Source organism: Neorhizobium tomejilense, from assembly GCF_964254135.1.
GTDB lineage: Bacteria > Pseudomonadota > Alphaproteobacteria > Rhizobiales > Rhizobiaceae > Neorhizobium > Neorhizobium tomejilense.
In genome coordinates this window covers 3,440,001-3,495,827 of the sequence record NZ_CAXUSO020000001.1, presented here as the reverse complement: position 1 = coordinate 3,495,827, position 55,827 = coordinate 3,440,001, and the positions used below count along the sequence as shown (strand labels likewise).

Below are 55,827 nucleotides of genomic sequence, written 5' to 3'. Positions count from 1 at the left end.
TAAGATCTGCCTGCCTGCGCACCGTCGCGAACACCCGCCAGCCGTCCGCCTTCAGAGCCCGGGCGCAATGGGCGCCGATGCCGGAGGAACAGCCGGTAACGATGATCGTTCTATTTTCGGCCATTCAGTAAGGCTCCCTGTACAATCGAAAGAGTTCCTCCCATATTTCCCGCCACGTCACAACGGAGTTGCCCTTGCCCGAAGAAAACCGCCCCGTCCGGTGGTATCGCCTCGCCTTCAAGGTTCTTTGGGACGCCTACTGGCACTTCTCGGATGACGATGGCTGGGCGATGGCGAGCCATGTCGCGCTTTCCGGCCTGCTGGCGCTGTTTCCGTTCCTGATCTTCGGCACGGCGCTCGCCGGTTTCCTGGGAGCCGGCGGTTTTTCGGAAACCGCGGTGCATCTCCTCTTCGACACCTGGCCGGCGAATATCGCCGCACCGATCGCTTCCGAGATCCGCCAGGTGCTGGAAATCCCGCGCGGCGGGCTGCTGACGATCTCGGTCCTGGCGGCTGCGTATTTCGCCTCCAACGGGGTCGAGGCGCTCAGGATTTCCCTCAACCGCGCCTACCGCGTGACGGAAACCCGGCCCTGGTACGTGACCCGTCTCGCCAGCCTCGGTTATGTGATCGTCGCCGTCGTCATCTTCGCGGTGATCAGCATCCTGCTCGTCGCGGTGCCGGTCGCGCTCCGCTTTGCCGAAACCCGTTTTCCCTGGCTGATCGGCGACCTGACGCGGGCCGCCAACTGGGGCCTTTATGGCACAGCCCTCTTGCTGATGATCGGTCTGCTGCTTTCGCACAAATGGCTGCCAGCCGGGCGGAGGCGGATCATCGACGTGCTGCCGGGCGTGACGCTGACGATCGTCATCTGGACCGCGTTCGGTCTCGGTTTCGCCTCCTACCTCTCGACTTTCGCCAACTATGCGGCGACCTATGCGGGGCTGGCGTCGATCATGATCGTGCTAGTCTTCCTCTACATGATCAGCGTGATCTTCATCCTCGGCGCCGAGTTCAACGCCGCCTTGATGAAATACCGGATCTATTCGGTCTTCTCCCGGTTCCGGCGGGAGCGCCGCAAGCGCGGCCAAGCGCCGTCAAAAGCCAACCAGGCGACGGATGTCGGCAACGGAGAAACCCTGGCCGCGAAGCGCCGCGAGCCCGGTTGAGCCCTCGCTTTTCGAAAGCTTCCTGCCATCCGCTCCCATGACCAGCCGGTGGTGGTGATAGACCGGCTGGGGAAGGCCCAGCAATTCCTGCAACAGCCTGTGTACCGCCGTCGCTTCGAAAAGATCGAGCCCGCGCACGACGTGGCTGATCCCCTGCGCGGCATCATCCACCGTCACCGACAGGTGGTAGCTTGACGGTGCATCCGAGCGGGAGAGGATCACATCGCCCCAGGCCGACGGATCGGCGATGATCTCGCCGCGTTTTCCGTCGCCGGTCTCGATCCAACTCAGCGGGGCCTCGATCAGGCCAAGCGCCTTTCCCATGTCGAGACGAAAGGCGTGCCGGACACCATCGGCGATCAGCCTCCGCCGCTCCATCTGGCTGCGATGGCGGTCATCGTCGGGATAGAGCGGCGACCCATCCGGATCGCGCGGCCAGCTCTTCCCGTCCGCCTCGGAGGCCGCGACCCTGGCTTTCACCTCGCCGCGGGTCAGGAAGGCCGGATAGACGAGATCCATTTCGGTCAACCGGTCGAGGGCCGCATGGTAGGCATCGAAATGTTCGGATTGCCGCCGCACCGGCTCTTCCCATCCAAGCCCCAGCCAGGCGAGATCACGATAGATCGCCTGCTCGAACTCCGGCGTGCAGCGCGCAAGGTCGATATCCTCGATGCGTAGCAGGGAACGGCCGCCATTCGCTCTCGCCATGTCGTGGTTGAGGAATGCCGACAGGGCGTGGCCGAGATGCAGAAATCCGTTCGGGCTTGGCGCGAAACGATAGACCGGTTTATCAGAAGGCGGAGCGGGCATGATTTCTTCTGCCATGCTTTTTGAAAAACGGCCATGGGGAGCAACCGGTGGGGAGACAGGCGGTGGCGATCATCCGCGATCATTCCGACATCCAGGCGGGGCTCGAGGCGCTGGTGGCGCTCGATCCGCGGCTTGCCGATGTCGTCGAGGCTTCCGGCCCGGTGCCGCTCAGGCTGAACGAGCCGGGCTTTTCCGGCCTTGCGTCGATCGTCGTCTCGCAGATGGTGTCGAGGGCGAGTGCCGAGGCGATCTGGCGGAGGATGGCGGCCGCCGGCCCGGTGACCGCCGAAGGGTATAGGGCGCTCGACCCCGCCGTAGTCGCCACGTTCGGCCTCTCGCGGGCAAAGGCGGCGACGCTTCTTCATTTGTCCACAGCAATTTCGGAAGGCCATTTCGATCTCGCATCCGTCTGCGCGCTCGAAACGGGTGAAGCGATCCGCAAGATGACGGCACTTCCCGGCATCGGTCCATGGACGGCGGAAGTCTACCTGATGTTCTGCGGCGGACATGCCGATATTTTTCCGACGGGCGATGTGGCGCTGCAGGCCGCGGTCAGCCATGCGCTCGGCCTCGAAACACGGCCGTCGGCTAAAAATCTGGGGGTGATGGCTGAAATCTGGGCGCCGTGGCGATCCGTCGCGGCCCGGCTTTTCTGGGCTTATTATGCGGCGAAAATGCGCCGCGACGTCACGCCTCTCGGCTGAAGCCGGGAACAAGTATCCCACTGCATTTATTGGGCTTCACATTCCTGTAACAACGGACCTAATATAGAAAGTACGGATGCCGAATCGGGTAGGAGCGTCATTTGACGATTGCAGTCTCCCCGCAGGCCCTGCCGGCGCTCGTCCTGAACGCCGACTACCGGCCGCTGAGTTATTATCCCTTGTCGCTTTGGTCCTGGCAGGACGCGATCAAGGCAGTTTTTCTTGACCGTGTGAACATCATCGCGGAATACGATCATTCGGTCTGCTCGCCGAGCTTCTCGATGAAGCTGCCGAGCGTCGTCAGCCTCAAGACCTATGTCCAGCCGACCCGCAACCCCGCGTTCACCCGGTTCAACGTCTTCCTGCGCGACAGGTTCGAGTGCCAGTATTGCGGCGACCATGACGACCTGACCTTCGACCACGTCATCCCGCGCGCTCATGGCGGCGAGACGACCTGGGAGAATGTCGTGGCCGCCTGTTCGCCCTGCAATCTGAGGAAGGGCAGCAAGCTGCCGAAGCAGGCCGCCATGTTTCCGCACCAGAAGCCCTACCAGCCGACGGTGCAGGACCTGCATAATAACGGCCGGCTGTTCCCGCCGAACTATCTGCACGAAAGCTGGATGGACTATCTCTACTGGGATACGGAACTGCAGCCGTAAGACGGATGGACGCTGCAAGGATCTGGAATTTGGAAGGCCGCTTCACGCGGCCTTTTTTGCGCCGAGGAACGCGATGGCGGCGAGGATCACGCTCGCAATCACGTTCCAGCCGGCAAACGAGAGGCCAGCCACGCGAAGGGCCGCCTCGGTGCAGGACGGGCCGTGGACCGTGTTCAGATCGGAAAGCAGGCTGCCGGCATTGGTGGTGACGCCAGCCCCGCCGCCGCAGCTTGCCGGACCCTCCCAGAAAGCCCATTCGACGCCCGCGTGATAGACGCCCATGCCGGCGCCGACCAGCATCATCACGCCGATGACGACGAGCAGCGCCCGGGTGACCGAGGCGGGCAGGCCGATTGCCGAGACGACGATCGCCAGGATACCGACCGGAATGCCGTAATAATAGGGATCGCGCTGCAGGAGGCAGAGCGCGCAGGGGATGTAGCCGCCGATATACTGAAATGCCAGCGCCCCGCCGACAGTCGCCGCCATGCCGAGCGTCACGGCCACGGCGTAGCCGATACCGGCGCGGGAACGGGGTGTGGAAGCTGTCAGCGCCATGCGCTTCTCCTGAATGGTTTGACCGGCCGGGACGCCGTGGCCTCCCTTAGAGCAGATGTGCCGGCGCCGTAAGACAAATTATCTTGAACTCGGCACCCGATCGCCACGGGAGGCGCGTTACCAAGTCTCCGCCCTGCGGAAAACATGGGTGTCGCCTTCGGATGATTTGCGTCGACCGCAAATTGGCGATTGATGCGGGCAACATCCTGAGCTAAGAACCACCATCGGACGGAGGCGAGTCATCGCCTTACAGGTTAGCACCCGTAGCTCAGCTGGATAGAGTGTTGGATTCCGATTCCAAAGGTCACAGGTTCGAATCCTGTCGGGTGCGCCACCGCCGATTTCCCTCCACAATATGCTGTAGCCGCTGATTGTCACGTCGTTCCCCTGGTTGCGGCGGGCTCGTGCGTGTGCTCGATCGAGTTTATGCGAAGGCCAAGTGGCGGACGCGATCGATTCACATCTGCCAATTCAGACCTGAACAGATCTGACGTGATGGCTATGGATCGATCCTCGGTTGCAGCCGCCTCGGCTGTCGTGGGCCGGCAAGGGCTTTGCGTCGTTCGTGCCTTGGCGGTAGAGACCTAAGGGTGCGGAGACGGGTCGAAACACTCGATCAGCATTTCGATGAGGACCCCTACCTTCCTGGCGGGATGCTGCGCTGGCGGGCGGACAACATATATACCTGCCGGAGGGACTGGATGGCGTGTCATAACGGGAACCAACGCGCCGGAGGCTAGATATTCACCGATCAGGCCATCGGGGAGGTATGCGATCCCGAGCCCTGCCAAAGCGGCGGCGACCAGAGCCGTGCCATTGTCGGCCTTGAAGCGCCCTTGCGGGCGGACCGTGATGGTTTTGTCGCCGTCCATGAGTTGCCAGGCTTCCGTGCCCTGCATAAGGGCCTGATGGGTGAGCAATTCTTCCGGCGTCTCAGGCGACCCATGCGCTTTGATATAGTCCGGGCTCGCAACGACCTTCCCATAGATCGGTCCGACGCGTCTGGCGATCAGGCTGGAATCCTGAAGATAGCCAAGCCGTATCGCACAATCATAGCCCTCCGCGATGAGATCGACGACGTGATCGCTGTAGCACGTGTGGATTTGGAGCTGCGGGTGGCGTCGCGCCATTTCCGCCAGCACGGGAGCGAAGTGCGTGGGGCCGAAGGAAAGCGGCGCGGCGACTCGCAAGCGCCCGCGAAGGTCACCGGCGGGTAGGATCGTTTCCCTCGCCACCTCGATTTCGGCGGAAACCCTGGCTGCGTGGTCCCGGAAGGTTGCGCCTGCCTCTGTCAGAGAAGCCCCGCGTGTGGATCGGGCCAGGAGTTGGACACCAAGCTCCGCTTCAAGCCGCACAAGCCGTCGGCTGACCATCGATTTGGAGACGCCAAGCCGCAGCGCGGCCGAGGTGACGCCTCCCGCATCAGCAACTTCGACGAATGTCCGGAGATCTTCGATATCCACTCAGCGTTCCTCATTCTGCGACACAGCTTAGCACAGGCGAGGGCTACCGCATCACAAACAGGAATGACAACTTTCGTCCCGCGGCAGCGCCTCGGAGGACGCATGCCTTTTGCGCAAACGCTTCAATAAACCGCCAACATAGGATGAAACCATGACCTTTCGTAACGGCCTTGACTCACTTCTCCGCCCCGAAGATTCCGTCCTCGTCCTGATCGATCATCAGCCCTATCAGCTGACCAACCTCAATAGCCATGATCCTCAGGCAGTCGTCAACAATGTGACCGCGCTGGCGAAGCTGGCAAAAGCTTTCAATGTTCCGACGATCCTCACCAGCGTGATAGCGGATCGTGGCGGCAGGCTCTTCAAGCAAATCACTGACGTCTTCCCGGGGCAGGAAGTGATCGATCGGACCTGGGTGAATACCTGGGAGGACAAGAAGGTGGTGGACCTGGTCAAGGCGACCGGCCGCAAGCAATTGATCATCGCAGGTCTGTGGACCGAAGTTTGCGTAGCGATGCCCGCAATTCAGGCAGCCGGCGAAGGCTGGGACGTGACCGTCATTACCGACGCATCGGGCGGAAGTTCAACCGAGTCTCACCAGGTCGCCATCCAGCGGATGATCGCCGCCGGCGTTAACATGATGACCTGGATGGCTCTTGCTGGCGAATGGCAGCGGGACTGGGCGCGCACCGAGCACGTCGAAGAGCTGACCGAAGTGCTCATCTCGCACATGAGCGGCAGCGGCATCGCGTATCTGTGGGAGCAGCAGCTTCTCAACACGCCCGTGCCGCGCACCGCTGGCTGATCCGGGCGGGGGTGACGAAGGTCTTGAGCGATCCAGCGTCAACAGGCTGGCTGCTTACAGACTTGCGTCACCCCCAACACGCTGGCCGTCTGTGCCTGAACGCAGGGCGGCCGGTGCGATCAACCCACTTCCCTGCCACCCAGTGACTGGGGCCGGCTTGGCCTGCTCTATAGCGGCTTACGGCCGGTCGTTTCGTAGAACAGATGCGAGGTCACGAGCCTGCCCGGATCGGCGAGATCATGCTGCAATTCCGCGATCAGGTCGTTCAATTCATTCCCGTCGGCAAACGTCTCATGGGCGAGTTCGCCGCGGCAGTTGGTTACGAAATCCAGCAGGATCGTGCGTCTCGCATGTCCCGGCGGATAGACGTTCACAATCGGCTTCACGTCGATCTCGACCAGCCCGGCATCGCACAGCAGGCGGTGGGTCTTTCGGCCGATGAACAGATCGACGCCGTGCGCTTCGGCATAGGCGGTATAAATTTTCAGCAAGTGGTCCCATGCCCGCGACGGCGGATCGCAGAGAAGCGCACCGAGGTCCGCCTCGTAGCTCGCAACGGTGCCGCCCGGCCGCACCAATGCAGCCATTTCCGCGACGATGCGCTCCGGCTCCGGCACATTCACGAGGACGAGCCGGGCGGTGACGAGGTCGAAGGCGTCAGGAGGAAGGCCGCTTGCTTTTGCGTCGGCCTCGACGATCTCGACATTGGCGATCCGTTGCGCGGCGATGAACCGGCGCGCGGCCTCCACAAACGCCGCGTTCCTTTCAACACCGACGACCTGTCCGTCGATGCCGACCCGCGCCGCGAGGAGGCCCAGAAGCCCGCGTGGGCCGCAGCCGAGATCGACCACGCGCGCGCCGCCGGCGATGTTCAGGCGATCGAGAAAGCGCTCCGCCTCCGGCTTGAGCAGATCGGTTTGCTCCAGGAGCCGGCGGCTCTCGGCTTCGCCTTGCCCAAGCAGGTAGAAATCTCGTTTCAGCATTTCCTCTGTCCTTCCGCTGAGATGGCCCTGGCAGCATCGATCAGCGTGCGGCGCGTTACAATCGGCCTCGATGGCGATTTACTCTTCCGAAATGCGAGAGAATGCGGGTAGGCCCCGGGGTTCGCGGGAGGGGGCAGTGGGCCGACATGATCTCTCTTCAGGCCGTGGACTATAACCGCTCGCGCTTCAGCCGGGCCGCCAACTCGTCGACGAACAGGCGCGTCTTGGCGAGCGGTATCTTGCCGGACGGCCAGACCGCGTAAATTGGAATCTTGCTGTCTTCGAAGTCTTCGAGAACCACCTCGACGGCGCCCTCATCAACGAGACTGCGAATCTGCCATAACGGCGTGAGCCCGATGCCGAGCCCGCTTGCCACCGCGGCATGCGTCGCTGCCGCGCTGTCGCTGCCGAAGCGTCCATGCACACGCACGGCCTTGGGCCGCCCGCCGATCCGGAATGTCCACGTCTCGCTCGATCCTTCGGCATGGCGCAGGACGCATTGATGTTGCGTCAGATCGTCGGGATGTTCGGGGCGGCCATGTCTGGCAAAGTAATCAGGCGATCCGAAGACCACCGCGCGAAGGTCGCCGAGCCGCCGCGCCTTGAGACTGGAGTCGGCCATATCCCTGATCCGCACCGCCAGGTCGAGACCCTCTTCCAGTAGATCGACCATCCGGTCGGAGACCTTGAGCTGGATCTCGATGCCGGGATAGTGCTGCATGAAGGCGGTGATTGCAGGGACCACATAGGCCGGTGCGAAGAGCACCGGGGCCGCTATCCTGAGCAGGCCGGTCGGCTCGCTGCGCGCATCGGCAGCCTCCAGCCTGGCATCGCGGATTTCCGCCAACGCCGGTTTGACACGATCGTAGAAAGCCCGTCCGGCTTCCGTCAGATATGAGCGGCGGGTGGTGCGCCGCACCAGTTCGACGCCGACGCTCTGCTCCAGTGCCGCAAGCGAGCGGTTGATAGACTGCAGCGACCGGCGCAGATGACGCGCCGCCGCTGTCTGGCTGCCTTTCTCGCCGATGGCCAGGAAGGCCTCGAGGTCATCCAGTCGCTCCATATCCATTCTCTCGTTTTGCGGAAAAGTATATCGCGGCCGCCGCCAATTGTCGCGTCGCGGGCCACCCTCCATCTACGAGTGACGTGCCGGCCCTGTGCCGATTTCGTCAGATAAAGACGGAGACTTCACGATGAGCAAAGCATTCGAAGCGCCGCGAATTCTTCATACCAGCGACCGAGCTGGCGGGTTCCCGAGGACGCTGTTGCGCTGGTGGGACCGGTTCCGCGCCGAGCGCCGAATTCGTGCCCGCGTCAGGAAACTGGGAGCTCTTGACGACCATATACTGCGCGATATCGGCCTGAGCCGCAGCTACGTCGAGCATGTGGCGCGGCACGGACCTGAAACAGGCCGCAGCGGAAACGGGAAAGGCAGCGACTTGTGAACCCGGCGCACCGCCGGAGCTCGGCCCCGCATGGGGAGTTCCAGCACGCGACGGCCGTCAAGTGTCGTACCGGCATTCCCTCTTACGGAGGCATCTCATGACCCTCAACAGACGTAGACTACTCGGCGGCGGCCTCACCTGTGCCGCAGCGTTTGCGACGGACGCGACGAAGGCAGCAGGAGCTGTCGAACGCCCCGCGTTCCCTGCCGCCGGGAGATTTAACTGCTGCGCCGAGGTGGTCGGTGAAGCGTCGGAAGATTTCGGGCATATCATCCACCGCCGGCCTCGCTCCGTGTTCAGGCCGTCCTCCGCCGCCGAAGTCGGGATGGCGATCCGATGGGCCGGCGACAGGGGGCTGAAGGTCGCAGCCCGCGGGCAGGGTCACTCGATCTATGGCCGCTCCATGGCGGATGGCGGCGTGGTGATCGACATGCGTGAGATAAACACCATCCAGCGTGTCGACGCCGATCGCATTGTCGTCGGCGCCGGAGCGACCTGGCGCGAGGTGCTCATCGCCGCCTTGACGAGCGGGCTCGCCCCGCCGGTCCTCACGAATTATCTGGAGCTATCGGTAGGCGGCACGCTTGCCGTCGGCGGTATCGGCGGGTCGACGTCCCGCCACGGCATGCAGACGGACAACGTTCTCGAGATGGATGTCGTGACGGGGGAAGGGCGGGAACTCACCTGTTCGCCGGACCTCAACGCCGATCTCTTCGATGCCGTCCGGGGCGGCCTCGGTCAGTGCGCCGTCATCACGCGGGCGACGCTGCGCCTGGTCCGGGCACCCGAGCGGGTGCGTCGGTTCCAGTTATTCTATCCCGATTTCAAATCGCTGGCCGCGGATCAGCGCCTCGTGCTGGAGGACGGGCGTTTCGACCAGTTGCAGGGTGCCGTCCTTCCCGATGGTACGGGCGGCTGGCGCTACCAGCTCGACGGTGCGGTCTTTTACGACAGCGACGCGGCACCGGACCCGACGGTGCTTGCCGGTTTGTCGGACCAGCGTGGCGCCGCGGTGATCTCGGACCTCACGTATCTCGACGACGCCGTCGCCTTTGCCAAGCTGGAGACCCTTCTGCGGTCGAACGGCCAATGGTCCAATCCTCACCCGTGGTGGCTCACCTTCCTGCGCGGCTCCAACGCCGAGCGTCTTGCCGCCGGGATATTGCAGGGCCTGACCAACGAGGACGTCGGCCCCTTCGGGCGCATCACCTGTTATCCACTCCTGACAGGCGCCGTGCAGACACCTCTGGTCGGGATGCCGGATGAGGACGTTGCCTTTCCCTTCAACATCATCTGTTTTCCGCCCTCGAACGATGTGGCCAAGATCGATGCCATGGTTGCAAGGAACCGCGCGCTCTACGAGCGCGTCCGCAGCGAAGGCGGAGTTCTGTATCCGGTCAGCGCTTTCCCGATGACGAGCGGCGATTGGCAGGATCACTTCGGGCCGGCCTGGCCGCGCCTGCGCCAAGCCAAGGAGCGTTATGACCCCCGTCATACACTGACACCTGGCTATCAAGTCTTCTGATTGCAGCCCTCTGCCGAGAACCTGTCCGAAAGAGGAGTTGAGCGATCGGGGCCACGGATAGATTCCAGAAGGTGTTTGAAGCTGATCCGGAAGCGCCAGGGCACCTGGGATACTATAGTCGCAATCCCCGGCCGTACTCCCTGCATTTGCGGAAAAACGAAAGGACATCGGAAATAACGAATGCGGCCACGCTTCCTGGATTGCTGCTTTTGGACGGTTTCACTTAAACTAATCCGCCGAACGGCCACTGCGCCGGAAAACCGAACATGATCATAAGCTTTTCAAGAGGCGCGACGATGGGGCGTTACGCGTCATCCGCGGAGACTACTTTTAATTGCAACCGATATTGCTGGCTGCTTTTTCGTCTGGCATAGATGTCTCGGAAATTCCGGGGAGCATTTTATGAAGCGTTACAACAAGCAGTTTTTCGCCGCCCTTGCCGTTGCTTTTATTTTCTGCCAGCCGGCTCAGGCCGAGACGACCGATTGGATGAAAGGCATGGATTCCCTCAGATTTGCCGGAAAACTGAATGCCGGCGGTGACATTGTCACCGGGATGGAATGCAAGGACAGCGGGCAGGCATCGCTTGATTACGATAGCGCATTGGTGCGCCTTACCTACAGCAGGAACGTCAAGCACATCGATTGGCTTATCAGCGGCTGGAACAACCTGCCTTCATTCAAGCGGTCTTTCGCAGGTAGGGGCTATAAGATGGTGTCGCAAACGATGTTTGTACGCCAAAAATCCGGCCTTCGACTTTACTGCGGAATCTTCCACAGGTAACCGGCCTGGCCGTGCGAGAATTCAGCAGCCCGCTTGGCCTCTCGACCCATGAAATAGCATAATTAAATCAAAGACTTAAAAATTCTGTGGTGCCCCGTGCCGGAATCGAACCAGCACTCCTTTCGGAACCTGATTTTGAGTCAGGCGCGTCTACCAATTCCGCCAACGGGGCACTCAGGTAGCGGTATGCGCTCTATCACGGGGCCGCACCGGCATGCAAGGGTGAAGTGAGGTTGCAATCTCGCGTACCTGACGCTCAAGAGATTGTCCCGGATCAAGGCTGCCGGATGTGGGTTTTTCCCTTTCCTCCACGGCTTCGCATGTCAGGTCCCCTCCCGTGTCCCCCTTGTATTTTAAGCATCCGGGATGTTAGCTGGTGCAGCAAAAATAGAAGCGCTGCCCATGAAACTGCCTGCTGCCAAGTCCTATGAAGACCTTTTTCGCGATTTCGCCTGGGAAATCCCGCAGCGATTCAACATGGGGGAGGCGGTCAGCGATGCCTGGGCGGAGAAATTTCAAGATCGCATCTGTCTCCAGCATTTCAGCCCGGACGGCTCTCATCCGGCGCTGACCTATGGTGAGCTGTCCGGGCGGTCCGCCTCGCTTGCGAACGCCTTTGTCGCGTTGGGTCTGAAGCCCGGCGACCGCGTCGCACTTCTTCTGCCGCAGAGTTTCGAAACGGTGATCGCGCATGTGGCGATCTACAAGATGGGCGGCATTGCCCTGCCGCTGGCGCTTCTGTTCGGTGCCGAGGCGCTCGAATACCGGTTGAAGGCTTCGGGGGCGGCGGCGATCGTCACCAATCCCTTCGGCCTGTCGCGGTTGGTGGGCTTGCGGGAAAAGCTGCCGGAGCTGCGGCATGTGATCGTTACTGGAGATACGCCCGCCGGCGACGGCCTGCTGGCGCTCGATGCGCTGATTGCCGCGCACCCGCCGCTGTTCGAGGTCGTCGACAGCGGGCCGGACGATCCGGCTCTGATGATCTTCACCTCCGGCACCACCGGCCCGCCGAAGGCGGCGCTGCATGGTCATCGGGTGCTGGCCGGCCATATTCCCGGTTTCCAGCTGGCGCATGAATTCGCACCGCAGCAAGGGGACCGGATCTGGACGCCTTCCGACTGGGCCTGGGCCGGCGGCCTGCTCAACGTGCTGATGCCGGCGCTGATGCTCGGCATTCCCGTCGTCTCTTCGCCCGCTCAGAAATTTGATGCCGACATGGCCTTCCGTATCATGAGCGAAATGGATGTGCGCAACGCGTTCATCCCGCCAACGGCGCTGCGGCTCCTGAAATCCGTCGAAAAGCCGCTTGAAAAATACGATCTCAAGCTGCGGACCATCGCGTCGGCGGGCGAGGCGCTCGGCCGCGAGACCTATGACTGGGCGAAGGCGGCACTGGGGCTGACGGTCAACGAATTCTACGGCCAGACCGAATGCAATTTCGTGCTGTCCTCGGCCGCCAATCTCGGCGTGTCGCGCGGCGGGGCGATCGGGCGGGCGGTGCCGGGCCATCATGTGGCGGTGGTCGACGGCAGGGGCATCGAGCTGCCGGCCGGCAAGATGGGGCAGATCGCCATCCGCCGTCCGGATCCGGTGATGTTCCTCGGCTACTGGAACGACGAGGCCGCCACGGAAGCAAAATTCGCCGGCGACTGGCTCATCACCGGCGATCTCGGACGACAGGACCGCGACGGTTATGTGGAATTCATCGGGCGGGACGACGACGTCATCACCTCGTCCGGTTACCGCATCGGGCCGAGCGAGATCGAGGACTGCCTGACCGGCCATCCGGCGGTGCGGCTGGCAGCCGTGGTCGGCAAGCCGGACCCGATCCGTACCGAGATCGTCAAGGCTTATATCGCGCTCGCGCCCGGCTATCGTCCGAGCGACGAGCTGGCTCTGGAGATCCGCGACTGGGTGAAGACGCGGCTGTCGATGCACGAATATCCGCGCGAGGTCGCTTTCGTCGACGATATTCCGCTAACGACAAGCGGCAAGGTCATCCGCCGGCTGCTGCGGGACAAGGCGGCCGCCGAGTGATCGTTAAGGCGTAACTACTCCGGAACGGCCGGCAAGCGACATGATCTTTTCCCGCAGCATGCGGGCCATGTTGCGGGTGTTGCGGTAGAGGTGAAGCTGGGCTGCCACCTGGCGCACGTCGCGGTCGCCGTTCTGCCTCAGGCCGATCACCAGCGTCCCCATCTCCTCGCGCTCTTCCCAGAAGCGGCTCATGATCGGGTGATCGGGAATCGCGCAACTGTCGGTGCGCATGATGTTGGCGTCTTCGAGATGCCACTCGGTCAGTTTCACCATCAGCAGCTTGCCGGGGGAGAACCGGGAAAACCCCTCGTCATAGGCGGTCTTCCACGTATAGGCCTCGCCGGCCATGATGAAGACGATGAGCGAAGCGATCGCGTGGCCGTCGAAATCGATGGTGTGGATGCGGACCGCGTCGACTTCCGCCAGGTTGGTGATCGCCTCGCGGGCGAAGGCGGCGCGGTAACGGTCGTTGATCAGGGCCGAGCGTTTGCGGCCCTTCCAGCCCTTGGCTTCGAGCGCCAGGAATTCCTCCATCCGCAACCGGATCTCTTCCGGCTGGCGGGCAACCGAGTAGCTGAGCGCGCCCTTGTTGCCGAGATTGCGCCACAGGCGGCGCATTTCGCGGTAGTGGTGCGACGAGATCGAGTGTTTCAGATAGGCCTCGCCGTCGAGCAGGCTTTCCAGCATCGGCCGCTGTTGGGGATCGGTGACGGTGACCGGCAGGTTGCGGCCGATCGCGACCGCCTTGGCAAGCTGGGCGAACGGACCGGCGAGCCTCACGTCCGGCATGACCAGCACGGAGGGCAGGCGGGCTTCGCGCATGCTGAGCGCGTCGAAAAGATTGTCGATCGTCTCGGCACTGTCTTCCGCGTCAACGAGCGGCGTGCCGATCGGCCCGAAGGGATTGGCCCAGGCGCGGATGATCGAGGCGCCGACCGAAAAGCCCGGCTTCTCGACGGTAAACGGCATCAGCAGCCGCATACGGCTGCGCGTGCCGGTCTCGTCGCGGATCAGCGCCAGGCGGACCTGCTTGTCCTCGACCCGCGGCATGGCGGGGGCGAGCAGTCGGGCCGAAAAGAAGATGTTCGGCTCCAGCGCACGGTTGGAGAGGAATTCGAGTTCTTCCTGCAGGTCGTAACCGAAGGCGGCGGGATAAAGGCAGAGCTCGCGGCCGGGCCGGCCGACCTGGAGATGCGTGTCGGCATCCGGCCGCTCGGCGCGGAGCGCCTGGACCATGCTCATCCGGCCGCCGCCATTGCCCTCGAATTCGCTGCTGAACGGAGGTTGCGCCATGGTCAGGAAGCCTTTGAAGGAGCAGAGGGCGTCGGATCGGCAAAGGCGAAGAGCACGATGCCGAGCGTACGGCGGACTGCGATATGCAGCAGGATAGCCTCGATCATCATCGCCGCCGCCGTCGCCATCGCGGCCCCGGTCAGGCCGAAGCGGGGGATCAGCGCGATGTTGAGAGCGATGCTCGCCAGCAGCGTCACGGCGTAAAGCAGGACGCAGAGCTTCTGGCGACCGGCCATGCTGAGCAGCACCTCGCCGGGGCCGACCATGGATTTGGCGAGGATGCCGCAAAACAGGATCGCCATCAGCCAGTAGCCGGCCGTGAATGCACTGCCGAACAGCGACAGGAGCAGTTCGCCGGCTGCCAGCGCCATGAGCCCGACGGCAAGCGACGGCCAAAAACTCCAGCGCGCGGTCTGTCCGGCAAAGGCGGCCAGCGCCGGCATGTCGTCCTCCGCCATGATGGCGGAGAAGCGGGGGCCGGCGGCTGCCTTGATCGAGAAGTAGACGAACTGCACCAGCACGATCGTCTTTGCGGCGGCGTAATAGATGCCGACCTGGTCCGGCGGCAGGTAGAGGCCGACGACGACGACGTCGGCGTTGGTCAGCAGGAAGCCGATGCCGTCGACGAGGAAGAGCGGCAGGGAATAACGGAACCAGGCGCCGATCTCGAACTGCATCGGGCCAGGGCCGTAAAGCCGGCGCAGGCGCAGCGTCAAGCGCAGCAGCTGCAGGAGCGTCGTGACATAGGTCGCGGCAAGGGCCGCCTGCATGGCGGTAACGGCCGTGTGGGCAGCGCCGAACCAGAGTGCACCCAGCATGAACGCGAGGATCAGGGTCGGGCGGATCAGGTAGGTTGGCGAAAGCGCCGTCACCGTCCAGCCGTTCGAACGCGCCGTGCCGTCGAGCACGTCACCGAGCGCGATCATCGGTATGGTGAAGAAGGCCAGCGACACCGGCACGAGGTAATAGGCCTCGACCGTGTGGCCGTAGATATTCAGAAACAGGAAGCCGAGGCCGGCCACCGCACTTGCCGAGATCAGCGCCACCAGGCGGACGGCAAGATTGAGCCCCCGCACGGTCGCCACCTCGTCGCGCGCCTTGTGTTGGTGCAGGAAGCGGATGACGGACGTGTGGAAGCCGAGACAGGAGAGATTGCCGGCGAGCACGACCAGAACCCAGACGAATGCGAAGATGCCGTATTCGAACTCGCCCATCAGGCGGGCGAGCACGATCTGCGACACGAAGGCGATGGCCGCGCTTGCGACCCGGATTACGAAGGCGGTCAGCGCGCGACGCTGGGCGCGGGCTGTCTCGTCGTCGTCGGTGAGGATGGATTCGAGCTTGCGGGTCAGCGGTGCCAGCCGGGTCCTAAGACCAGGCGGAAGCAATCTTTCCGCTGTTTCGATAACCGCCATGATGGGCACGCAATACTCGTAACGACGACGGGAACAATGGGCAAAAGTGTTGCCACAGCAGGGTTAAGAAAGGGTTCGCCCAGCCGTCGATGGCTTCACGAACTGTGAACTTCAAGGCTCCCTGGAAGAACGGGTCAAAAGGTTGCGGACGGCCGGAACAGCCTGGCGAGTGGCCGCAATGGCGAGTGCGACGGCAATCATCCCCACGGCAATCGCGAAGGTGAACGACATGCCGGCGGCCACGGCTTCGCGAGGTGCCGTCGCGACATCGCCCGTTCCCGAGGCCATTGCGAACACCGCGCCCATAAGCGAAGCGCCGGTGATGAGGCCGAGATTGCGCGACAGATTGAGCAGGCCGGAAACGACGCCGCGCTGCTGCGCGCCGACGTCCACCATGATCGCGGTGTTGTTGGCTGCCTGGAACAGTTGATAGCCGGGCGTCAGCACTGCGATGGCAGCGATGTAGCCGCCAATGCCGAACGTTCCGGGAAGCAGGGTAAGGGCAAACGAGCCCGCCACCATTCCGACGAGGCCGATGACGACCGCCGTCCCCGCGCCCAGGCGGTCGACGAGCCGGCCGGCCGGTACGCCGCTGAATGTGGAAACAATCGGGCCGATCGACATGACGAGCCCGACGAAAGCCGCGTCGAGACCGAGCGAACGCGAAAGATAGAACGGCCCGACCACCAGCGTCGACATCATCACCGCCGAGACAAGCGCGCTGGTTATCAATCCCGTGCTCAAGGCCGGATTGCGCAACATCGACAGTCGGATCAGGGGCGACGCCGCTTTCGCTTCGACGAGAACAAACAGGCCGGCTCCGACGGCAGCCAACAGCAGCAGAGCGGCGTTGACTGGACCAAGGCTGCCGCGGCCGATCGTCATGGCGAGTGCATAGGCTGCAAGCACCAGGGCAAGCAGCAGCGTGCCCGAGACGTCGAAGCCGGGCCTTTGGTCCGGTCTTTCGCGGCGAAGATCGGCAGGCAGGTAACGAAAGGCAAGAAGAAGCGCCAGCAGCCCCAGCGGCACGTTGATCAGGAAGATCGCCCGCCAGCCGGCGCCGGCGATCAGAAGGCCGCCCAGGGAAGGGCCGAGCGCGGTGCCGATTGCCGACATGGTGCCGAGCAATCCCATGGCCGCGCCGGTACGTGTCTTTGGAAATATGTCAGCGACAAAAGCCATGGTGAGCGCCATCATGGCGGCGGCTCCGAGACCCTGTGCGGCTCTTGCGGCAATCAGGATGCCCAGCGTCGGAGCAATTCCGCAGGCGATCGAGGCTACCGTGAAAAGGGTGATGCCAGCGAGCAGGAGCCGCCGACGTCCCGCAATGTCGCCAAGCCGCCCGACACTGACGATCAGTGTGGTGATGGCGAGAAGATAGGCAAGGACCACCCATTGGACCTGCTGGAAGGAGGCGTCGTACGCCTGCGCCAATGTCGGCAGGCCGACATTGGCGACGCTGGTGCCGAGCGAAGACAGCAACATCGAGAGCGAAAGACCGGCGAGCGCCCCACGCAAGGCACTCGCCCGTTCTGCCGGTTTCGGAACCGGATCGTGGGCGGCAGAGGTCATCGTTTTTCGCCCTCCGCCAGTTTCGGGGCGGGCTTCGCGAGGTTGCTGACGATCCGGCGCGCCAGCGGCGCGACAACCAGCACGACGGGAAAGGCGATTATCCAGGAGGGGAGCCATGCTCCCATCCAGATCCTGAAGAAGCCGTCGATCAGCCCCGCGCTACGGAGCGTGGAAACGCCGGAGATAAGCAGGGACATCAGGCAGGAAAGAACAAAGCCGAAAATGACGGGTATCAGTCGTACGGGTATCATGAGGGAACCTCCAGAAATTGCTTTCCGATGGCTATCTCAAGGGCACGCATGGCGGAAGGCGCATCGTTTGCATCAATTCAATGCATCGGGCGCCATGTCATATCGAAGCGCCTGTGTTATGCTGCGCGCATGTCCAGACCTGATCTCAACCTGCTTTTCACCCTCGACGTTCTTTTGGCCGAAGGCAGCGTGGCGCGGGCGGCCAAACGGTTGCGGCTCAGCCAGTCGGCTATGAGCCGGGCCCTGGCGCGATTGCGCGAGACGACGGGCGATCCGCTGCTGGTGAGGGCTGGCCGTGGGCTCGTGCCGACGCCAAGGGCGATCGAACTGCGCGAACGGGTTGGCGGCCTCGTGCAGGATGCGGAAGCGGTCTTGCGGCCGGTCGAGATGCTCGATCTCGGTAAGCTCGTCCGGACATTCACGCTGCGCACCAGCGAGGGCTTCGTCGAGAATTTCGGGCCTGGCCTCATCGCTCGTGTCAGCGCTCAGGCGCCCGGCGTGCGGCTGCGGTTCATCCGCAAGCCGGACAAGGAGAGCACCTCGCTTCGCGACGGAAGCGTCGATCTGGAAACCGGGGTCGTCGGCGCGACGATCGGTCCGGAAGTGCGGGCCCAAGCACTGTTCCGGGACCGTTTCATCGGGGTGGTGCGCAGCGGGCATCCGCTGGCCGAGGGCGAGATATCGGCTCGGCGATACGCGGCTGGCGATCATATCCTGGTTTCGCGACGGGGGCTTGAAAAGGGGACGATCGACGAGGCCCTGGCGGCGTCGGGGCTGGAACGGCGGATCGCGACAATCGTTGACGGTTTCGCGACGGCGCTGGCTCTCGCCAGGTCTTCGGATCTGATCGCCAGCATTCCCGAGCGGCACAGCGGCAACCTGCGTGCCGGGATGTTCAGTTTCGCCCTGCCGGTCCCGGTGCCTGAGATTACCGTGTCATTGCTCTGGCATCCGCGGCTGGATGCCGATCCGGCTCACCGGTGGCTGCGGACATGTGTTCGGGAAATCTGCGCCGGGTCTCCAGCCGAAGGTTGATGCAGTCCTTCCGGAAGGCGGAAACGAAAACGCCGCCCAGGGGCGGCGTTCGCATCATCAGGTTTTGCGGAAGCCTCAGGCCTGCTCGAAGGCGCCGTGGCAATGCTTGTATTTCTTGCCGGACCCGCAGGGGCATGCCTCGTTGCGGCCGATCTTGCCCCAGGTGGAGGGATCTTCCGGCCGGCGGTCTTCCGGCGCGGCGATGAAGTTCTCGCTGTCGAAGCCGTTGACCTGGTTGAGGCCGGTCGTCGGATCGACATGCTGTTCGTCGTAGACGGTCGGCGGCTGCGGCGGCTCGGGGTTCTGCACCAGCTCGACGCGCATCAGCTGGGCGGTGACCGCCTCGCGCAGGTTGGCGAGCAGGGCCTGGAACAGCTCGAAGGCTTCCGCCTTGTACTCCTGCAGTGGATCGCGCTGGGCGTAACCGCGGAAGCCGATGACCGAGCGCAGGTGGTCGAGATTGACGATATGCTCGCGCCACAGGTGGTCGAGCGTCTGGAGCAGCACCGAGCGCTCCACATAGGTCATGATATCGGCGCCGAAGCGCTCCTTGCGATCGGCCGCGGCCTTGTCGGCAGCCTCGGTGATGCGTTCGCGGATATCGGTCTCGCCGATGCCTTCTTCCTTGACCCAGTCCTCGATCGGCAGGTCGAGGTTGAGCATCCGGTCGACGTCTTCGCGAAGGCCGGAGGCATTCCATTGTTCGGCATAGGCGCGTTCGGGAATGTGCTTGGCGACGAGAACCTCGATCACCTCGTTGCGCATGTCCTCGACGGTCTCGGATACGTCTTCCGAATCCATCATCTCGATGCGCTGCTCGAAGATCACCTTGCGCTGGTCGTTGGTGACGTCGTCATATTTCAGAAGGTTCTTACGGATATCGAAGTTGCGGGCTTCGACCTTCTTCTGGGCGCGTTCGAGCGCCTTGTTGATCCACGGATGGACGATCGCCTCGCCTTCTTTGAGCCCGAGCTTCTGCAGCATGCTGTCCATGCGGTCGGAGCCGAAGATGCGCATCAGGTCGTCCTGGAGCGACAGGTAGAATTTCGAACGGCCGGGGTCGCCCTGACGGCCGGAGCGGCCGCGCAGCTGGTTGTCGATGCGGCGGCTTTCGTGGCGCTCGGTGGCGATGACGTAGAGGCCGCCGGCGGCAAGCGCCTTTTCCTTGAGCTGCTTCACTTCCTCGCGGCTTGCCGCTTCCAGTGCATCGCGCTCCGGACCCGGCTCCATGCCTTCGAGCTCGCGTTCGAGACGCATGTCGATATTGCCGCCGAGCTGGATGTCGGTGCCGCGGCCGGCCATGTTGGTGGCGATCGTCACTGCGCCCGGCACACCGGCCTGCGAGACGATATAGGCTTCCTGCTCGTGGTAACGGGCGTTCAGCACCTGGAAATTGTTGAAGCCCGACTGGCGCAGCATTGTCGCCAGCAGTTCCGATTTCTCGATCGACGTGGTGCCGACCAGAACCGGCTGGCCGCGTTCATGGGCTTGTTTGATCTCTTCGATGATCGCCTTGAACTTTTCGTCGAAGGTCCGGTAGACCTCGTCGTCCTCGTCGATACGCTGGATCGGCAGGTTGGTCGGCACTTCGATCACTTCGAGCTTGTAGATGTTACCGAACTCTTCCGCTTCGGTCTGGGCCGTACCGGTCATCCCGGCAAGCTTTCCGTACATGCGGAAATAGTTCTGGAAGGTGATCGAGGAGAGCGTCTGGTTCTCCGGCTGGATCGTCACCTTTTCCTTGGCTTCGAGCGCCTGGTGCTGGCCTTCCGAATAACGGCGGCCGGGCATCATGCGGCCGGTGAATTCGTCGATGATGACGATCTCGTCGTTGCGGACGATATAGTCCTTGTCGCGGGTGAAGAGCTTATGGGCCTTCAGCGCGTTGTTGATATGGTGGACGATCGCCACGTTCTCGACGTCGTAGAGGGATTCGCCCTTCAGCAGGCCGGCCTGGCGCAGCAGGTTCTCGAGCTTTTCGGTGCCGACCTCGGAGAAGTTTGCAGAGCGCTGCTTCTCGTCGATCTCGTAGTCTTCCGGCGTCAGGACCGGGATGAAGGCGTCGATCGTGTTATAGAGTTCCGAACGGTCGTCGAGCGGGCCGGAGATGATCAGCGGCGTGCGCGCCTCGTCGACCAGGATCGAGTCCACTTCGTCGACGATCGCGTAATTGTGGCCGCGCTGGACCATCTGGCTGCGCTCGTACTTCATGTTATCGCGCAGATAATCGAAGCCGAGCTCGTTGTTGGTGGCGTAGGTGATATCGCAGGCATAGTTGGCGCGGCGCTCTTCGTCGCTGAGGCCATGAACGATGACGCCGGTCGTCAGGCCCAGGAAGCCGTAGAGCTTGCCCATCGTATGGGCGTCGCGCTGGGCCAGGTAGTCGTTGACGGTGACCACATGCACACCCTTGCCGGCGAGGGCGTTCAGGTAGACCGCCAGCGTCGCCACCAGCGTTTTGCCTTCGCCGGTCTTCATCTCGGCGATCGCGCCATCGTGAAGGATCATGCCGCCGGTCAGCTGCACGTCGAACGGGCGCATGCCGAGTACGCGGCGGGAAGCCTCGCGCACGACCGCAAAGGCCGGGATCAGGAGGTCGTCGAGCGTCTTGCCCTCGGCGAGCAGTTTCCTGAACTCCACCGTCTGGGCTGCAAGCTGTTCGTCGGAGAGAGCCTTGGTCTTCTCCTCGATTGCATTGATGGCGTCGACAGTCGGCTGGTAGCCGCGCACGCGGCGATCGTTTGCCGAACCGAACAATTTGCGGGCGATGCCGCCAAGGCTGACCATACGAATGGTCCTTTCTGAAATCTGTCCCATGGGGGCGCGGGACCGGTCGAACCATCGGTTTCTGATGCCGATAAAATGACCCGCCACGCCCGGAAACTCTGCTGGACGCCAAGTTGCGTGACAGATAAGAGGGGGGTCGAATGATGTCAACGGTGGCGGCCGATACAGAATGGCCACAATCCGGTGTTTGTGAAGGTTTTCTGGCCGGAATCAGACGTTCTGAAACCGGTATCCTTATCGAAAGGTCTTTATCGATGTTGCGCCACAAATTTCTCATGACGGCCGCGCTGGCCGCCGCGATCCTCTGCCAGGCTCCCGCCTTTGCGGCGGAGGATGCCGTCGTTGCCAAGGTTGGCGACCTGGAAATTCACCAGTCGGAACTGGATATTGCGGTTCAGAACCTCGACCCACAGCTCGCCCAGCTTCCGGACGAACAGAAGAAGGTCGCAGCCCTTTCCGGCGCCATCGACGTCAAGCTGCTCGCCAAGGGTGCTCTCGCCGAAGGCATCAAGGATACGCCGGACTTCAAGAAGCGGATGGACTATATCGCCGACCGCGAACTGCATAACGCCTACTTCCGCAAGCATGTGATCGACGCCACGACCCCGGCAGAGATCAAGGCCCGTTACGACAAGGAAATCGCTTCTCTGCCGAAGCAGGAAGAGGTGCATGCCCGCCACATCCTCGTGAAGACCGAGGACGAGGCCAAGGCGATCATCGCCGATCTCGACAAGGGCAAGGATTTCGCCGCGATCGCCAAGGAAAAGTCCCAGGATTCCAACAAGGATGAAGGCGGCGACCTTGGCTGGTTCGGCCGCGGCCGTATGGTTCCGGAATTCGAAGAAGTCGCCTTCACGCTGAAGAAGGGCGAATATAGCAAGACGCCGGTCAAGTCGCAGTTCGGCTATCACGTCATCAAGCTGGAAGACACGCGCGATGCCCCGGCGCCGGCTTTTGACCAGGTCGAGGACCAGGTCAAGCAGCTGGTGATGCGCGACAAGTATGTCGCTCTCATCACCAAGGCCAAGAGCGAGCAGAAGATCGACATCAAGGATGCGGCTCTCAAGAAGGGCTATGAAGACGTCAGCAAGATGCAGGACGCAGGCGACGCGCCGGTCCAGCAGTAATTCTCGACAACGGGCCCGGATTTTCCGGGCCCTCTCCATATTTGAGCCAGGTAATTTCCGATGTCCGATTCCGTTTCGCCGCTCGCTCCGAAATCCTATCCCGACATGCCGGCGATCCGCGGCGTGCGCATGGCGACCGCCGCCGCCGGGATCAAGTACAAGAACCGCACCGACGTGCTGCTGATGGTGTTCGACGAGCCGGCGACTGTCGCGGGCGTCTTCACCCGCTCCAAGTGCCCTTCGGCGCCGGTCGATTTCTGCCGTGCCAATCTGTCGCACGGGGTGGCACGCGCCGTGGTCGTCAATTCCGGCAATGCCAACGCCTTTACCGGCATCAGGGGCAAGGCTGCGACTGAACTCACCGCCAGATCGGCCTCCGAGGCTGTCGGCTGCGGCGGGAACGAGGTCTATCTGGCTTCGACCGGCGTCATCGGCGAGCCGCTCGACGCGACGAAATTCGCAGGCGTTCTCGGCGACATGAACAGCGGCGCCACCGGCGACTTCTGGCTCGAAGCTGCCAAGGCGATCATGACCACCGATACCTATCCAAAGGTCGCGACCCGCACTGCCGAGATCGGCGGCGTCACGGTGACGATCAACGGCATCGCCAAGGGCGCCGGCATGATCGCGCCCGACATGGCGACCATGCTGTCCTTCGTGGCGACCGATGCCGACATCGCGTCGCCGGCGCTGCAGAACCTGCTTTCCGCCGGCGTCGGCCCGACCTTCAATTCGGTCACCGTCGACAGCGACACCTCGACCTCCGATACGCTGATGCTGTTTGCGACCGGTGCCGCCGCCGACGATGGGCAGGCCCGCGTCGAGGCCGCCGACGATCCGCGCCTCACGAGCTTCCGCGCCGCGCTCAACGACCTGCTCAAGGATCTGGCCCTGCAGGTCGTGCGCGACGGCGAAGGCGCCCGCAAGATGGTCGAGATCACCGTCACCGGCGCCGAAAGCGATGCCGCGGCAAAGACGATCGCGCTGTCGATCGCCAATTCGCCGCTGGTCAAGACCGCGATCGCCGGCGAAGACGCCAATTGGGGCCGCATCGTCATGGCCGTCGGCAAGTCCGGCGAAATGGCCGACCGCGACCGGCTGGCGATCTGGTTCGGCGACGTGCGCGTCGCCGTCGACGGCGAGCGCGATCCGGCCTATTCCGAAGCCGCGACCACTGCCGTCATGAAGGAACAGGACATTCCGGTGAAGGTCGATATCGGTCTCGGCAGCGGCCGAGCGACCGTCTGGACCTGCGACCTCACCAAGGAATATGTTGCCATCAACGGCGACTACCGGAGCTGACAGGAATTGAACGAAGCATCATCTCCTCAGAACGATCTGCCATTGGTCAGGCGGCTCGAAGCCGTGGGCTTTCGAGCCTGGCCGGCGGCGTCCGTCGTTTATGACGGAAGCTGGCAGGTTCGACTGACCGGCGGCCATCCTTCAAAGCGCCTGAACTGCATCGTGCCGCTCGACCCGTCCGATCACCGCGACATGGCGATGCGGCTCGAGAAGGCGCGCAAGCGGTTCGAGAATTATGGCCGTGAGTTGGTCGTCCGGGAGACGCCGCTCGCTCCTCCCAGGCTGATCGACCATCTCGATGCCGCCGGCTGGCGGGTGTTCGAGACCGTCGACGTCCTGACTGTCAACCTCACCGAACTGGAACTGCCGGACACGCTCGATCACCTGCCGAGCCACGATATCGGCCGGTTCTGTGACGCGAGCCTGGCGATCGATAACGAAGATCCGGCGCTGAAGCCGGCGCTTGCCGAGATCCTGAGTTCGATCAAGCCGACCTCCGGCTTCTTCATCAAGGAGAATCCGCAGGAAGGAGCCGCGGCCGTGGCGCTCTGCGTCCAGGACAACGATCTTGCCGGCATCATCTCCTTTGCCGTGGCCCAGGCGCATCGGCGCGAGGGTCTCGGCACCGAAATCCTGTCCTCGGCGCTGCGCTGGGCCCGTATCAGCGGTGCACGGTCGGCCTGGCTGCAGGTGGTCTCGACCAACGAACCGGCGCTGGCGCTCTATCGGAGGTTCGGCTTCCGCAAGGCCTACGAATACCGTTATTGGCGGCAGGAAAGCCAGGCATGAGCGACGCCCCCCGCGAGATCCTGCTCGTCGCCGCCTGCGCGCTGATCGATACCGACGGCCGCATCCTTCTGGCGCAGCGTCCCGAAGGCAAGTCGCTGGCCGGTCTCTGGGAATTTCCCGGCGGTAAGGTCGAGCTCGGTGAGACGCCCGAGGAGACGCTGGTGCGCGAGCTCGAGGAAGAGCTCGGCATCAAGACCAAAATCCCCTGCCTGGCGCCGCTCACCTTCGCCAGCCACACCTACGAGACCTTCCACCTCCTGATGCCGCTCTATGTCTGCCGTCGCTTCGAAGGCATTCCGACGGGAAGGGAAGGGCAGGCCATCAAATGGGTGCGGCCGAACGCGCTCAGGGATTACCCGATGCCGCCGGCCGACGAGCCGCTGATCCCGATCCTGCAGGATCTGCTCTGATCGATAAAATTAGAGCCGCCGAATTCATACGGCGTTAAGGGATCGTTTAACCGATTGTGGCACCTTCAAGGCTTATCCGGTAACGCGTTGATGAGGCTTTAGAAGGCATGGACGAGGAATTCTGGAAAACTGTGCGGGTCCGTCAGCGGGCGACGCATGGTTCCGGCAAAACCGGCGCGCTCAATATCGCTCTTCTGTTCGGAACGGCTGCGATCGCTCTTTCACTGATCGTGACGCCGATGCTCGCTGGCCGCAATGACGAGCGCCGACTGGCGCATGTCCAGGAGGATTTCGACCTGATCAGCACGGGCTCCATCAAGCCCGGCGAAAAGGGCGCAAGACATTATACGATCCGGCGCAGCGTGCTGCAGGAAACGCCGGGCTCGGTCTGCATCGTGCAGGGCTATGGCGTCGGCAGCGACTGCTGACACCAGGGGCTTTTTTAGGCCCGCTGATGTTGATTGAAGGATATTCCATGCGCCTTTTCAGGTTTCTTCTGAAGAACAATAGCGGCGCAACGGCCGTGGAATATGGCCTCATTATCGGGATCATCTCGCTGTCGATGATCGCCGGGTTCACCACCTTTACCGACGCATTGACGAATACGTTCAAAACCATCTCTAACAGCGTTGACGACCCTGTTCCCTGAATTTGGGTCGGGGCCGTTCAGCGCGGGCTGCGACTGTTGAGAGCCTCGGCCAACCGCATCTTGGCCGAACCCGGCTTCAGCGGCTGCTGCTGGCTTTCGTGCGGTGCCCAGCCGGATGCGTAGATGATCGAGAATGTCGCGCGGATGCGGCCGTCCGGATCGGAATAACGTTCCGCATAAAGTTCTGCAGCCCTTACGAAGAAACGCCTCGTGACCGGCACGCGACTGCGGCCCGCGAGGGGGTTGGTCATGCCCATGGCGCGTAGATCGCGCATCAGCGGGAAAAGCGAGTCGTAGCGCACCGTGTAGGTCTCGGCATCGACGACCGGCAGGGAGAAACCGGCCCGCTGCAGCAGGGCGCCGACATCGCGCACATCGGCAAACGGGATGACGCGGGGGCTCGCGCCACCGGTCAGTTCCGCCTCGGCGGAGAGAAGGACGTCGCGCATTTCCTGCAGCGTGCCGGAGCCGGGGATCGCCGCCAGAAAAAGCCCGTCGGGCTTCAGGGCGCGGCGGATGCGGACCAGCGTGCCAGGCATGTCGTTGACCAGGTGCAGCGAGAGCGGCGACAGGACCAGATTGACGGATTCGGGTTCCAGCGGGACGTCTTCGAACGGAGCCGCGGTGAAGGCATCTCCGGGCCTTGCGAAAGCGGCGTCGGTCTCGACGCGGCTCAAGGTGCCGATCTTGCCGGTGGCAAGCGCCTCGCGGGCCGCGATGCCGGTTCCGCCATGGAGTTCGACCGCGGTTTCGAACTTCCGTTCGACGACCGCCAGCCGGTCTGCAAGCTCGCGGCCGGCAATGTCCAGAAGGAAGGCGGCGTTGCTGTCCTTGGCGGTTATCGCGCGTCTGCGCCGTGCACTCACCAGCTGTTCGTCGAAAAGAATTTCCATGGCCGTCCACTCGTATTCTGCCGTCGCAAAGGCGCGCTCCGTCCGCTATTGTCAAGTCATGTCCGCCGAGCCCAACGTCAATGCCTTGCGACTTTTAACATCGTTTGCCGTGGGGTGGACGAGATGGGTAGGCGACCTCGTCTATCCTCCGACTTGCCCCGGCTGCGGTGTGCGAACGGGCGCGCATCAGGGCTTCTGCCCCGCCTGCTGGCGGGAAATCCGGTTCATCGAACGGCCCTATTGCGAGACGCTCGGCCTGCCGTTTTCCTACGATCCGGGGCCCGGCATTCTGTCGGCGCAGGCGATTGCCGAACCGCCCGTCTTCGACCGCCTGCGTTCGGCGGCAATCTTCGAGGGTGCGGCCCGCGACCTCGTCCATTCGCTGAAATATCGCGACCGCACCGATCTCGCGGGTATGATGGCCGGATGGATGCTGCGTGCCTCCGATGGTTACGTCGCAAACTGCGACGGCATCCTGCCGGTGCCGCTGCATCGCTCGCGCTTCGCATCGCGGAAATTCAATCAGGCGGCGGAGCTTGCCCGGCATCTGTCGCGAAAATCCGGCCAGCCGTTCCTGCCGTCCACGCTCATCCGCGTCAAACGTACGAACCGGCAGGTCGGGCTTTCGGCGCGGGCCCGCGAAGACAACGTGCGGGCAGCTTTCGCGATCGCGCCGGGCCATGAGGATCGCGTCTTCGGCAAGCGGCTGGTGCTGGTCGACGACGTCTACACGACCGGTGCGACGGTTTCGTCCGCCACGCGCGCATTGAGACGAGCCGGCGCCGCCGAGGTCACGGTTTTGACCTTTGCAATGGCTGTTACCGGGCCTATATGACAGAAGAAGACACTATTGCGCGCGGCCCATTCCCGACATTTTTCCCCCTGGGCCGCGCCCGGAGACGATCATGGCAGAGGTTACTATCTATACCCGCGAATATTGCGGTTACTGCGCACGCGCCAAGGCATTGCTGGAGACGAAAGGCGTTTCCTACACCGAGCATGACGCCACTTATTCGCAGGAATTGCGCCAGGAGATGATCGGCAAGGCGAGCGGTCGCTCGACCTTCCCGCAGATCTTCATCGACGGCACGCATGTTGGCGGTTGCGACGATCTGCATGCACTCGACCGGGCCGGGCGGTTGGACCCGATGCTGGCGAACTGAGAGGTATCCTCCATGGCTTTCAAGGCTGCCGCCATCCAGATGTGCTCCGGCGTCGATCCGGAAAAGAACGCTGCCGACATGGCGCGGCTGGTCCGCGAGGCCGCGGCGCATGGGGCGGTTTATGTCCAGACCCCCGAGATGACCGGCTTCCTGCAGCGGGACCGCAAGGCTATGCGTGCCGTGTTGCGCGACGAGGCGGGCGACATCATCGTTTCGACCGCCCGCAGCCTTGCGAGCGAGCTCGGCATCCATCTGCATGTCGGCTCGACGGCGATCGCTGTCGACGGCGGCAAGATTGCCAATCGCGCCTTCCTGTTTGCGCCCAGCGGCCGGCAGGTCTGCACCTATGACAAGATTCATATGTTCGATGTCGATCTGGACAATGGCGAGAGCTGGCGTGAAAGCTCCGCTTACGAGCCCGGCAGCGAAGCGCGCGTTGCCGACCTGCCGTTCGGCAAGCTCGGTTTTGCAATCTGCTACGACGTCCGTTTTCCGCAGCTTTTCCGCACTGAGGCCTTGGCCGGCGCCGAAATCCTGACCGTGCCGGCCGCCTTCACCCGCCAGACCGGCGAGGCACATTGGGAAATCCTGCTGCGTGCCCGTGCGATCGAGAACGGCGCTTTCGTGATCGCCGCCGCTCAAGGTGGCGTGCATGAAGACGGCCGCGAGACATTTGGCCATTCGATGATCGTCGATCCCTGGGGCAGGCTGCTGGCGTCCGCCGGCGGCACCGGCGAAGGCATCGTGCTCGCCGAGATCGATATTGCCGCCGTTGCTGCGGCCCGGGGAAAGATCCCGAACCTCAAGAACGCCCGCGAGTTCTCGCTCGATGCGGTTACGGACGCGGCGGGAGAGGTGGCCGCTTGATCAAGTATTCCCTCTCCTGCGAGAACGCCCACACGTTCGAAGGCTGGTTTTCGGAAGGCGCCGATTTCGACCGGCAGGTGGCGAGCGGGTTCCTCACCTGTCCGATCTGCAATTCCGCTTCCATTTCCAAGACGCTGATGGCGCCCTCAGTCTCGACCGCCCGAAAGAAGGAAGAGAAGCAGGCGATGGTGATGGACCTCGCCCGCCAGGAGGCTATCGCCAAGCTCAAGGAAGCCGTGGCGGCGATCAAGGCCAATGCCGAGGACGTCGGCGAGAAGTTTCCCGAGGAGGCCCGCAAGATCCATTACGGCGAGGCGGATGCCCGCGGCATCATCGGCCAGGCGAGCCTCGGCGAGGTGCGCGATCTGCTCGACGAGGGCATCGAGATCGCGCCGCTGCCGATCATTCCCGAAGACGCGAACTGAACGAGCGGCTGGCGATCGGGGAGAGGCCAGCGTGCGCGGCGGGGTTGGGGATGGCTACTCTTTCGGAAAGAGGACGCTCTCGTAGTCCTGGGCGCCGTGGAAGATATGGAGGATCTCAACCGTCGCGCCGCCGATCCTGTACAGGATCACATAGTTGCCATAGGGGCGTCGCCTGATCCCGCTTTCCGGATAGTCTGATAAAGCGGCAAAAGCGCCCGGCGAATTTCCGAGCTGGCGGCAGGCTTCCCTTAATTCCAGCGCGAATGAGATCGCCCGCGGAGGATTATCTTTCCTGATAAATTTTGTGATTGAGGAAATGTCCGAAAGCGCTTCGTCCGTGATGACGACTTTCACGGGCTTTCCCTACTTTTCGAGGTCGCTCAAGATGCGATCGAAGGCCTCTTCGAGCGGGGTGACGCGACCCGCATCGGCGTCGGCTATCGCCCGATCAAGAGACTCATGTAACTTCTGTCTTTGGAGGTCGCGGAGATAGCGATCACGGAGCGCGTCCTCGATATATCGATCGCGTGACTTGGTTTCACCTCGTTCGATAGCATCTTGGATGTGGCTATCCAGGACTGCGTCAAGCTTTACGGTTACTTGCGGCATATGCAGCTCCTTCTACTCCGACATGGTACCACAGACGCCACGAATTTCCATCACGCCGGCCGCTTGGCCAGCATCATGTAGTTGACGTCCATGTCCGGCGAAAGGTTCCAGCGGTCCTGGAGCGGATTGAAGAAGACGCCGGTGCGGTGGATGATTTCCATGCCGGCTGAGGAGATCGGTCTTTCGAGCTCTTCCGGGCGGACCAGCTTTTCGTATTGATGGGTGCCGCGGGGCAGCCAGCGCAGGATGTTTTCGGCAGCGAAGATCGCCAGCGCGCCCGCCTTGAAGGTACGGTTGATGGTGGCGACGAACATCAGGCCGCCGGGGCGGACCATGTTGGCGCAGGTCGTCATGAAGAAATTGACGTCCGCGACGTGCTCGACCACTTCCATGTTCAGCACGACGTCGAACGTCTCGCCGGCTTCGGCGAGCTGCTCGGCGGTCACGGCGCGGTAGTCGACCGAGGTGCCCGTCTCGGCGGCATGGGTGGAGGCGATGCCGATGTTCTTTTCCGACGGGTCGGCGCCGACGACGGTCGCGCCCATGCGGGCGATCGGCTCGGAGAGCAGGCCGCCGCCGCAGCCGATATCGAGGATGCGCAGGCCGGAAAGCGGCAGATGGCTCTTCGGGTCGCGGCCGAAATTTTCACAGATGCGGTCGCGGAGATAGGCGAGCCGCACGGGGTTGAACTTGTGGAGCGGCTTGAACTTGCCAGTCGGGTCCCACCACTCCGCGGCCATTGCGGAAAACCGGTCGACTTCGCTCTGGTCGATCGTGCTGCGGGCGGCTTCGGTCATGGTCGTCATCCCTTCGTTTCAGCGTTTGAAGTCGGATGATAGGGCGCGGAAGTCAAGAGTTCTGCGATGGTCAGCGTCTTTTTGACACCGTGTACCCGAGGATCGCAAGCCAGCTGGCGTCGGGGCGCTGTTCCATCCTCTGCCTCAATAGCCGGAGGATGGGGCCGAAATTTTCGTAGTGGCGGGCCCGCCGGGCCTGATGCGGCGACGGGCGATTTCGTCTATGTCTTTGAAGATCCGGCAGGCACAGATCGCGGTTATCCTCTCTGGAGGGGAGGGATGGCGCACCGGGAGGAGGGCAAGATGGCGATCACGGTTGAGCGATTGAAGGAGCTGCTTGCCTTCGAGGAGGTCTCCATGACGCTGGCGGACAGTTCCGCGGAGATCCATGACGGCTATATTGTCGAAAGGTTGCGTTTTCGGCTCGAGGATGGCGCGGAGGTTCGGGGTTTCCTCACCCGGCCGAGCGAAGGTTTCCTCACCCGCGGCCCGGCGATCGTCTATGCGCATGCACATGGCGCCCGCTGGGATATCGGCGCATCCGAACTGATCGACGGCCGGCCGGCCCTGCTCGATGCCCCCGGGCCGGTTCTGGCGCGCGAAGGATATGTGGCGCTTTGCATCGACATGCCGACGTTTGGCGAGCGGGCCGGGGTGACGGAGGATGCGGCGACCAAGGCGGCGCTCTGGCACGGCAAAACGCTGTTCGGGCAGATGCTTTCCGAACAGGCGGCGGCGCTGACCTGGCTCGCCGGCCGGCCGGAAGTCGATCTGCAAAGGATCGGCGTTACGGGCCTGTCGATGGGGGCGACACTTGCCTATTTCCTGGCGGCGATCGATCCGAGGGTGAAGGCGACGGCGCATCTGTGTTGTTATGCGGATTTCGCGACGCTGGTCGAAATCGGCGCCCATGATCTGCACGGGCATTACCTGACCGTGCCGGGGCTGCTCAAGGAAACCTCGATCGGCGAAATTGCCGGGCTGGTGGCGCCGCGGCCGCAGCTGATCTGCGTCGGCTGGGACGATCCGCTGACGCCGCCTGACGCGGTGGAGCGCGCCTTTGCCGAGACGGAAGCCGCCTATCTGGGGGCCCAGGCGCTCGGTGCGCTGGTGTTTCTGCCGCAAGCGGGCGTCGGTCACCGTGAGACGGCGGAGATGCGGCGGGCGATGCTGGCCTTTTTCAAGGGGTATCTGTGAGGGGAGACGCGCAGGTCAAAAGCGGTCGTAGAGGCGGCGGCTTGCTCGACCTGCCTTGATCGCCCGCATCTGCCGGTCGAGCGTATTGTACGCTGCCTGCATGATGTCGAGATCCTTCATGGCGCCGATCGCGGCAATCTCCTTCATCAGCTCGCCAATTGCGGTATCCGTGGCGGGGGCAGGCCTGGTGGCAGCAGTGTCCGCGGCAGTTGCAAGCCCTTCGGCAGAACCGCCAAGAACGTAAAAAAGTTCTATCGCGGCCACGAGACAGGCCTGGCTGCGTTGCTCCTGGTCGAAGGCGAAATTTTCACCCACGCTTGCCGCTACCAGTGCGACAGCTCTGTTCTGATATTCGCCCATGATCTTTCCCGATGATGACGCTTTGCCCGAGGGGCATATTAGCGTTCAATTTCTTATCATCGGGTTATCAGCTTGTCCTAATGAATCGCCGGGAGGCGCGGTTCACGTCCCCTTCACCCTCAATCCGTTCCGGTCGAACAGGTGCAGCGGAGCACCGGCGACGGAGAGGTAAGCTTCGTCGCCCGGCGAAATCAGCTTCTGGCCGGGAACGACAGCGAGGAGTTTTTCGCCGTTCAGATCGGCGTGGATGACCGTTTCGGAGCCGAGCGCTTCGACGAGGCGCACCTTGACCTTGAGGCTTCCCGGATCATTGGCGAGCGTGATGTGCTGCGGGCGGATGCCGATCGTCAGCTTGTCGCCGACCGACAGGGAGTGGCCCGAGAACGGCACGAGCAGGCGGTGGCCCCCCGAGGTCGCAAGCGTCGCCGTGCCGGTTTCCAGCTCGGCGACTTCGCCGGCCAGGAAGTTCATGTGGGGTGCGCCGATGAAGCCGGCGACGAAGCGGTTGGCGGGCGTGTTGTAGAGGTCGAGCGGGGTGCCGACCTGTTCGATCTTGCCGGCGCGCATGACGACGATGCGGTGGGCCAATGTCATCGCCTCCACCTGGTCGTGGGTGACGTAGATCATCGTCGAGCCGAGGCGGGCGTGGAGGGCCGCGAGCTCGGCGCGGGTCGAGACGCGCAGTTCGGCGTCGAGGTTCGACAGCGGCTCGTCGAGCAGGAAGGCGGTCGGGCGGCGCACGATGGCGCGGCCGATCGCGACGCGCTGGCGCTGGCCGCCGGAAAGCTGGCCGGGCCGGCGTTCCAGGTAGGCTTCGATCTCCAGCATGCGGGCGGCTTCGAGGATGCGCTCGGCGACCTCGTCCTTGGGCATGTTGGAATTTTCAAGGCCAAAGGCGAGGTTCTGGCGCACGCTCATATGGGGATAGAGCGCATAGGACTGGAAGACCATGGCAAGGCCGCGGTCGGCAGCGGACACTTCGTTGACGCGCTTGCCGTCGATCTCGATCTCGCCGCCGGTGACCTTTTCAAGGCCGGCGATGGTGCGCAGCAAGGTCGATTTTCCGCAGCCGGACGGGCCGACGAAAACGATGAACTCGCCGTCCTTGATATCGAGGTCGATGTCCTTCAGGACGTCGACCGCGCCGAAGGACTTCTTGATTTTGGTGAGGGTGATCTCGCCCATCGGTGATCCTTACTTAAGGCCGGTGCCGGCAATGCCGGTGGTGATGAAACGCTGCAGGAAGATGAAGACAAGCACGACCGGGATCATGGTCACGACCGTCATCGCCAGGATGAAGTGCCACTGGACGTTCAATTCGCCGGAATAGATGCTCAGGCCCACTTGCAGGGTGTAGAGTTCGCGCCGCGACAATACGATCAACGGCCACAGGAAGTCGTTCCAGCGCCAGACGACCGAGAAGATCGCCAGAACCGCGAGCGCCGGTGCCGTCAGCGGCAGGACGATGCGCCAGTAGATCTGCCATTCGGACGCCTTGTCCATGCGGGCTGCGTCGATCAACTCGTCCGGGATGGTCAGCATGTACTGGCGCAGGATGAAGACGCCGGTCGGTGTCGCGACCGTCGGCAGGATGACGCCCCAGAGACTGTTGAACAGCCCGAGCGACGAGATGATCGAATAGAGCGGCACCATGATCACCGAAAGCGGCACCATCAGCGTCGCAAGGATGATCAGCATCGCGAGGCCGCGGCCCTTGAACTCGTATTTCGACAGCGCGAAGGCGGCCATGGAATTGACGATCAAGGTGATCAGCGTCGCCGTCACCGTCACGAAAACGGAGTTCCACAGGTAGCGCAGGAAATCGAACTGGGTGAAGGGCGTCGTGTAGTTTTCCGTGGCGAACGAGACCGAGCGGACCGGCGTGCGGTCGCCGATGTTGACGCGGACGATTTCTCCGGGCGTCGTCGGATCGACCATCTGGGCGACGAGACCGATGCGGCGCACCTCGGCCAGCACCTTGGTCGAACCATCCGGCATCTTGGCTTCGAAGAGCTGCAGCGGCTTGTCATAACCCTGGACCGTCGCCTGGCTGGTGACATAGGGCAGGATGGACGGCGGGAATTCGGCAAGGGCTGCCGGCGTCTTGAAGGACGAAAAGGCGAGCCAGACGGCCGGACCGAACATAATGATCAGGCCGCCGACGAGCCAGACCCAGGTGACGATATCCGTCCAGTGCCAGCTTTTGCCGCCGCGACGGCGCAGAATGAAGCGAGAGGCGACACCCATCAGCGTTTCCCCTTCTTTTCGCCACGCTGGCCTATGCCGAGCTGGATCAGTGTCAGGACGACGAGCACGAGGCCCATCAGGATCGAGGCGGCAGCGGCGAGGCCCGGATTGCGGAGCACCGAGGCAAAGCCGGTCTCGTAGATGTACTGGGTCAGGTAGAGCGTGCTGGTCCCCGGACCGCCGCCGGTCAGCACGTAGACCTCGTCGAAGATCTGCACGGCCTTGATCAGGGCGAGGACCACGACGACCAGAAGGTTCGGCGCGAGAAGCGGCAGCGTGATGCGCCGGAACACGCGCGCCGGCTTGGTGCCGTCCATTTCGGCAGCTTCATAGAGATCCTTCGGGATCGCCTGCAGGCCGGCGAGCAGGATCAGCGTGTAGAGGCCCATATGCGCCCAGATCGAGACGCCGATCGTGGCGATGAAGGTCCAGTTGCGGTCGGTGAGCCAGGTATAGGGCTCGATGCCGAACTGGTAGAGGCCGAAATTCAGCAGGCCCTGGCGCTGCAGGATCCACTTCCAGATCAGGCCGACGACCACGGGCGACAAGAGGACCGGGAAAAAGAACACGGCGCGCCAGAAGGAGCGGGCGGCGAGATCGCGGTTGAGGATCAATGCCGTGATCAGCGACACGCCGATCATCAGCGTCACCTGCAGGATCACGAACCACAACGTGTTGCCGACGGCGGTCCAGAAGGCATCCTCCTGGCAGGACATCGGGTCGAGGTAGTTCGTGCAGGTGAAGAGGCGCTGATACTCCTCGGCGCCGATGAAATTACGCTCGGAAAGGAAGAAGGCCGTGCCGCCGGTCATCGAATAGACGAAGTTGATGACGAGGGGCAGGAGCACGAAAATGCCGAAGATCAGCATGTTCGGGGCGAGGAACACGGCCGCCATGCCGCCGATGCCGGTCGCCTTCTGGACGGCGCGGAGCGGTATGTCGATGATGCGCATCAGGAGATGCACGGGCGCCATGAGAAGGCTGCCGAGACGGTCGGTGAGAGACGTCGTGCTCATGTTCGTATTCCATCCCTCCTTGTCTTCTTGTCCGGATGACGAGGCTCGCCCCTCATCCAGCCTACCGGCACCTTCTCCCCGCAGGCGGGGAGAAGGGATTTGCCGCGCCGTCGCCGGTCACCCTCGCCCGCCTACGGGGAGAGGGTGCGCCGAGCGGAGCGGAGGCGGGGTGAGAGGCTCACCCCAATGCTGTCATCAAAGGCCGCTGTCCTTGACCTTCTGGGCGATGTCGGCGTCGATGCGCGTGAAAGCGTCATCGAGTTTCAGTTCGCCGGCCAGCGTCTGACCGACGCGGGTGACGACCGCGGCATAGACCGTGTCGGACCAGCGCCAGCCGGGCAGCTTCAGGGCGGTGTCGGCCGTGGTCTTGGATGCCTCGACATATTTGGTCAGGGCAGCCTTGGCGAAGGCGTTGTCGGTCTTGAAGTCGAGGCCGCCCTTGTCGACGACGCCCTTGTGGCCGGGCAGGAAGAGGGTGCGCTCGGAGAATTCCTTGACGATCTTCTCCTGGGCGAACCAGTCCATGACGGCCGCGACGTCCTTCGGGTTCTTGGTGTATTTCACGGCGACGAGTGCCGCGCCGCCGGGCATGCCCGTGCAGGCTGCCGGGCCGCAGGGGCTGCCGGTCGCCACCCAGTCAAAGCTGTTGCCGATCTTGGTGGTGAGGTTCGCCACCTGCCAGGAACCGGAATAATAGAAGGCGAGCTGGCCGTTGATGAAGTCTTCGGCTGCGGCGCGGTAGGTCGAGCCGGCTGCGGAGACCCAGACGTCCTTGGCGAAGGAGCCTTCGCCGACCCAACCGACGAACTTGGTCAGGAAGTCCTTGGCGCCCTTGTCGAGAGGTGCCGGCTTGCCGTCCTTGCCGACATAGTTGGCGCCGTAGGACAGGAGCGGAGCGGTCAGGCGGTGGCCGGAGCGGTCGATCGCCATGGCGAACGGAAGCTTCTGGCTGTCCTTGACCTTTTTGGAAGCAGCCGCCCATTCTTCCCAGGTGGCCTTCGGGCCCGGAAGCGGAACGCCGGCCTGGTCGAACAGGGTTTTGTTGGCATAACCGCCGGTCAGGGTGATCTGCGTCATGAAGCCGGAGATCTGCTTGGAGCCGTCCGGACGCATCCAGTCGGCCTGGGCGCCAAAATTGTCGTCCCAGTACTTGGCGTCCTTGACCAGCGGGCGCAGGTCGAGCCAGTGCCTGGAGAGGTCCTTGATCGCCGTGACGCGGGCGATGTCCGGGCCGTTGCCGGCTTCGAGCTGCACGGGCAGCTGGTCCTTGATGACGCTGTAGGCAACGTTGTCGAGGATGACGTTGATGCCCGGGTTTTCCTTCATGAAACGGCCAACGAGGTCCTTCATGACGTCGCCTTCGACGCCGTCCGAATACCACATGATCCGCACGTCGCCGGCATGTGCTGCCGTCGACATGAGAAGGGCGAGCGCAGCGCCCGCCAGAAGCGATTTGGTTTTCATGCTCATTTCCTCCTCTGAATGGACGGGCCTCCACCCGTCCGGTTTTTAGATCACGAAGCGCTCAGCATCGTCGCTTCGCCTTTTACTGTGTAATCCGCCCGCGTGATCACGCGGCCTTCGGCTTCCACGGAGCCGTCTTTCCTGAAGCGGACGGTACCATATTCCGGGTCCTCGACAACGACGGTGCCGTCGGATTCCTGTCTCGGGGCGAGCCCGCTGAAGCGGTACTCGACGGCAGTGAGATTGTCCGCTTCGCAGACGCGGACAATCCAGCGTGTCTTCTGGCCGTATTGGCGCAGTTCAGCCCCTGCCGACGGACCGTCGGTGACGGCCTCCAGCTTCGAGGCGGTGCGCAGCATGACGGCGCCCTTGCCGGAGCGGGCAAGCGCCACGCCGCCGGAAACGAGTGTTTCGTCGAACTCGGCCTTGGGGAACCAAGCATGGGTGAAATCCGGCTGTTCCTCATAGGTGGTGAATTCGAGGATCGCTAGACCGCGGTATTGCTGCGCGCGGGGGATGGTGCCGCAGCCGCCCCAGTAGGACGGGCGGCCGTAGCCGAACTGGATGGTCTCGCCCGGATGATTGATCCAGATCGCAGCTTCCGGCTTGTCGCCGAGGCGCAGATGCAGGATGGTCTCCTGGTAACCCCATTCGTCCCAGCGGTAATGAGCCGTCGAGCCCATGGCGAAATGCTCGCCCTTGTAGTGGTAGAGCGCCGCAAAGGAATTTTCGCCCTGGGCGAAACGCCATTCCTGGTGCTGGCTGCCGCGGTGATCGGCAATCGCGGCGAATTCGGCAGGGATTTCGAGACCATGATCGCGCAGGCAGACGGCCATCTGCGGCAGGCAGTGGACGCGGCGGCCGTACCAACCCTTGCCCCAGAGCAGGCGGGCGACGCCGGACAGTTCCAGCGAGCGGCCGGCGCAGAGCGTGTGCTCGTAGGAGCGGCCTTGCGCTGCCGTCACCATGCCGTGATGGGCGGAGCGGGCGATAATTTCGCAGAGGCGGACAATGCCCGCCTTGGCGCGGTCGGCGATATCCCTGTCAGGCGAAAGGGCTGCAAGCGCCGTCAGGCCCTTGAGATCGATCGGGAAATAGGGGGCGGAGTTGAACTCGGCCATTTCCCAATGTTCGAAATGGTCGAGCCAGGCGCGGACGCGGGCGGCACCGACCTTCGCCTGCTCCGAACCCTTGCGGCCGGAACGGGCGAAGGTGGCGTCTGGGAGCAGACTGCCGCCGAGATAGGCCGAGGTGTGGAACAGCAGCGCGTGGTTTTCGGAGAAATACCACTGCACGTCGTTACCCGGTTCATCCATCCAGTAGCGGTAATTGAGGATGGCACCGTCGATGCGGGCACGGGTCTTTTCGTTGATGTCCTTGCCCCAGACGGTGCGCGACCAGATGAGCGGCACCAGCGAGAAGTCGGCGCAGTCGTGGCAGTCCTCGATCGAGGGCAGGATTTCCTCGATCATCGCATCCGTATCGGGGCCGGAACGGCCGCTTGCCAGACGGGCGAAGGCGCGGACCGTATCGCGTTCGGAATTTTCCGAGATTTGCGCCAGGGTCTCGGTGATGCGATCGCTCAGCGATGCAGGAGCCTGCCCTTGGCTTTCGGCGTGGCAGATCTCGACGCCCAGCGAACGGGACACGACGAAGCCGCCGGCATTGAGGGTGATGCGGAAGTGGCGGAAGTCGGCGGGCGCCTTTTCCGACGGGCCGATATTGAGGCTTGTGGCGCCGGCGGCCAGGGTGAAGTCGAAATCGAAGCGCTCGCGCGACATGAAATCGCCTTCGACCGCGACATTGACCTTAACCTCGACCGGCAGGGGCGCGGAGAGAAGCAGGGTGATATCGCCGCCGAAATAGTGCTGGCGGTCGAAATACATGGTGTCGAGCGCCTTTTCGAGGCTTGCGGCGACGGGGCTCGTGACCGGAACCGGCATGGCGACACTGGCAGCCGGGCCGGAGAGATAGTCGAACTGATAGAAATAGCGGGCGTCACGCTCGGCGAGGTCGTCGAAGAACAGCGTGATCTCGTTGAGGCCGGCGACCAGCGGCAATTCGAATTCCTGCTTGGCTTCGAGATTGCGGCTGTAGGGCGCCATCCAGCCGGCTTCCGCGCCGTTGACCCAGATGACGGCGCCGCCGCAGGTGCCGAGGCGGATCTTCGCCGTGCCGGCTGTTTCCGCCTCGATATAGGTGCGGGTCCAGGTGGCGAGCCGGGTCGGGCGGAACCAGAAGCCGGAGAGATCGAGCCGCGGCGAACCGAAAGGCAGCCACCAGCGGGTGGCGTCGAAGGAGCCGCGGACATCCGGACGCTTGCCGCGATAGGTGTCTGCAAAGATGGTGCGGCACGGATATTCGTGCGGAATGAAGTTCTTGACCTTGGTCAGGAAGAAGAACGGGTCCATCTCGCCCTTCATCGGGGCATCGGGCACGTCGAAACGCTCTTCGGCGATGCGGCCGAGCTGCCAGTACCGGACGGCTTCGCCCGGCTTCAACGTCTTTCGCATCCAGTTTGCTTCGGGATTCATGGCAGTCTTATCTCAGCTCGCTCAGGGCCACGGGGGCCACGTCGTTGTATTCCTGGTTCTCGCCGGTCATGCCCCAGACGAAGGCGTATTGCGCGGTGCCGGCACCCATATGGATCGACCAGGCGGGCGAGAGAACCGCGTCGAGGTTCTTGACCACCAGATGGCGCGTCTCTTCCGGGCGGCCCATCAGGTGGATGACCCGCTCCTCTTCGGGCAGGTCGAAATAACAATAGGCTTCCATGCGGCGCTCATGCAGATGCGGCGGCATGGTGTTCCAGATGCTGCCGTCGGCAAGGTCGGTGATGCCGAGCAGAAGCAGGCAGGACGGCGTGACTTCCGGATGGATGTACATGCGCAGGTTCCGCAGATTGGCGCGCTTGGGATCGCCGAATGTCAGCATCTTCGATTCCGACCGCTTGATGAGGCGGTGCGGAATGTCGGCGCCTGCAGGAACGGAATTCATGTAGAACCGGGCCGGCTTTTCGGCCGAGGCGCTGGCGACGGAGATTTCCTGGGCGCCGCGGCCGACATAAAGCACGTCGCGGTTTTCCAGGGTGAAACTCTTGCCGTCGACCGAGACGACGCCGGTGCCGCCGAGATTGGCGATGCCCATTTCTCGGGCCGACAGCAGGAAGGGCGTGCCGATCTCTTCGCCCGAACCGAAGCTCAGCGTCGACGATACCGGAACAGCGCCGCCGACGATCAAGCGGTCGACATGGGTGTAGGTGAAGCTCACCCTGTCGGCCTGGAACAGGTCTTCCATCAGGAATTCGGCCCGGAGGCGGGCGGTGTCATAGGTCTTGATGTCGTTGGGGCCAGCCCCGTAGAGAACCTTCATCGTCATGCTGTCTCGCCTCCCGGTTCCACATGCCGGATGGCTTCGGAGAGGCACAGGATCGCAAGCGCCTGTCCGTAGCCGGTCGGCTGGATGGGAATATCCCGATAGAATTGCAGGTCATGGCCCATGCGCGTTCCATAGGAAACGTTGAGCACGGTGCCGGTTTCATCGATATTGGCAAGCACCGCTTCAACGGCCTTGAGGCCGGCGGCGCGCCATTCAGGGGTGCCGAGGCCGAGGCGGTAACCCTTGAGCAGGCCGTAACCGAAACCCGCCGTCGCCGAGATCTCCTCGTAGGAGGACGGGTCGTCGAGCAGAGTGCGCCAGGCGCCGGAAGCGGCCTGCAGCGGCAGCAATGCGTTGACCTGCGCCGTCAGCACGCCGAGCAGGAAATCTTTTACCGGTTTCGAAACCTCGGCGAGGTCGAAAAGGTCGAGCATGCCGGCGGTGATCCAGGCATTGCCGCGCGCCCAGCGGGCTTCCGCAAAATTATGGCGGCCCTGGAACGTCCAGCCATGGAACCAGAGGCCGGTCTTCGTGTCGGCGAGGTAACGGGAATGGACGAGGAACTGTTTTGATGCCTCATCGACCAGTTCGCGGCGACCGCTCGCCTCGCCGTAGGAGGCGAGGAAGAGGGCGACCATATAAAGCGTATCGTCCCAGAGCTCGTCGTTGTTGACCTTGTCAGAGACGTGGTGCTCGAAGGCGCCTTCCTCGGTGCGGCCCATCTCGCTCATGACGCGGTCCGCCCAGGCGTCGAGAACCGGCTTCCAGCGCGGGTCGCGGGTTTCGCGCCAGAGGACGGAAAGGCCGAGCATCGGCGCCGTGGTGTTGACATTGAGCGTCGGGAGCCCGGCTTCGATGCGGGCCGAATACCAGTTCTCGATCAGCGCCTTCAAATCGTCGCGGCCGGTGAACAGCCAGAGACGGATCAGGCCGTAGAGGCCCACGCCCTGCGGCCATTCCCAGCTTTCGAAAGAGATATAGTCGCCGGCGGTCCCGTCGAGATTGGGTTCGTGGAAACGGCCATCGTCGCGAAGCCCGGTTATGCCGGTCACGAGGCGGTCAAGCTTTTCACGGATGTCCCGGGCTGAAAGGCCCATGTCTCAATTCCTCCCTGTGCTGCAGCATTTGCTGCGCAGCATTGCGATCCGCTTCTCCCAAGCGTGCCTTCATGAAAACATCTGAAAATTGATTGCGCAATCTGAAAATTTTTTGCAGTGTGCGCATCGATGATGGGAGGATGTCATGGCGGCGACGATCGTGCCGGGCAAGCGCGGCAAGAAAAGCCGGCGGGTGCGGCTGGAGGATATTGCGGGAAAGGTGGGCGTGTCGCTGAGCACCGTGTCGCGGGCGCTGGCCGGCGAGAAGGGCGTGCGCGCGGACATCCGCCAGCGGATCATGGAGGCTGCGAAAGACGCCAATTACGCAATGCCGACGCCGGTCGCCGGCAAGAAGGTGATCCTGGCAGCTTCGAGCGCAGCGATGATCGACTACGTGCGCAACCAGTTCACGCTCTATGTGCTGGAAGGGTTGCGGGATCGCGCGCAGGCTCTCGGGCTCGATATCGTCACCCGCGCGGTCGCCGACCAGTCGGAGGAAAAGGTGGTGCTGGAGGAGGCGCTGGTCGATCCGGACGTCGCGGGACTGCTGTTTCTGACCGTCGACGACGAAGGAATGCTCGAGGCCACCCGCGGCTTCGGAAAGCCGGTCGTGCTGATCAACGGTGACGATCCGATGATGCGGCTGTCGAGCGTAACCCCCTGCAATCGGTCGGCGGCGCATCTGGCCACCGACTATCTCATCCGGCTGGGGCACAAACGCATCCTCTTCCTGATGCGTCCGGGCCGGCGGACGATCGACCGGCGCCGCGAAGGCTGGCAGGATGCGTTCCAACATCACGGATTGCCTTGTCCCCCGGATCTCGTCGTGCCGGTCGAGGACTGGCTGCCGGAGCTTGCCGCCCAGGCGATTAGCGAGCGGTTGCGCAGGAACGGGCTCGATTTCACCGCCGTGCTGACGGCGGGCGACAGTCTCGCAGTCGGCGCGATGATGGGGGTGCAGCAGATGGGTTATACCGTGCCGGGCGACGTTTCGGTGATGGGCATGGACGACCTGCCGCAGGCCGCCTTCCTCAATCCGCCGCTGACCACAGTGCATGTACCGATGCGCGAGCTCGGCGCCGTGGCGCTCGATCTTTTACGGGACGGGATGACCGGATTTGCAAATCCGGCACGGCGGGTGGAGCTTGCTTGTCACATTGCCGAGCGGCAGTCGACCGGACCGGCCAGAGGCTAACCCCGGCCAACTCGTTTATTCATGCGCCATTCAGAGCCGTGCTGGAACAATGGGAACGTCTCGAACATTGATATCCGGCGAAATCCGTTCGGCAGATTGTCAGTCCGGTTCGCGCGTTATTGGTTTCTCAGGAGGAAGCCCGTGAAGAAAATTCTGATGTCCGTTGCGGCACTTTGCGCCCTGTTCGCGGCGCCGTCGATTGCGGATGCGGCCGTGCGCGGGGTTGCCACGGCCAATGTCAACATGCGGTCCGGGCCAAGCACCGGCTATCCGGCCGTCGACGTCATTCCGGTCGGTGCGGCGGTAACGATCTACGGCTGCATGAGCAGCGTCAACTGGTGCGACGTCGCCTTCGTCGGCGGACGCGGCTGGGTGTCGGGCAACTACGTGCAGGCGACCTATCGTTCCAACCGCGTCTATGTCGCCCCCGACTATTACGAGGGCCTCGGCATTCCGATGGTCACGTTCGACGTCGGCAACTATTGGGGCCGCTACTATCGCGACCGCGACTTCTATCGCGATCGCGATCGTTGGGATCGCTACGACTGGAGACGCGAATCGCGCCTTCCGCCGCCTCCGCCCTCGCCGCCGCGCTGGGATCGTGACGGAACTCCACGTTGGGACCGGGATCGCAGCTGGAGGCCGGGCGACCGGCAGCCGCCGCTTCCGCCAGTCTGGCAGGGAGATCGCGACCGTTTCTACAGGGATCGGGGTTGACTGCAGCCGGCCCCTCCGCGGTTCGGCCGTGAGGATGACCCGCAACCCGAACCGCTGATCCCGCCCAAAAATTCAAGGAGGCCGCCTACGGGTGGCTTTTTTGCGCCCGGCATTCGGGCAAGCTCACACCGAAGCGTACCGTTCGGCTATGTTCTGACCATTGCGCCTTTTCAGCCTTTTCGATAAGAGACGCCGCAACTCGATGATCCTGTCACAAACGACGGGATTTCGGAACGGTTTGAAAGCAGGCGCCCAAGGCTCCCGAGCCTCTTGGCGAAACAGTGGTTTTTGTCGGTATGGCTCGCATCGTCATGAAGTTCGGCGGCACTTCGGTCGCCAATCTCGAACGCATTCACAACGTCGCGCGCCATGTGAAACGTGAGGTTGAGGCAGGGCACGAGGTCGCGGTCGTCGTCTCCGCCATGTCCGGCAAGACCAACGAGCTCGTCGGCTGGGTTCAGGACATGCCGAAGGTCTCCGGCGCCAACTCGCCTTTTTACGACGCACGCGAATATGACGCCGTCGTCGCATCCGGCGAGCAGGTGACGTCCGGCATTCTCGCCATCGCCCTGCAGTCGATGGGCATCAACGCCCGGTCCTGGCAGGGCTGGCAGATCCCGATCCGCACCGACAGCGCCCATGGGGCAGCGCGGATCATGGAGATCGACGGTTCCGAGATCGTCAAGCGGATGGGCGAGGGCCAGGTGGCTGTCGTTGCCGGCTTCCAGGGGCTCGGCCCGGACAACCGGATCGCCACGCTCGGCCGCGGCGGTTCCGACACGTCGGCGGTGGCGATCGCGGCCGCGGTCAAGGCCGACCGCTGCGACATCTATACGGACGTCGACGGCGTCTATACGACCGACCCGCGTATCGTGCCCCAGGCGCGGCGCATGAAGAAGGTTTCCTTCGAGGAAATGCTCGAAATGGCGTCGCTCGGCTCGAAGGTTCTGCAGGTGCGCTCGGTCGAGCTCGCCATGGTCCATAAGGTCCGCACCTTCGTGCGTTCCAGTTTCGAGGATCCCGATGCGCCGGGCATGGGTGACCTTTTGAACCCGCCCGGTACTTTGATTTGCGACGAGGAAGAAATCGTGGAACAGGAAGTCGTCACCGGCATCGCCTATGCCAAGGATGAAGCGCAGATCTCGCTCCGGCGCCTTGCCGACCGGCCGGGCGTGTCGGCTGCGATTTTCGGCCCGCTCGCCGAAGCGCATATCAATGTCGACATGATCGTGCAGAACACGTCGGAAGACGGTTCGCGCACCGACATGACCTTCACCGTACCTTCGGGCGACGTGCAGAAGGCCATGAAGGTGCTCGACGACAACAAGGAAAAGATCGGCTTCGACGTCGTCCAGACCGAATCAGGCCTGGCGAAAGTCTCGGTCATCGGCATCGGCATGCGCAGCCATGCCGGCGTTGCCGCGCACGCTTTCAAGGCACTTGCCGAAAAATCCATCAACATCAAGGCGATCACCACCTCGGAAATCAAGATTTCGATCCTGATCGACGGTGCCTATTCCGAACTCGCCGTTCGGACTTTGCATTCCGCGTACGGTCTCGATAAGAGTTGAGAATGAACCGTTTGGACGCGCCGGCAGTTGTGGGCGTCGTCTTGCGGCTGGGGTGACCTCGTTTCGGGAGAGCATAGGCGATGAGAGACCTGTCGGCAGGTCCGCGCGTTCTGTTGAAGCGGCTGCGCGAGTTGATGGCGGAGCCGCTCGAGCCACAGGAGCGCCTTGACCGGATCGTCCGCCAGATCGCCAGCAACATGGTGGCCGAGGTCTGCTCGGTCTATGTGCTCCGCTCCGACGGCGTTCTCGAACTCTACGCCACCGAAGGCCTCAACAAGGAAGCCGTCCACACTTCGCAGCTGAAGATGGGCCAGGGCCTCGTCGGCACGATCGCGGCCTCCGCGCAGCCACTCAACCTTTCCGATGCGCAGGCGCATCCAGCCTTCCGCTATCTCCCCGAAACGGGTGAGGAAATCTACCATTCCTTCCTCGGCGTGCCGATCCTGCGGGCAGGCCGCACGCTTGGCGTTCTCGTCGTCCAGAACAAGGCGAGCCGCAACTATCGCGAGGACGAGGTCGAGGCGCTCGAAACCACGGCGATGGTGATCGCCGAGATGATCGCCACCGGCGAGCTCAAGAAGATCACCCGGCCGGGCCTCGAGCTGGACCTCACGCGTGCCATCACCATCGATGCCGACGCCTATAACGAAGGCATCGGCCTTGGCCATGTGGTGCTGCACGAACCGCGTATTGTCGTCACCAATCTCCTCAACGAAGATGCGGAGAAGGAAGTGATCCGGCTGGCGGAATCGCTCGGGTCCCTGCGCATCTCGATCGACGACATGCTGTCGCGCCGCGAAGTATCCCAGGAAGGCGAACATCGCGAGGTGCTCGAAACCTATCGGATGTTCGCCCACGACCAGGGCTGGGTCCGCCGCATGGAAGAGGCGATCCATAACGGCCTGACGGCGGAAGCCGCGGTCGAGAAGGTCCAGAGCGATACCAAGGCGCGGATGATGCGCCTGACCGATCCCTATCTGCGCGAGCGGATGCATGATTTCGACGATCTGGCCAACCGGCTTCTGCGCCAGCTGACGGGCTTTTCCGGCCGCGCCTTCGACGAAGGTTTCCCGACGGACGCCATCATTCTCGCCCGCGCCATGGGTGCGGCCGAACTGCTCGACTATCCGCGCGCCAGCCTGCGCGGCCTGGTGCTCGAAGACGGAGCCGTGACGAGCCACGTGGTGATCGTTGCGCGGGCCATGGGCATTCCGGTCGTCGGCCAGGCGGCGGGTGTCGTGGCGCTTGCCGAAAACGGCGATCCGATCATCATCGACGGCGACGATGGCCAGATTCATCTGCGGCCGGTTCTCGACCTGCAGAAGGCCTACGAGGAAAAGGTGCGCCTGCGGGCCCGCCGGCAGGAGCAGTTCAAGGCGCTGCGGGACGTCGAGCCGGTCACAAAGGACGGCAAGCGCATCAGCCTGCAGATGAATGCCGGCCTGCTGGTGGATCTGCCACAGCTTGCCGAGTCCGGCGCCGACGGCATCGGTCTCTTCCGCACCGAACTGCAGTTCATGATCGCCTCGACCATGCCGAAGCTCGAGGAGCAGGAGAGCTTCTACCGCAACGTCATCAAGCAGGCGGCCGGCCGCCCGGTGACGTTCCGCACCCTCGATATCGGCGGCGACAAGGTTGTCTCCTATTTCCGGGCCCAGGAAGAGGAAAATCCGGCGCTCGGCTGGCGGGCGATCCGCCTGTCGCTCGATCGTCCAGGCCTGCTGCGCACCCAGCTTCGGGCGCTGCTCCGGGCCTCTGCCGGCGCCGAGCTCAAGATGATGCTGCCGATGGTGACCGAGGTTTCGGAAATCCACGCGGTGCGCGAGCTGATGCAGAAGGAAGTGCAGCACCTTTCGAAATTCGGCCACAGCCTGCCGCGCAAGCTGCAGTTCGGGGCGATGCTCGAAGTGCCGGCGCTGATGTGGCAGCTCGACGAACTGATGGCGGAAGTGGATTTCGTCTCGGTCGGTTCGAACGACCTGTTCCAGTTCACCATGGCGGCGGACCGCGGCAATGCCCGGGTTTCCGATCGTTTCGACAATCTCGGCAAGCCGTTCCTGCGCATTCTGCGCGACATCGCGCGGGCCGGCGAACGCAACAAGACGGTGGTGACGCTGTGCGGCGAGATGGCGGGCAAGCCGCTCTCCGCCATGGCGCTTCTGGGGGTCGGTTTCCGCTCGGTTTCGATGTCCCCGACTTCGATCGGACCGGTCAAGGCGATGCTGCTCGGGCTTGACATCGACAAGCTGTCCGCCGAATTGAACGTGGCGCTCGACGATATAAGGTCGACGGAGCCGATCCGCGCGCTGCTTGTGCGGTTCGCCGAGGCCAACAATATTCCCGTCTAGCGGATAAAAAGAATAAACGGAGTTAGTGGGTGGCGAAGCTTCCTATCGAAAAGATGCGCGAGCTGGAACGCCGGTTCGGCGAGATCGAGGCGCGCATGTCGGAAGGCCCGGCTGCCGACGTCTATGTGAAGCTGGCGTCCGAATATTCCGAACTGCAGCCGGTGGTGCGCAAGATCCGCGAATACGAGAAGTCGATCGCGGAAGTGGCCGACCTGCGGGCGATGCTGACCGACAAGGGCACCGACCGCGAGATGCACGAGCTTGCGGAAATGGAGCTGCCGGAAGCCGAGGAACGGCTCGAGGCGCTGGAAAAGGACATGCAGGTCCTGCTTCTGCCGAAGGACGCGGCCGACGAGAGGAGCGCGATCCTCGAAATCCGCGCCGGAACGGGCGGCAACGAGGCGGCTCTTTTTGCCGGCGACCTGTTCCGCATGTACGAGCGTTATGCCGCCACCAAGGGCTGGAAGGTCGAGGTGTTGTCGGCAAGCGAAGGCGAGGCGGGCGGCTACAAGGAAATCATCGCGACTGTGACCGGACGCGGGGTGTTCTCCAAGCTGAAGTTCGAATCCGGTGTGCACCGTGTGCAACGCGTGCCCGATACGGAAGCGAGCGGCCGCATCCACACCTCGGCGGCGACCGTGGCCGTGATGCCGGAGGCCGAAGAGATCGATATCGAAATCCGGCCGGAAGACATCCGCATCGATACGATGCGCTCGTCGGGTGCCGGCGGCCAGCACGTCAACACCACGGACTCCGCGGTCCGCATCACCCACATGCCGAGCGGCATCGTGGTGACCAGTTCGGAAAAGTCTCAGCACCAGAACCGCGCCAAGGCGATGCAGGTGCTGCGCACCCGCCTCTACGACATGGAGCGCCAGAAGGCGGACAGCGAACGTTCCGCCGACCGCAGGAGCCAGGTCGGCTCCGGCGACCGGTCCGAGCGCATCCGCACCTATAATTTCCCGCAGGGGCGGGTGACCGACCACCGGATCAACCTGACGCTCTACAAGCTCGACCGGATGATGGAAGGCGATATCGACGAAGTGGTCGATGCGCTCATTTCCGACTACCAGGCCGGCCAGCTGGCGCAGCTCGGCGAGCAACACGGATGACGACGCTCGGAGCAGCCGTCGCGGATGCCAGATCGCGGTTCTCGGCGGCGGGCCTGCCGGATGCGGCGATCGAGGCACGGCTGCTGATCGGCGGGTTGCTCGGGCTTTCCAGCACCGAAGTCTTCACCGGCGGCGAGCGGCTGCTGACGGAGGAGGAAACCTCCCGAATCTCGAAAGCGGTCGAGCGCCGCTTGAAACGGGAGCCCGTGCACCGCATATTAGGATTACGTGAATTCCACGGCATGGAGCTCCTGATTTCGAAGGAAACGCTGGAGCCACGCCCGGACACCGAAATCCTGGTGGATTCGATGCTTGCCTATGTGAGGCAGATTGTCGCAGACAAGGGTTCGGCACGTATTCTCGATCTTGGTACCGGAACCGGAGCGGTCGTTTTGGCACTGCTGAAGGAAAGCCCAAAGGCCCAGGGGATCGGCAGCGATATTTCGCAGGATGCCCTGCAGACGGCGGCGCGGAACGCGGCGCGGCTGGGAATGGCCGAGAGATTTCAGGCGGTCCGCAGCCATTGGTTCGACGCAATTTCCGGCCGGTTCGACATAATCGTGTCAAATCCGCCCTATATACGAAGCGATGTTATCCCCGCATTGGACCCGGAAGTCCGGGATTTCGATCCGCTGGCAGCGCTAGATGGAGGTCCGGATGGGCTCGAAGCCTATCGCGCGATTGCGGCGAGTGCAGGAGATTTCCTCGAAAAGGACGGCGTTATCGGCGTCGAGATCGGGTTCGATCAGAAGGAAACCGTGACCGCGATTTTCCGCGTCGCCGGCTTTACGCCGGTGGAGGCGGTCCGCGATTATGGCGACAACGATCGGGTTCTCGTATTTACCGTGAATCATCCTTGATTTTGCAGGCAAAAGAAAAGGCTTGGATTTCCGGAGGAAGCGGGATAGCTTGCAAATACGCACTGGGACGGCTGGGAATGAACAGCGATTCGTTCGGGTTACAGGGCAACCCTTTGATCCTTCTCTTTTCGAAGAGTTGCGAAGGTTGAACAATTCCCGGTGCGTGAATCAGTTAATTTGACTTTCACAAGCGGCAGGACGCTTTGATCGGCCTGTGCGCGGCACGCGAAGTCTTGTTCGGCTCTGTCCGGCAGACCGCGTGGCCCCTTATCAGCGAAGACAGAGAATTGGTGAACGATAGATGAGGCCAGGACAGCAGAACAAACGCGGTCGAGGTCGCGGCAGTAACAATAATAACAATAGTGGCGGCGGCGGCGGAAATAACAACTTCAACCGTAAGGGCGGCAATCCTCTCAGCCGCACCTACGACAGCTCCGGCCCGGACGTGAAGATCCGCGGGACCGCCCAGCATATCGCCGAAAAATATAGCCAACTCGGCCGTGATGCCCAAAGCTCCGGCGACCGTGTGATGGCGGAGAACTATCTCCAGCACGCCGAACACTATAACCGCATCATTGCCGCCGCACAGGCGCAGATGCAGGATCGGTTCCAGCACGACAATCGTGGCGACTACCAGGACCGGGACGGCAACGTTCAGGATCAGGACGACATGGACAATAGCGACGGCGAGGACAACGGTTACTCGCAGCAGCCGTCCATGGATGAGGCTCCGCAGCCGCAGGTCCAGCAACAGCAGCCGCGCCGGGAGCAGCGTGAACAGCGCGAGCCCCGTGAACAACGCGAACCTCGCGACCAACAGCGCGAACCTCGCGAACAGCGTGACCAGCAGCGCGAACGCCCCCGCCGCGAAAACCGTCAGGAACAGCCGGCAGTGGCAGCGGTTCCGACCCAGGTCGCAGCACCTCAGCCAGTCGCTCCGGTCATGGATGGTTCCGGCCCGCAGCCGGTGATCGAAGGCACGCCTGCCGAAGTGGCGGTCGAGGAAGAGGCACAGGCAGAAGCGGCTCCGCGCCGTCGTCGCGCCGCCGGCAGCCGCCCGCGTCGTCCGCGTCGTGGCGAAGGCGCCGGTGAAGAGGGTGGTTCCGAAGGCGAAGCCTCGGGCGACGGCTCGCAGCCGGCCCTGGCGGATGCAGCTTCTGAATAAGCCATCCTTCAAATAACGAGATCAAAAAGGCCGCTCGGGAAACCGGGCGGCCTTTTTCTTCGAGCGGAGATTGCCTTCTGCTTCAAGCCGTCGGCTGGCGCCGATCACGGACGGAGCGGGCAAGCTCCTCGAGCACCAGGACCGATGTCTCCCAGTCGATGCAGCCGTCGGTGATGCTCTGGCCGTAGACGAGAGGCTTGCCGGGCACCAGATCCTGGCGGCCGCCGACGATATTGCTCTCGATCATCATGCCCTTGATGGCCATGTTGCCGGCAGCGATCTGCGTCGCAACGTTCTTGACGACCAGCGGCTGGTTCATCGGATCCTTGCCGCTGTTGGCATGGCTGGCATCGATGAGAATGCGCGGCTCCAAACCGCGTTTTGCGGCATCCCTTGAAACGGCCTCGACGTCGGCCGCGTCATAGTTCGGCTGCTTGCCGCCGCGAAGGATGACGTGGCAATCCTCGTTGCCGGTCGTTGTGGCGATCGCGGCCCGGCCGTCCTTGGTCACCGCCGGGAAATGGTGCGTCTGCGAGGCGGCCAGTATGGCATCGAGCGCAACCGCGACGCCGCCATCGGTGCCATTCTTGAAGCCGATCGGGCAGGAGAGGCCGGATGCGAGCTGGCGATGTACCTGGCTTTCGGTCGTACGGGCGCCGATCGCGCCCCAGCTGACGAGGTCGGCGATATATTGCGGGGTGATCGTATCGAGGAATTCGCAGCCGGCCGGAAGGCCCGTCGCATTGATGTTCAGAAGAAGCTGCCGGGCGATCCTCAAACCCTCTTCGATCCGGTAGCTGCCGTCGAGATGCGGGTCGTTCATCAGGCCCTTCCACCCGACGGTGGTGCGGGGCTTTTCGAAATAGACGCGCATGACGATTTCGAGGTCGCCGCTGAAACGTCGTCGCTGTTCTTCCAGCCGGGCCGCATAGTCCCGCGCGGCCGCGGGATCATGGATCGAGCAGGGACCGATGACGACGATCAGCCGGTCGTCCTCGCCATGCAGGATGCGGTGGACGGTGTCGCGCGTCCTGGTCACCGTCCCGGTAACCGCCTCGTTGCGCGGGATTTCGGCGATGATGTCGGCGGGTATGGTTAGCGGTGTGATCTCGACGATGCGCCGATCGTCGATCGTATCTATCGAGGCATTGGCGGGTTTGGCATTCGGCACGGGTATGGCTCCTGTTTGGTGCTACCGTGCGGAATTGAAAAAGCCGCCAGGTAGACTAGCGGCTTGAGGGAATGTCGTTGCGTCGAAATCAGCTACGCACGGACCCGCATCCGCTGGGGAAAGCGGTAGCTATAAAATCGCGAGGCGTTGGCGGACGTGAAAGACATGCGGTTTTCTGTATTCGCTCGATTGTGGATTGTCACGCGGAAAATTTGCGAGGTTTCCGCTCGCGGATTTTGAGCTTCTGAACACTTTAAACACGAGAATCCGCTTACCATATTTCCAGCAACGCCGAGACTTCGGCAGGGCTCGCCTTTGAGGGAGCTCAATCTCAATCATCGGTCCGTGCCTTATAATGGGCGGGTCGATCACTGGAGGTACCAGAATGAACATCGAAAAATACTCCGAGCGCGTCCGCGGTTTCCTGCAGTCGGCTCAGACCCAGGCTTTGGCTTCGGGTCACCAGCAGTTCACGCCCGAACACGTGCTGAAGGTGCTGCTCGACGACGACCAGGGCATGGCGTCCTCGCTGATCGACCGGGCGGGTGGCAATGCCAAGGAAGCGGGCATCGCCAACGACGCCGCACTTGCCAAGCTTCCCAAGGTTTCCGGCGGCAATGGCGAGATCTATCTCTCCCAGCCCCTCGCCAAGGTTTTCTCGACCGCGGAAGAGGCAGCCAAGAAGGCCGGCGACAGTTTCGTCACCGTCGAGCGCCTGCTTCTGGCGCTTGTCATCGAAACGTCGGCCTCGACCTCCGCGACCTTGAAAAAGGCTGGTGTGACCGCGCAGGGGCTCAACCAGGTCATCAATGACATCCGCAAGGGTCGCACGGCCGACGGCGCCAATGCCGAGGCCGGTTTCGAGGCCCTGAAGAAATATGCGCGCGACCTGACGGCGGAAGCCCGCGACGGCAGGCTCGATCCGGTGATCGGCCGCGACGACGAAATCCGCCGCACGATCCAGGTTCTCTCCCGCCGTACCAAGAACAATCCGGTGCTGATCGGCGAGCCCGGCGTCGGCAAGACGGCGATCGCCGAAGGCCTGGCGCTGCGCATCATCAACGGCGACGTGCCGGAAAGCCTGAAAGACAAGAAGCTGATGGCGCTCGACATGGGCGCCCTGATCGCTGGCGCCAAATATCGCGGCGAGTTCGAGGAGCGCCTGAAGAGCGTCCTGAACGAAGTGCAGTCGGAAAACGGCGAGATCATCCTGTTTATCGACGAGATGCACACGCTGGTGGGCGCCGGCAAATCCGACGGCGCGATGGATGCGTCCAACCTCCTGAAGCCCGCGCTTGCCCGCGGCGAACTGCATTGCGTCGGCGCCACCACGCTCGATGAATACCGCAAGCATGTGGAAAAGGATCCGGCGCTTGCCCGTCGTTTCCAGCCGGTCATGGTCGAGGAGCCGACGGTCGAGGATACGATCTCGATCCTGCGCGGGCTCAAGGAAAAATACGAGCAGCACCACAAGGTCCGCATCTCGGATTCGGCCCTGGTTGCGGCTGCTACGCTTTCCAACCGCTACATCACCGACCGGTTCCTGCCCGACAAGGCGATCGACCTGATGGACGAGGCCGCATCGCGGCTGCGCATGCAGGTGGATTCAAAGCCCGAGGAACTCGACGAACTCGACCGCCGCATCATGCAGCTGAAGATCGAGCGCGAAGCCCTGAAGAAGGAAACCGACAGCGCCTCGGCCGACCGGCTGCAGCGTCTTGAAGGCGAAGTGACGTCGCTCGAAGAACAGGCGGATGCCCTGACGGCCCGCTGGCAGGCGGAAAAGCAGAAGCTCGGCCTTGCCGCCGACCTGAAGCGGCAGCTCGACGAGGCCCGCAACGAACTGGCGACCGCCCAGCGCAAGGGTGAGTTCCAGCGTGCCGGCGAGCTGACCTATGGCGTGATCCCCGAACTGGAAAAGCGCCTCGTGGAAGCGGAAGCCCAGGATACCTCGACCAATGCCATGGTGCAGGAAGTCGTGAACCCGGATGCGATCGCCCACGTGGTGTCGCGCTGGACCGGCATCCCGGTCGACAAGATGCTGGAAGGCGAGCGCGACAAGCTGCTGCGCATGGAAGATGAACTGGCAAAATCCGTCATCGGCCAGGGCGACGCGGTCCAGGCTGTCTCGCGTGCGGTTCGCCGTTCGCGCGCAGGGCTGCAGGATCCGAACCGGCCGATCGGCTCGTTCATCTTCCTTGGCCCGACCGGTGTCGGTAAGACGGAGCTGACGAAGTCGCTGGCCCGCTTCCTGTTCGACGACGAGTCCGCGATGGTTCGCCTCGACATGTCGGAATACATGGAGAAGCATTCGGTCGCGCGGCTGATCGGTGCGCCTCCGGGTTATGTCGGTTACGAGGAAGGCGGCGCGCTGACCGAGGCGGTGCGGCGCAAGCCCTACCAGATCGTGCTGTTCGACGAGATCGAGAAGGCGCATCCGGACGTGTTCAACGTTCTTCTACAGGTGCTCGACGACGGGCGCCTGACGGACGGGCAAGGCCGCACGGTCGACTTCAAGAACACGATGATCATCATGACCTCCAATCTGGGAGCGGAATACCTGACCGCTCTTCGCGAGGGTGAGGATTCCGAAAGCGTGCGCGAGCAGGTGATGGACGTCGTGAAAGCCTCGTTCCGGCCTGAATTTTTGAACCGCGTCGATGAGATCATCCTGTTCCATCGCCTGAAGCGCAACGAGATGGGCGCGATCGTCGATATCCAGATGAAGCGGCTGCTGCTGCTGCTGGCGGAGCGTAAGATCAGCATCGATCTCGGTTCGGACGCCCGCGAATGGCTGGCCGACAAGGGTTACGATCCGGTCTACGGCGCTCGTCCGCTGAAGCGGGTGATCCAGAAGTTCATGCAGGATCCGCTCGCAGAGCAGATTCTCGGCGGCCAGATCCCGGACGGCTCGGCCGTTGCGGTCAGCGCCGGTTCCGACCGGCTGCTCTTCCGGGTCAAACGGGTGGTGAGTGAGGCTGCGTAAGCCGAACCGAACGTTAAAAAGCAGAATGGCGGCTTCGGCCGCCATTTTTGTTCGTGCCCAACTGATCCGGTAAAGGCCTCAGCGGCTGGCGACCTCGTCGGCCGACTGGGTGTTGAGGATCGTATCGATCCGCTTGCGTTCCTCTTCGAAACGGGCGAGCGCCTTGCCGTTCAGCGAATTGCCGCCCGGCAGGCGGATCTTCATCGCATCGACCTTGGTGCCATTGACGATCAGTTCGTAATGAAGGTGGGCGCCGGTCGATTGGCCGGTGGAGCCGACGTAACCGATTACCTGGCCTTGGGTGATCTTGGCGCCTTCGCGAACACCTGGCGCGATGGCGCTCTGGTGATTGTAGGAGGAGACGTAGCCATTGGCATGACGGATGAGCGTCTGGTTGCCATAGCCGCCGGAATCCCAGCCGGCCTTTTCGACGATGCCGTTGCCCGTGGCGATGATCGGCGTGCCGCGCGGGGCGGCCCAGTCGGTGCCGGTATGCATGCGGGAATAACCGAGCAGCGGGTGGCCGCGCATGCCGAAGCCGGAGGTCATGCGGCCGTTCGGAAGCGGGTTGCGCAGCAGGAACTGCCGGATGCTCTTGCCGTCCTCGTCGAAATAATCGACCGCGTTGTCGTCGGGGTTCTGAAAGCGGTAGAAGCGGCTCGTCGTGTCGCCGAACCGGGCGTTGACGTAAAGCAGCTGGGAATCCCTGTTCGCCTGGCCTTTTTCGTCGGCGACCGAGAAGAAGGCCTCGATCTTGTCCGTCGGCTTCAGCTGGGCCTGCAGATCGACATTACTGGCAAGCAGTTTTACCAGCGTGCCGGTCATCTCCTTGCTCATGCCGTAGGAGAGGGCTGCCCGGTAGATGCCGTCGTAGACGCGCGGCAGTTCTCGGCCGGCAACGATCTGTGGTGATTGTTCGCTGAAGGCGGAGGCGACCGCATCCAGCATCGGCGGCTCCTGGCCATCCACAAAGCGGCCGCGATCGTCGAGAGCGACGGTTACCCGGTGGTCGCCGCGCCGATAGAGGCTGGCGCGGACGACGAGGACCATGTCGCCTTCCTGGATGACGCCGATGCGCAGCACGTCGCCGATGGAAAGGTTGGCCTCGCCGAGGCGGGACTGCAGGTAGCCGGAAATCTCGCGCGCCTTGCCTTCCGGATAACCGACCTCGGTCATTGCCTGGCTGACCGTCTCGGCCTTGCGGACCGGAATGATGTCGTCGGCATATTCGCGGGTGCGGGCGTTGATCGCCTCAGGCACAGAAACCGAGATGTTTTCCTCGACGACACGGGCCGACAGGCCGGCGGTGATGTCAAGGCCGCCGCCGTCCTCCTTCGACGAGAAGCGTTGCGGGTCGACATAATAGAGTGCCGAAAGCTGGCCGCTGCCGTCGGTGAGCACGGAACCGTTGGAGCGGACGTTTTCTTCGACCTCTTCCAGCGTCATCGCCTGCGCGAAGGCATACATGCTGCCCTTGATGGGGAAGGCCACGGTCTGGAGACTGACCTCGGACTCGACATTCGAGCCGTAGATAACGCCGGCACGCGCGGCAGGCGGCGGCGGGGTCTCGCTCGACGAGAAGATCGTCATCGGGTCGAAGTTCGGGTAATCTTCCTGC

Annotated in this window: 51 protein-coding genes, 2 tRNA genes and 2 pseudogenes (2 of these 55 running past the window's edge); 29 read left to right on the top strand and 26 right to left on the bottom strand. The window is 63.0% G+C overall.

Annotated features, from left to right (window positions below):
• Positions 1-124 carry the beginning of an SDR family oxidoreductase gene (locus tag ACSQ3G_RS17415; RefSeq protein ID WP_436110925.1) on the bottom strand. 710 nt of this gene lie to the left of the window's left edge, so 124 of the gene's 834 nt are visible here — the first part of the coding sequence; the start codon lies at positions 122-124; the stop codon falls past the left edge of the window.
• 70 nt (positions 125-194) lie between these two features.
• Between ACSQ3G_RS17415 and ACSQ3G_RS17410 the strand changes: the two genes are divergently transcribed.
• Entirely contained in the window at positions 195-1,169 is a 975-nt protein-coding gene (locus tag ACSQ3G_RS17410) for a YihY/virulence factor BrkB family protein (RefSeq protein ID WP_046637231.1), read from the top strand.
• Here the strand turns inward: ACSQ3G_RS17410 and gluQRS are convergent.
• Positions 1,098-1,994: a tRNA glutamyl-Q(34) synthetase GluQRS gene (gene gluQRS / locus ACSQ3G_RS17405; RefSeq protein ID WP_436110924.1), complete on the bottom strand. Its 897-nt coding sequence runs from the start codon at positions 1,992-1,994 to the stop codon at positions 1,098-1,100. The genes ACSQ3G_RS17410 and gluQRS overlap by 72 nt on opposite strands.
• Positions 1,995-2,041: 47 nt before the next feature.
• On the opposite strand from gluQRS, the gene ACSQ3G_RS17400 reads away from it, so the two are divergent.
• Complete coding sequence (locus ACSQ3G_RS17400) at positions 2,042-2,683, top strand: DNA-3-methyladenine glycosylase family protein (RefSeq protein ID WP_436110923.1); 642 nt, start codon at positions 2,042-2,044, stop codon at positions 2,681-2,683.
• A 101-nt stretch (positions 2,684-2,784) separates the two neighbouring features.
• A complete protein-coding gene (locus ACSQ3G_RS17395; protein ID WP_046605335.1) occupies positions 2,785-3,342 on the top strand; it encodes an HNH endonuclease in 558 nt (185 codons plus the stop codon).
• A gap of 42 nt (positions 3,343-3,384) precedes the next feature.
• Here the strand turns inward: ACSQ3G_RS17395 and ACSQ3G_RS17390 are convergent, their stop codons facing one another.
• Positions 3,385-3,894 carry a disulfide bond formation protein B gene (locus ACSQ3G_RS17390; protein WP_436111735.1) on the bottom strand — a complete coding sequence of 170 codons (510 nt, stop codon included), beginning with the start codon at positions 3,892-3,894 and terminating at the stop codon, positions 3,385-3,387.
• 263 nt (positions 3,895-4,157) lie between these two features.
• Between ACSQ3G_RS17390 and ACSQ3G_RS17385 the strand changes: the two genes are divergently transcribed.
• Positions 4,158-4,234 (top strand) — tRNA-Arg (locus tag ACSQ3G_RS17385).
• A gap of 250 nt (positions 4,235-4,484) precedes the next feature.
• On the opposite strand, the gene ACSQ3G_RS17380 is transcribed toward ACSQ3G_RS17385, so the two are convergent.
• The gene (locus tag ACSQ3G_RS17380; protein ID WP_436110922.1) at positions 4,485-5,363 is read right to left on the bottom strand and encodes a LysR family transcriptional regulator; all 879 of its coding nucleotides are present in this window, start codon (positions 5,361-5,363) and stop codon (positions 4,485-4,487) included.
• A gap of 151 nt (positions 5,364-5,514) precedes the next feature.
• Here ACSQ3G_RS17380 and ACSQ3G_RS17375 point away from each other — a divergent pair, with 151 nt between their 5' ends.
• Positions 5,515-6,168 (top strand): hydrolase, encoded by a 654-nt coding sequence (locus ACSQ3G_RS17375; RefSeq protein WP_105405232.1) that lies wholly within the window; start codon positions 5,515-5,517, stop codon positions 6,166-6,168.
• Positions 6,169-6,335: 167 nt separating this feature from the next.
• On the opposite strand, the gene ACSQ3G_RS17370 is transcribed toward ACSQ3G_RS17375, so the two are convergent.
• Both ACSQ3G_RS17370 and ACSQ3G_RS17365 read right to left on the bottom strand, forming a co-directional pair.
• Entirely contained in the window at positions 6,336-7,151 is an 816-nt protein-coding gene (locus ACSQ3G_RS17370) for a methyltransferase domain-containing protein (RefSeq protein ID WP_436110921.1), read from the bottom strand.
• Positions 7,152-7,320: 169 nt separating this feature from the next.
• Complete coding sequence (locus tag ACSQ3G_RS17365) at positions 7,321-8,214, bottom strand: LysR family transcriptional regulator (RefSeq protein WP_436110920.1); 894 nt, start codon at positions 8,212-8,214, stop codon at positions 7,321-7,323.
• Between the two features lie 130 nt (positions 8,215-8,344).
• Between ACSQ3G_RS17365 and ACSQ3G_RS17360 the strand changes: the two genes are divergently transcribed.
• The 3 genes from ACSQ3G_RS17360 (at position 8,345) to ACSQ3G_RS17350 (ending at position 10,904) form a co-directional block, all read left to right on the top strand.
• Complete coding sequence (locus ACSQ3G_RS17360) at positions 8,345-8,596, top strand: DUF1127 domain-containing protein (protein WP_436110919.1); 252 nt, start codon at positions 8,345-8,347, stop codon at positions 8,594-8,596.
• Between the two features lie 97 nt (positions 8,597-8,693).
• The gene (locus tag ACSQ3G_RS17355) at positions 8,694-10,121 is read left to right on the top strand and encodes an FAD-binding protein (RefSeq protein ID WP_436110918.1); all 1,428 of its coding nucleotides are present in this window, start codon (positions 8,694-8,696) and stop codon (positions 10,119-10,121) included.
• 402 nt (positions 10,122-10,523) lie between these two features.
• Positions 10,524-10,904: a hypothetical protein gene (locus ACSQ3G_RS17350; protein WP_436110917.1), complete on the top strand. Its 381-nt coding sequence runs from the start codon at positions 10,524-10,526 to the stop codon at positions 10,902-10,904.
• A gap of 87 nt (positions 10,905-10,991) precedes the next feature.
• Here the strand turns inward: ACSQ3G_RS17350 and ACSQ3G_RS17345 are convergent.
• Positions 10,992-11,076, bottom strand: a tRNA-Leu gene (locus tag ACSQ3G_RS17345).
• A gap of 230 nt (positions 11,077-11,306) precedes the next feature.
• Here ACSQ3G_RS17345 and ACSQ3G_RS17340 point away from each other — a divergent pair.
• Positions 11,307-12,941, top strand: a complete 1,635-nt coding sequence (locus tag ACSQ3G_RS17340; RefSeq protein ID WP_436110916.1) for an AMP-binding protein — start codon at positions 11,307-11,309, stop codon at positions 12,939-12,941.
• Positions 12,942-12,944: 3 nt separating this feature from the next.
• On the opposite strand, the gene ACSQ3G_RS17335 is transcribed toward ACSQ3G_RS17340, so the two are convergent.
• The 4 genes from ACSQ3G_RS17335 to ACSQ3G_RS17320 all read right to left on the bottom strand — a co-directional run bounded on the left by ACSQ3G_RS17335 (position 12,945) and on the right by ACSQ3G_RS17320 (position 17,472).
• Positions 12,945-14,183 (bottom strand): GNAT family N-acetyltransferase, encoded by a 1,239-nt coding sequence (locus ACSQ3G_RS17335; RefSeq protein ID WP_436111734.1) that lies wholly within the window; start codon positions 14,181-14,183, stop codon positions 12,945-12,947.
• A 53-nt stretch (positions 14,184-14,236) separates the two neighbouring features.
• Entirely contained in the window at positions 14,237-15,658 is a 1,422-nt protein-coding gene (locus ACSQ3G_RS17330) for a lipopolysaccharide biosynthesis protein (protein WP_436110915.1), read from the bottom strand.
• Between the two features lie 102 nt (positions 15,659-15,760).
• Complete coding sequence (locus tag ACSQ3G_RS17325; protein ID WP_436110914.1) at positions 15,761-17,221, bottom strand: MFS transporter; 1,461 nt, start codon at positions 17,219-17,221, stop codon at positions 15,761-15,763.
• Positions 17,218-17,472, bottom strand: a complete 255-nt coding sequence (locus tag ACSQ3G_RS17320; RefSeq protein WP_436110913.1) for a DUF2798 domain-containing protein — start codon at positions 17,470-17,472, stop codon at positions 17,218-17,220. The genes ACSQ3G_RS17325 and ACSQ3G_RS17320 overlap by 4 nt, the downstream gene beginning before the upstream one ends.
• A gap of 129 nt (positions 17,473-17,601) precedes the next feature.
• Here ACSQ3G_RS17320 and ACSQ3G_RS17315 point away from each other — a divergent pair, with 129 nt between their 5' ends.
• Positions 17,602-18,507, top strand: a complete 906-nt coding sequence (locus ACSQ3G_RS17315) for a LysR family transcriptional regulator (RefSeq protein WP_436110912.1) — start codon at positions 17,602-17,604, stop codon at positions 18,505-18,507.
• Positions 18,508-18,582: 75 nt separating this feature from the next.
• On the opposite strand, the gene secA is transcribed toward ACSQ3G_RS17315, so the two are convergent.
• On the bottom strand, positions 18,583-21,294 hold the full coding sequence (secA, locus tag ACSQ3G_RS17310) for a preprotein translocase subunit SecA (protein ID WP_436110911.1): 2,712 nt from the start codon (positions 21,292-21,294) through the stop codon (positions 18,583-18,585).
• A 254-nt stretch (positions 21,295-21,548) separates the two neighbouring features.
• Here secA and ACSQ3G_RS17305 point away from each other — a divergent pair, with 254 nt between their 5' ends.
• The 6 genes and pseudogenes from ACSQ3G_RS17305 (at position 21,549) to ACSQ3G_RS17280 (ending at position 25,571) form a co-directional block, all read left to right on the top strand.
• Complete coding sequence (locus ACSQ3G_RS17305) at positions 21,549-22,421, top strand: peptidylprolyl isomerase (RefSeq protein ID WP_046664963.1); 873 nt, start codon at positions 21,549-21,551, stop codon at positions 22,419-22,421.
• A 60-nt stretch (positions 22,422-22,481) separates the two neighbouring features.
• A complete protein-coding gene (gene argJ, locus ACSQ3G_RS17300) occupies positions 22,482-23,723 on the top strand; it encodes a bifunctional glutamate N-acetyltransferase/amino-acid acetyltransferase ArgJ (RefSeq protein ID WP_436110910.1) in 1,242 nt (413 codons plus the stop codon).
• Positions 23,692-24,512 (top strand): annotated as a pseudogene (locus ACSQ3G_RS17295) (GNAT family N-acetyltransferase). Before argJ ends, ACSQ3G_RS17295 begins: the two are co-directional and overlap by 32 nt.
• Positions 24,509-24,922: an 8-oxo-dGTP diphosphatase MutT gene (mutT, locus tag ACSQ3G_RS17290; protein ID WP_436110909.1), complete on the top strand. Its 414-nt coding sequence runs from the start codon at positions 24,509-24,511 to the stop codon at positions 24,920-24,922. The pseudogene ACSQ3G_RS17295 and the gene mutT overlap by 4 nt, the downstream one beginning before the upstream one ends.
• Positions 24,923-25,029: 107 nt before the next feature.
• Positions 25,030-25,350, top strand: coding sequence for a hypothetical protein (locus tag ACSQ3G_RS17285; RefSeq protein ID WP_037081748.1), 321 nt, complete (start codon positions 25,030-25,032; stop codon positions 25,348-25,350).
• Positions 25,351-25,397: 47 nt separating this feature from the next.
• Positions 25,398-25,571 carry a Flp family type IVb pilin gene (locus ACSQ3G_RS17280; RefSeq protein ID WP_105405240.1) on the top strand — a complete coding sequence of 58 codons (174 nt, stop codon included), beginning with the start codon at positions 25,398-25,400 and terminating at the stop codon, positions 25,569-25,571.
• Positions 25,572-25,588: 17 nt separating this feature from the next.
• Here ACSQ3G_RS17280 and ACSQ3G_RS17275 read toward each other — a convergent pair whose 3' ends face one another.
• The gene (locus ACSQ3G_RS17275; RefSeq protein ID WP_436110908.1) at positions 25,589-26,464 is read right to left on the bottom strand and encodes a class I SAM-dependent methyltransferase; all 876 of its coding nucleotides are present in this window, start codon (positions 26,462-26,464) and stop codon (positions 25,589-25,591) included.
• Between the two features lie 58 nt (positions 26,465-26,522).
• Here ACSQ3G_RS17275 and ACSQ3G_RS17270 point away from each other — a divergent pair, with 58 nt between their 5' ends.
• From ACSQ3G_RS17270 to ACSQ3G_RS17255, 4 genes are all read left to right on the top strand, one after another.
• Positions 26,523-27,299 carry a ComF family protein gene (locus tag ACSQ3G_RS17270; RefSeq protein ID WP_105440352.1) on the top strand — a complete coding sequence of 259 codons (777 nt, stop codon included), beginning with the start codon at positions 26,523-26,525 and terminating at the stop codon, positions 27,297-27,299.
• A 70-nt stretch (positions 27,300-27,369) separates the two neighbouring features.
• Positions 27,370-27,627 carry a glutaredoxin 3 gene (gene grxC / locus ACSQ3G_RS17265; protein WP_105405218.1) on the top strand — a complete coding sequence of 86 codons (258 nt, stop codon included), beginning with the start codon at positions 27,370-27,372 and terminating at the stop codon, positions 27,625-27,627.
• A gap of 12 nt (positions 27,628-27,639) precedes the next feature.
• A complete protein-coding gene (locus tag ACSQ3G_RS17260) occupies positions 27,640-28,494 on the top strand; it encodes a carbon-nitrogen hydrolase family protein (RefSeq protein WP_436110907.1) in 855 nt (284 codons plus the stop codon).
• Positions 28,491-28,919 carry a DUF1178 family protein gene (locus ACSQ3G_RS17255; protein WP_436110906.1) on the top strand — a complete coding sequence of 143 codons (429 nt, stop codon included), beginning with the start codon at positions 28,491-28,493 and terminating at the stop codon, positions 28,917-28,919. Before ACSQ3G_RS17260 ends, ACSQ3G_RS17255 begins: the two co-directional genes overlap by 4 nt.
• 54 nt (positions 28,920-28,973) lie before the next feature.
• Here ACSQ3G_RS17255 and ACSQ3G_RS17250 read toward each other — a convergent pair whose 3' ends face one another.
• Genes ACSQ3G_RS17250 through ubiG form a run of 3 tightly spaced genes read right to left on the bottom strand, consistent with a single transcriptional unit; the run spans position 28,974 to position 30,325 of the window.
• Positions 28,974-29,273: a type II toxin-antitoxin system RelE/ParE family toxin gene (locus ACSQ3G_RS17250; protein WP_105426082.1), complete on the bottom strand. Its 300-nt coding sequence runs from the start codon at positions 29,271-29,273 to the stop codon at positions 28,974-28,976.
• Between the two features lie 9 nt (positions 29,274-29,282).
• A complete protein-coding gene (locus ACSQ3G_RS17245) occupies positions 29,283-29,528 on the bottom strand; it encodes a hypothetical protein (protein WP_105405215.1) in 246 nt (81 codons plus the stop codon).
• Between the two features lie 50 nt (positions 29,529-29,578).
• Positions 29,579-30,325, bottom strand: a complete 747-nt coding sequence (gene ubiG / locus ACSQ3G_RS17240; protein ID WP_105426104.1) for a bifunctional 2-polyprenyl-6-hydroxyphenol methylase/3-demethylubiquinol 3-O-methyltransferase UbiG — start codon at positions 30,323-30,325, stop codon at positions 29,579-29,581.
• 303 nt (positions 30,326-30,628) lie between these two features.
• Between ubiG and ACSQ3G_RS17235 the strand changes: the two genes are divergently transcribed.
• On the top strand, positions 30,629-31,522 hold the full coding sequence (locus ACSQ3G_RS17235) for an alpha/beta hydrolase family protein (protein WP_436110905.1): 894 nt from the start codon (positions 30,629-30,631) through the stop codon (positions 31,520-31,522).
• Positions 31,523-31,537: 15 nt separating this feature from the next.
• Here ACSQ3G_RS17235 and ACSQ3G_RS17230 read toward each other — a convergent pair whose 3' ends face one another.
• From ACSQ3G_RS17230 to bglB, 8 genes are all read right to left on the bottom strand, one after another.
• On the bottom strand, positions 31,538-31,882 hold the full coding sequence (locus ACSQ3G_RS17230; protein ID WP_436110904.1) for a hypothetical protein: 345 nt from the start codon (positions 31,880-31,882) through the stop codon (positions 31,538-31,540).
• 102 nt (positions 31,883-31,984) lie between these two features.
• Positions 31,985-33,067: an ABC transporter ATP-binding protein gene (locus tag ACSQ3G_RS17225; protein WP_436110903.1), complete on the bottom strand. Its 1,083-nt coding sequence runs from the start codon at positions 33,065-33,067 to the stop codon at positions 31,985-31,987.
• A gap of 9 nt (positions 33,068-33,076) precedes the next feature.
• Complete coding sequence (locus ACSQ3G_RS17220; protein ID WP_105440336.1) at positions 33,077-34,129, bottom strand: carbohydrate ABC transporter permease; 1,053 nt, start codon at positions 34,127-34,129, stop codon at positions 33,077-33,079.
• Complete coding sequence (locus tag ACSQ3G_RS17215; RefSeq protein WP_436110902.1) at positions 34,129-35,145, bottom strand: carbohydrate ABC transporter permease; 1,017 nt, start codon at positions 35,143-35,145, stop codon at positions 34,129-34,131. The genes ACSQ3G_RS17220 and ACSQ3G_RS17215 overlap by 1 nt, the downstream gene beginning before the upstream one ends.
• A 195-nt stretch (positions 35,146-35,340) precedes the next feature.
• Positions 35,341-36,609, bottom strand: a complete 1,269-nt coding sequence (locus tag ACSQ3G_RS17210; protein ID WP_046665355.1) for an ABC transporter substrate-binding protein — start codon at positions 36,607-36,609, stop codon at positions 35,341-35,343.
• Between the two features lie 50 nt (positions 36,610-36,659).
• Positions 36,660-39,143, bottom strand: a complete 2,484-nt coding sequence (locus tag ACSQ3G_RS17205) for a hypothetical protein (RefSeq protein ID WP_436110901.1) — start codon at positions 39,141-39,143, stop codon at positions 36,660-36,662.
• Between the two features lie 7 nt (positions 39,144-39,150).
• Positions 39,151-39,987, bottom strand: coding sequence for a 5-dehydro-4-deoxy-D-glucuronate isomerase (kduI, locus tag ACSQ3G_RS17200; protein WP_105422789.1), 837 nt, complete (start codon positions 39,985-39,987; stop codon positions 39,151-39,153).
• Positions 39,984-41,084 (bottom strand): beta-galactosidase BglB, encoded by a 1,101-nt coding sequence (gene bglB / locus ACSQ3G_RS17195; RefSeq protein WP_436110900.1) that lies wholly within the window; start codon positions 41,082-41,084, stop codon positions 39,984-39,986. Before bglB ends, kduI begins: the two co-directional genes overlap by 4 nt.
• Positions 41,085-41,229: 145 nt before the next feature.
• On the opposite strand from bglB, the gene ACSQ3G_RS17190 reads away from it, so the two are divergent.
• The 7 genes and pseudogenes from ACSQ3G_RS17190 to ACSQ3G_RS17160 all read left to right on the top strand — a co-directional run bounded on the left by ACSQ3G_RS17190 (position 41,230) and on the right by ACSQ3G_RS17160 (position 50,052).
• Positions 41,230-42,279, top strand: coding sequence for a LacI family DNA-binding transcriptional regulator (locus ACSQ3G_RS17190; protein WP_105431223.1), 1,050 nt, complete (start codon positions 41,230-41,232; stop codon positions 42,277-42,279).
• A 141-nt stretch (positions 42,280-42,420) separates the two neighbouring features.
• Positions 42,421-42,987 (top strand): annotated as a pseudogene (locus ACSQ3G_RS17185) (SH3 domain-containing protein); the annotation flags it as partial.
• A 305-nt stretch (positions 42,988-43,292) separates the two neighbouring features.
• Complete coding sequence (locus ACSQ3G_RS17180) at positions 43,293-44,567, top strand: aspartate kinase (protein WP_046605362.1); 1,275 nt, start codon at positions 43,293-43,295, stop codon at positions 44,565-44,567.
• A gap of 80 nt (positions 44,568-44,647) precedes the next feature.
• Entirely contained in the window at positions 44,648-46,915 is a 2,268-nt protein-coding gene (ptsP, locus tag ACSQ3G_RS17175; protein WP_436110899.1) for a phosphoenolpyruvate--protein phosphotransferase, read from the top strand.
• A 29-nt stretch (positions 46,916-46,944) separates the two neighbouring features.
• A complete protein-coding gene (prfA, locus tag ACSQ3G_RS17170; RefSeq protein WP_105423656.1) occupies positions 46,945-48,027 on the top strand; it encodes a peptide chain release factor 1 in 1,083 nt (360 codons plus the stop codon).
• The gene (gene prmC, locus ACSQ3G_RS17165) at positions 48,024-48,887 is read left to right on the top strand and encodes a peptide chain release factor N(5)-glutamine methyltransferase (protein WP_436110898.1); all 864 of its coding nucleotides are present in this window, start codon (positions 48,024-48,026) and stop codon (positions 48,885-48,887) included. Before prfA ends, prmC begins: the two co-directional genes overlap by 4 nt.
• A gap of 301 nt (positions 48,888-49,188) precedes the next feature.
• The gene (locus ACSQ3G_RS17160; RefSeq protein WP_436110897.1) at positions 49,189-50,052 is read left to right on the top strand and encodes a DUF4167 domain-containing protein; all 864 of its coding nucleotides are present in this window, start codon (positions 49,189-49,191) and stop codon (positions 50,050-50,052) included.
• Positions 50,053-50,134: 82 nt separating this feature from the next.
• On the opposite strand, the gene ACSQ3G_RS17155 is transcribed toward ACSQ3G_RS17160, so the two are convergent.
• Positions 50,135-51,223 carry a 3-deoxy-7-phosphoheptulonate synthase gene (locus tag ACSQ3G_RS17155; RefSeq protein ID WP_436110896.1) on the bottom strand — a complete coding sequence of 363 codons (1,089 nt, stop codon included), beginning with the start codon at positions 51,221-51,223 and terminating at the stop codon, positions 50,135-50,137.
• A gap of 385 nt (positions 51,224-51,608) precedes the next feature.
• Here ACSQ3G_RS17155 and clpB point away from each other — a divergent pair, with 385 nt between their 5' ends.
• Positions 51,609-54,209, top strand: a complete 2,601-nt coding sequence (gene clpB / locus ACSQ3G_RS17150) for an ATP-dependent chaperone ClpB (protein ID WP_436110895.1) — start codon at positions 51,609-51,611, stop codon at positions 54,207-54,209.
• 78 nt (positions 54,210-54,287) lie between these two features.
• On the opposite strand, the gene ACSQ3G_RS17145 is transcribed toward clpB, so the two are convergent.
• On the bottom strand, positions 54,288-55,827 hold the 3' portion of the coding sequence (locus ACSQ3G_RS17145) for a M23 family metallopeptidase (RefSeq protein ID WP_436110894.1). Its footprint extends 401 nt past the window's final position; only the last 1,540 of its 1,941 coding nucleotides appear in the window; its start codon lies off the right edge, out of view — the gene reads right to left on this strand; the stop codon is at positions 54,288-54,290.

What these genes read in the sequence shown, in the direction of transcription:
- gluQRS (WP_436110924.1), bottom strand. Translation starts at nt 1,994, where the DNA reads ATGGCAGAAGAAATCATGCCCGCTCCGCCTTCTGATAAACCGGTCTAT.
- ACSQ3G_RS17375 (WP_105405232.1), top strand. Translation starts at nt 5,515, where the DNA reads ATGACCTTTCGTAACGGCCTTGACTCACTTCTCCGCCCCGAAGATTCC.
- ACSQ3G_RS17370 (WP_436110921.1), bottom strand. Translation starts at nt 7,151, where the DNA reads ATGCTGAAACGAGATTTCTACCTGCTTGGGCAAGGCGAAGCCGAGAGC.
- ACSQ3G_RS17365 (WP_436110920.1), bottom strand. Translation starts at nt 8,214, where the DNA reads ATGGAGCGACTGGATGACCTCGAGGCCTTCCTGGCCATCGGCGAGAAA.
- ACSQ3G_RS17360 (WP_436110919.1), top strand. Translation starts at nt 8,345, where the DNA reads ATGAGCAAAGCATTCGAAGCGCCGCGAATTCTTCATACCAGCGACCGA.
- ACSQ3G_RS17355 (WP_436110918.1), top strand. Translation starts at nt 8,694, where the DNA reads ATGACCCTCAACAGACGTAGACTACTCGGCGGCGGCCTCACCTGTGCC.
- ACSQ3G_RS17350 (WP_436110917.1), top strand. Translation starts at nt 10,524, where the DNA reads ATGAAGCGTTACAACAAGCAGTTTTTCGCCGCCCTTGCCGTTGCTTTT.
- ACSQ3G_RS17340 (WP_436110916.1), top strand. Translation starts at nt 11,307, where the DNA reads ATGAAACTGCCTGCTGCCAAGTCCTATGAAGACCTTTTTCGCGATTTC.
- ACSQ3G_RS17335 (WP_436111734.1), bottom strand. Translation starts at nt 14,183, where the DNA reads ATGAGCATGGTCCAGGCGCTCCGCGCCGAGCGGCCGGATGCCGACACG.
- ACSQ3G_RS17325 (WP_436110914.1), bottom strand. Translation starts at nt 17,221, where the DNA reads ATGACCTCTGCCGCCCACGATCCGGTTCCGAAACCGGCAGAACGGGCG.
- ACSQ3G_RS17320 (WP_436110913.1), bottom strand. Translation starts at nt 17,472, where the DNA reads ATGATACCCGTACGACTGATACCCGTCATTTTCGGCTTTGTTCTTTCC.
- ACSQ3G_RS17315 (WP_436110912.1), top strand. Translation starts at nt 17,602, where the DNA reads ATGTCCAGACCTGATCTCAACCTGCTTTTCACCCTCGACGTTCTTTTG.
- secA (WP_436110911.1), bottom strand. Translation starts at nt 21,294, where the DNA reads ATGGTCAGCCTTGGCGGCATCGCCCGCAAATTGTTCGGTTCGGCAAAC.
- ACSQ3G_RS17305 (WP_046664963.1), top strand. Translation starts at nt 21,549, where the DNA reads ATGTTGCGCCACAAATTTCTCATGACGGCCGCGCTGGCCGCCGCGATC.
- argJ (WP_436110910.1), top strand. Translation starts at nt 22,482, where the DNA reads ATGTCCGATTCCGTTTCGCCGCTCGCTCCGAAATCCTATCCCGACATG.
- mutT (WP_436110909.1), top strand. Translation starts at nt 24,509, where the DNA reads ATGAGCGACGCCCCCCGCGAGATCCTGCTCGTCGCCGCCTGCGCGCTG.
- ACSQ3G_RS17285 (WP_037081748.1), top strand. Translation starts at nt 25,030, where the DNA reads ATGGACGAGGAATTCTGGAAAACTGTGCGGGTCCGTCAGCGGGCGACG.
- ACSQ3G_RS17280 (WP_105405240.1), top strand. Translation starts at nt 25,398, where the DNA reads ATGCGCCTTTTCAGGTTTCTTCTGAAGAACAATAGCGGCGCAACGGCC.
- ACSQ3G_RS17275 (WP_436110908.1), bottom strand. Translation starts at nt 26,464, where the DNA reads ATGGAAATTCTTTTCGACGAACAGCTGGTGAGTGCACGGCGCAGACGC.
- ACSQ3G_RS17270 (WP_105440352.1), top strand. Translation starts at nt 26,523, where the DNA reads ATGTCCGCCGAGCCCAACGTCAATGCCTTGCGACTTTTAACATCGTTT.
- grxC (WP_105405218.1), top strand. Translation starts at nt 27,370, where the DNA reads ATGGCAGAGGTTACTATCTATACCCGCGAATATTGCGGTTACTGCGCA.
- ACSQ3G_RS17260 (WP_436110907.1), top strand. Translation starts at nt 27,640, where the DNA reads ATGGCTTTCAAGGCTGCCGCCATCCAGATGTGCTCCGGCGTCGATCCG.
- ACSQ3G_RS17245 (WP_105405215.1), bottom strand. Translation starts at nt 29,528, where the DNA reads ATGCCGCAAGTAACCGTAAAGCTTGACGCAGTCCTGGATAGCCACATC.
- ubiG (WP_105426104.1), bottom strand. Translation starts at nt 30,325, where the DNA reads ATGACCGAAGCCGCCCGCAGCACGATCGACCAGAGCGAAGTCGACCGG.
- ACSQ3G_RS17235 (WP_436110905.1), top strand. Translation starts at nt 30,629, where the DNA reads ATGGCGATCACGGTTGAGCGATTGAAGGAGCTGCTTGCCTTCGAGGAG.
- ACSQ3G_RS17230 (WP_436110904.1), bottom strand. Translation starts at nt 31,882, where the DNA reads ATGGGCGAATATCAGAACAGAGCTGTCGCACTGGTAGCGGCAAGCGTG.
- ACSQ3G_RS17225 (WP_436110903.1), bottom strand. Translation starts at nt 33,067, where the DNA reads ATGGGCGAGATCACCCTCACCAAAATCAAGAAGTCCTTCGGCGCGGTC.
- ACSQ3G_RS17220 (WP_105440336.1), bottom strand. Translation starts at nt 34,129, where the DNA reads ATGGGTGTCGCCTCTCGCTTCATTCTGCGCCGTCGCGGCGGCAAAAGC.
- ACSQ3G_RS17215 (WP_436110902.1), bottom strand. Translation starts at nt 35,145, where the DNA reads ATGAGCACGACGTCTCTCACCGACCGTCTCGGCAGCCTTCTCATGGCG.
- ACSQ3G_RS17210 (WP_046665355.1), bottom strand. Translation starts at nt 36,609, where the DNA reads ATGAAAACCAAATCGCTTCTGGCGGGCGCTGCGCTCGCCCTTCTCATG.
- ACSQ3G_RS17205 (WP_436110901.1), bottom strand. Translation starts at nt 39,143, where the DNA reads ATGAATCCCGAAGCAAACTGGATGCGAAAGACGTTGAAGCCGGGCGAA.
- kduI (WP_105422789.1), bottom strand. Translation starts at nt 39,987, where the DNA reads ATGACGATGAAGGTTCTCTACGGGGCTGGCCCCAACGACATCAAGACC.
- bglB (WP_436110900.1), bottom strand. Translation starts at nt 41,084, where the DNA reads ATGGGCCTTTCAGCCCGGGACATCCGTGAAAAGCTTGACCGCCTCGTG.
- ACSQ3G_RS17190 (WP_105431223.1), top strand. Translation starts at nt 41,230, where the DNA reads ATGGCGGCGACGATCGTGCCGGGCAAGCGCGGCAAGAAAAGCCGGCGG.
- ACSQ3G_RS17180 (WP_046605362.1), top strand. Translation starts at nt 43,293, where the DNA reads ATGGCTCGCATCGTCATGAAGTTCGGCGGCACTTCGGTCGCCAATCTC.
- ptsP (WP_436110899.1), top strand. Translation starts at nt 44,648, where the DNA reads ATGAGAGACCTGTCGGCAGGTCCGCGCGTTCTGTTGAAGCGGCTGCGC.
- prmC (WP_436110898.1), top strand. Translation starts at nt 48,024, where the DNA reads ATGACGACGCTCGGAGCAGCCGTCGCGGATGCCAGATCGCGGTTCTCG.
- ACSQ3G_RS17160 (WP_436110897.1), top strand. Translation starts at nt 49,189, where the DNA reads ATGAGGCCAGGACAGCAGAACAAACGCGGTCGAGGTCGCGGCAGTAAC.
- clpB (WP_436110895.1), top strand. Translation starts at nt 51,609, where the DNA reads ATGAACATCGAAAAATACTCCGAGCGCGTCCGCGGTTTCCTGCAGTCG.